Annotated in this window: 46 protein-coding genes and 4 tRNA genes (1 of these 50 running past the window's edge); 28 read left to right on the forward strand and 22 right to left on the reverse strand. The window is 61.7% G+C overall.

The window, feature by feature from the left end; genetic code table 11:
- Positions 1–190 precede the first annotated feature (190 nt).
- Together EIH27_RS08100 and lysS are read right to left on the reverse strand one after the other, a co-directional pair.
- On the reverse strand, positions 191–1,438 hold the full coding sequence (locus EIH27_RS08100; RefSeq protein WP_420892141.1) for an MFS transporter: 1,248 nt from the start codon (positions 1,436–1,438) through the stop codon (positions 191–193).
- Positions 1,439–1,847: 409 nt separating this feature from the next.
- A complete protein-coding gene (gene lysS / locus EIH27_RS00010) occupies positions 1,848–3,362 on the reverse strand; it encodes a lysine--tRNA ligase (RefSeq protein WP_124040056.1) in 1,515 nt (504 codons plus the stop codon).
- Positions 3,363–3,705: 343 nt separating this feature from the next.
- Here lysS and EIH27_RS00015 point away from each other — a divergent pair, with 343 nt between their 5' ends.
- Entirely contained in the window at positions 3,706–4,992 is a 1,287-nt protein-coding gene (locus tag EIH27_RS00015) for an adenylosuccinate synthase (protein WP_124038925.1), read from the forward strand.
- 107 nt (positions 4,993–5,099) lie between these two features.
- Here EIH27_RS00015 and EIH27_RS00020 read toward each other — a convergent pair whose 3' ends face one another.
- Entirely contained in the window at positions 5,100–6,842 is a 1,743-nt protein-coding gene (locus EIH27_RS00020) for a glycerol-3-phosphate dehydrogenase/oxidase (RefSeq protein ID WP_164461549.1), read from the reverse strand.
- Positions 6,843–7,215: 373 nt separating this feature from the next.
- Complete coding sequence (locus tag EIH27_RS00025; RefSeq protein WP_206424840.1) at positions 7,216–8,622, reverse strand: sugar porter family MFS transporter; 1,407 nt, start codon at positions 8,620–8,622, stop codon at positions 7,216–7,218.
- A 411-nt stretch (positions 8,623–9,033) separates the two neighbouring features.
- Here EIH27_RS00025 and EIH27_RS00030 point away from each other — a divergent pair, with 411 nt between their 5' ends.
- The 6 genes from EIH27_RS00030 to EIH27_RS00055 all read left to right on the forward strand — a co-directional run bounded on the left by EIH27_RS00030 (position 9,034) and on the right by EIH27_RS00055 (position 16,747).
- Positions 9,034–10,224, forward strand: coding sequence for an ROK family transcriptional regulator (locus EIH27_RS00030; RefSeq protein ID WP_164461550.1), 1,191 nt, complete (start codon positions 9,034–9,036; stop codon positions 10,222–10,224).
- A 104-nt stretch (positions 10,225–10,328) separates the two neighbouring features.
- Entirely contained in the window at positions 10,329–11,675 is a 1,347-nt protein-coding gene (gene xylA, locus EIH27_RS00035; RefSeq protein WP_124038927.1) for a xylose isomerase, read from the forward strand.
- A gap of 90 nt (positions 11,676–11,765) precedes the next feature.
- Positions 11,766–12,692 (forward strand): aldose epimerase family protein, encoded by a 927-nt coding sequence (locus EIH27_RS00040; RefSeq protein WP_164461551.1) that lies wholly within the window; start codon positions 11,766–11,768, stop codon positions 12,690–12,692.
- Between the two features lie 29 nt (positions 12,693–12,721).
- The gene (locus EIH27_RS00045) at positions 12,722–14,083 is read left to right on the forward strand and encodes an FGGY family carbohydrate kinase (protein ID WP_124038929.1); all 1,362 of its coding nucleotides are present in this window, start codon (positions 12,722–12,724) and stop codon (positions 14,081–14,083) included.
- 237 nt (positions 14,084–14,320) lie between these two features.
- Entirely contained in the window at positions 14,321–15,850 is a 1,530-nt protein-coding gene (locus tag EIH27_RS00050) for an ABC transporter permease (protein WP_124038930.1), read from the forward strand.
- 15 nt (positions 15,851–15,865) lie between these two features.
- The gene (locus EIH27_RS00055) at positions 15,866–16,747 is read left to right on the forward strand and encodes an ABC transporter ATP-binding protein (RefSeq protein WP_124038931.1); all 882 of its coding nucleotides are present in this window, start codon (positions 15,866–15,868) and stop codon (positions 16,745–16,747) included.
- A gap of 98 nt (positions 16,748–16,845) precedes the next feature.
- Here the strand turns inward: EIH27_RS00055 and codB are convergent, their stop codons facing one another.
- Positions 16,846–18,255, reverse strand: a complete 1,410-nt coding sequence (gene codB / locus EIH27_RS00060) for a cytosine permease (protein WP_241152900.1) — start codon at positions 18,253–18,255, stop codon at positions 16,846–16,848.
- Positions 18,252–18,731: a nucleoside deaminase gene (locus tag EIH27_RS00065; RefSeq protein ID WP_124038932.1), complete on the reverse strand. Its 480-nt coding sequence runs from the start codon at positions 18,729–18,731 to the stop codon at positions 18,252–18,254. The genes codB and EIH27_RS00065 overlap by 4 nt, the downstream gene beginning before the upstream one ends.
- A 261-nt stretch (positions 18,732–18,992) precedes the next feature.
- Here EIH27_RS00065 and EIH27_RS00070 point away from each other — a divergent pair, with 261 nt between their 5' ends.
- The 5 genes from EIH27_RS00070 to EIH27_RS00090 all read left to right on the forward strand — a co-directional run bounded on the left by EIH27_RS00070 (position 18,993) and on the right by EIH27_RS00090 (position 23,807).
- The gene (locus EIH27_RS00070) at positions 18,993–19,901 is read left to right on the forward strand and encodes a phosphoribosylaminoimidazolesuccinocarboxamide synthase (RefSeq protein WP_164461552.1); all 909 of its coding nucleotides are present in this window, start codon (positions 18,993–18,995) and stop codon (positions 19,899–19,901) included.
- A 59-nt stretch (positions 19,902–19,960) separates the two neighbouring features.
- Positions 19,961–21,298, forward strand: a complete 1,338-nt coding sequence (gdhA, locus tag EIH27_RS00075; RefSeq protein ID WP_124038934.1) for an NADP-specific glutamate dehydrogenase — start codon at positions 19,961–19,963, stop codon at positions 21,296–21,298.
- Positions 21,299–21,682 carry a sterol carrier family protein gene (locus EIH27_RS00080; RefSeq protein ID WP_241152901.1) on the forward strand — a complete coding sequence of 128 codons (384 nt, stop codon included), beginning with the start codon at positions 21,299–21,301 and terminating at the stop codon, positions 21,680–21,682.
- Positions 21,683–21,825: 143 nt separating this feature from the next.
- A complete protein-coding gene (locus EIH27_RS00085; RefSeq protein WP_124038935.1) occupies positions 21,826–22,476 on the forward strand; it encodes a gluconokinase, GntK/IdnK-type in 651 nt (216 codons plus the stop codon).
- On the forward strand, positions 22,476–23,807 hold the full coding sequence (locus EIH27_RS00090; RefSeq protein ID WP_124038936.1) for a GntT/GntP/DsdX family permease: 1,332 nt from the start codon (positions 22,476–22,478) through the stop codon (positions 23,805–23,807). Before EIH27_RS00085 ends, EIH27_RS00090 begins: the two co-directional genes overlap by 1 nt.
- 405 nt (positions 23,808–24,212) lie before the next feature.
- Here the strand turns inward: EIH27_RS00090 and EIH27_RS00095 are convergent, their stop codons facing one another.
- From EIH27_RS00095 to EIH27_RS00105, 3 genes are all read right to left on the reverse strand, one after another.
- Positions 24,213–24,512: a DUF3073 domain-containing protein gene (locus tag EIH27_RS00095; protein ID WP_338133964.1), complete on the reverse strand. Its 300-nt coding sequence runs from the start codon at positions 24,510–24,512 to the stop codon at positions 24,213–24,215.
- Between the two features lie 117 nt (positions 24,513–24,629).
- A complete protein-coding gene (locus EIH27_RS00100; RefSeq protein WP_124038937.1) occupies positions 24,630–25,157 on the reverse strand; it encodes a DUF3618 domain-containing protein in 528 nt (175 codons plus the stop codon).
- Entirely contained in the window at positions 25,154–25,642 is a 489-nt protein-coding gene (locus tag EIH27_RS00105) for a phage holin family protein (RefSeq protein WP_124038938.1), read from the reverse strand. The genes EIH27_RS00100 and EIH27_RS00105 overlap by 4 nt, the downstream gene beginning before the upstream one ends.
- Positions 25,643–25,819: 177 nt before the next feature.
- Between EIH27_RS00105 and EIH27_RS00110 the strand changes: the two genes are divergently transcribed.
- Entirely contained in the window at positions 25,820–26,425 is a 606-nt protein-coding gene (locus tag EIH27_RS00110) for a metallopeptidase family protein (RefSeq protein ID WP_241152902.1), read from the forward strand.
- A 176-nt stretch (positions 26,426–26,601) separates the two neighbouring features.
- Here EIH27_RS00110 and EIH27_RS00115 read toward each other — a convergent pair whose 3' ends face one another.
- Positions 26,602–27,600 (reverse strand): Sir2 family NAD-dependent protein deacetylase, encoded by a 999-nt coding sequence (locus EIH27_RS00115; protein ID WP_124038939.1) that lies wholly within the window; start codon positions 27,598–27,600, stop codon positions 26,602–26,604.
- 29 nt (positions 27,601–27,629) lie between these two features.
- Positions 27,630–29,480, reverse strand: a complete 1,851-nt coding sequence (locus EIH27_RS00120; RefSeq protein WP_124038940.1) for a bifunctional metallophosphatase/5'-nucleotidase — start codon at positions 29,478–29,480, stop codon at positions 27,630–27,632.
- Between the two features lie 925 nt (positions 29,481–30,405).
- Between EIH27_RS00120 and EIH27_RS00125 the strand changes: the two genes are divergently transcribed.
- Together EIH27_RS00125 and EIH27_RS00130 are read left to right on the forward strand one after the other, a co-directional pair.
- A complete protein-coding gene (locus EIH27_RS00125; RefSeq protein WP_124038941.1) occupies positions 30,406–30,858 on the forward strand; it encodes a LytTR family DNA-binding domain-containing protein in 453 nt (150 codons plus the stop codon).
- 7 nt (positions 30,859–30,865) lie between these two features.
- Complete coding sequence (locus tag EIH27_RS00130) at positions 30,866–31,324, forward strand: DUF3021 domain-containing protein (protein WP_206424841.1); 459 nt, start codon at positions 30,866–30,868, stop codon at positions 31,322–31,324.
- A 338-nt stretch (positions 31,325–31,662) separates the two neighbouring features.
- On the opposite strand, the gene EIH27_RS00135 is transcribed toward EIH27_RS00130, so the two are convergent.
- The 4 genes from EIH27_RS00135 to EIH27_RS00150 all read right to left on the reverse strand — a co-directional run bounded on the left by EIH27_RS00135 (position 31,663) and on the right by EIH27_RS00150 (position 32,569).
- Positions 31,663–31,920 carry a GlsB/YeaQ/YmgE family stress response membrane protein gene (locus EIH27_RS00135; protein ID WP_124038943.1) on the reverse strand — a complete coding sequence of 86 codons (258 nt, stop codon included), beginning with the start codon at positions 31,918–31,920 and terminating at the stop codon, positions 31,663–31,665.
- Positions 31,921–32,275: 355 nt separating this feature from the next.
- Positions 32,276–32,348, reverse strand: a tRNA-Phe gene (locus tag EIH27_RS00140).
- 39 nt (positions 32,349–32,387) lie between these two features.
- Positions 32,388–32,461: transfer RNA gene (locus EIH27_RS00145), tRNA-Asp, on the reverse strand.
- Positions 32,462–32,496: 35 nt separating this feature from the next.
- A tRNA-Glu gene (locus tag EIH27_RS00150) sits at positions 32,497–32,569 on the reverse strand.
- A 226-nt stretch (positions 32,570–32,795) separates the two neighbouring features.
- Between EIH27_RS00150 and EIH27_RS00155 the strand changes: the two genes are divergently transcribed.
- The 4 genes from EIH27_RS00155 to EIH27_RS00170 all read left to right on the forward strand — a co-directional run bounded on the left by EIH27_RS00155 (position 32,796) and on the right by EIH27_RS00170 (position 37,522).
- Positions 32,796–34,601, forward strand: a complete 1,806-nt coding sequence (locus tag EIH27_RS00155) for a mechanosensitive ion channel family protein (protein WP_124038944.1) — start codon at positions 32,796–32,798, stop codon at positions 34,599–34,601.
- 282 nt (positions 34,602–34,883) lie between these two features.
- Positions 34,884–35,288, forward strand: coding sequence for a peptide-methionine (R)-S-oxide reductase MsrB (msrB, locus tag EIH27_RS00160; RefSeq protein ID WP_124038945.1), 405 nt, complete (start codon positions 34,884–34,886; stop codon positions 35,286–35,288).
- Positions 35,289–35,515: 227 nt separating this feature from the next.
- Positions 35,516–36,307, forward strand: a complete 792-nt coding sequence (locus EIH27_RS00165) for an endonuclease/exonuclease/phosphatase family protein (RefSeq protein ID WP_124038946.1) — start codon at positions 35,516–35,518, stop codon at positions 36,305–36,307.
- A gap of 294 nt (positions 36,308–36,601) precedes the next feature.
- Entirely contained in the window at positions 36,602–37,522 is a 921-nt protein-coding gene (locus EIH27_RS00170; protein ID WP_124038947.1) for an AEC family transporter, read from the forward strand.
- Positions 37,523–37,766: 244 nt separating this feature from the next.
- Here the strand turns inward: EIH27_RS00170 and glpK are convergent, their stop codons facing one another.
- Positions 37,767–39,308 (reverse strand): glycerol kinase GlpK, encoded by a 1,542-nt coding sequence (gene glpK, locus EIH27_RS00175; RefSeq protein WP_124038948.1) that lies wholly within the window; start codon positions 39,306–39,308, stop codon positions 37,767–37,769.
- A 147-nt stretch (positions 39,309–39,455) separates the two neighbouring features.
- Between glpK and EIH27_RS00180 the strand changes: the two genes are divergently transcribed.
- A complete protein-coding gene (locus EIH27_RS00180; protein WP_277424083.1) occupies positions 39,456–40,409 on the forward strand; it encodes a sugar-binding transcriptional regulator in 954 nt (317 codons plus the stop codon).
- 59 nt (positions 40,410–40,468) lie between these two features.
- Here EIH27_RS00180 and EIH27_RS00185 read toward each other — a convergent pair whose 3' ends face one another.
- From EIH27_RS00185 to EIH27_RS00195, 3 genes are all read right to left on the reverse strand, one after another.
- Entirely contained in the window at positions 40,469–41,959 is a 1,491-nt protein-coding gene (locus EIH27_RS00185; protein WP_124038950.1) for an AI-2E family transporter, read from the reverse strand.
- Positions 41,960–42,177: 218 nt separating this feature from the next.
- Positions 42,178–44,193, reverse strand: a complete 2,016-nt coding sequence (locus EIH27_RS00190; RefSeq protein ID WP_206424842.1) for an ABC transporter ATP-binding protein — start codon at positions 44,191–44,193, stop codon at positions 42,178–42,180.
- On the reverse strand, positions 44,190–45,920 hold the full coding sequence (locus tag EIH27_RS00195) for an ABC transporter ATP-binding protein (RefSeq protein WP_124038951.1): 1,731 nt from the start codon (positions 45,918–45,920) through the stop codon (positions 44,190–44,192). Before EIH27_RS00195 ends, EIH27_RS00190 begins: the two co-directional genes overlap by 4 nt.
- Before the next feature lie 408 nt (positions 45,921–46,328).
- On the opposite strand from EIH27_RS00195, the gene EIH27_RS00200 reads away from it, so the two are divergent.
- A complete protein-coding gene (locus tag EIH27_RS00200) occupies positions 46,329–46,781 on the forward strand; it encodes a hypothetical protein (protein ID WP_124038952.1) in 453 nt (150 codons plus the stop codon).
- Positions 46,782–46,852: 71 nt separating this feature from the next.
- Here the strand turns inward: EIH27_RS00200 and EIH27_RS00205 are convergent, their stop codons facing one another.
- The gene (locus tag EIH27_RS00205; RefSeq protein WP_124038953.1) at positions 46,853–47,221 is read right to left on the reverse strand and encodes an iron chaperone; all 369 of its coding nucleotides are present in this window, start codon (positions 47,219–47,221) and stop codon (positions 46,853–46,855) included.
- Between the two features lie 133 nt (positions 47,222–47,354).
- Positions 47,355–47,431: transfer RNA gene (locus EIH27_RS00210), tRNA-Lys, on the reverse strand.
- A gap of 227 nt (positions 47,432–47,658) precedes the next feature.
- On the opposite strand from EIH27_RS00210, the gene EIH27_RS00215 reads away from it, so the two are divergent.
- The 7 genes from EIH27_RS00215 (at position 47,659) to pstB (ending at position 56,713) form a co-directional block, all read left to right on the forward strand.
- Positions 47,659–48,288: a hypothetical protein gene (locus tag EIH27_RS00215; protein WP_124038954.1), complete on the forward strand. Its 630-nt coding sequence runs from the start codon at positions 47,659–47,661 to the stop codon at positions 48,286–48,288.
- Positions 48,289–48,296: 8 nt separating this feature from the next.
- On the forward strand, positions 48,297–51,359 hold the full coding sequence (locus EIH27_RS00220) for an RNA degradosome polyphosphate kinase (RefSeq protein ID WP_124040064.1): 3,063 nt from the start codon (positions 48,297–48,299) through the stop codon (positions 51,357–51,359).
- Positions 51,356–52,381, forward strand: a complete 1,026-nt coding sequence (locus EIH27_RS00225; protein ID WP_124038955.1) for an NUDIX hydrolase — start codon at positions 51,356–51,358, stop codon at positions 52,379–52,381. The genes EIH27_RS00220 and EIH27_RS00225 overlap by 4 nt, the downstream gene beginning before the upstream one ends.
- Before the next feature lie 230 nt (positions 52,382–52,611).
- Complete coding sequence (pstS, locus tag EIH27_RS00230; RefSeq protein WP_124038956.1) at positions 52,612–53,727, forward strand: phosphate ABC transporter substrate-binding protein PstS; 1,116 nt, start codon at positions 52,612–52,614, stop codon at positions 53,725–53,727.
- Positions 53,728–53,841: 114 nt separating this feature from the next.
- A complete protein-coding gene (pstC, locus tag EIH27_RS00235) occupies positions 53,842–54,834 on the forward strand; it encodes a phosphate ABC transporter permease subunit PstC (protein WP_241152905.1) in 993 nt (330 codons plus the stop codon).
- Positions 54,831–55,907, forward strand: a complete 1,077-nt coding sequence (gene pstA, locus EIH27_RS00240) for a phosphate ABC transporter permease PstA (RefSeq protein WP_241152906.1) — start codon at positions 54,831–54,833, stop codon at positions 55,905–55,907. Before pstC ends, pstA begins: the two co-directional genes overlap by 4 nt.
- Before the next feature lie 26 nt (positions 55,908–55,933).
- Positions 55,934–56,713 carry a phosphate ABC transporter ATP-binding protein PstB gene (pstB, locus tag EIH27_RS00245; protein ID WP_124038958.1) on the forward strand — a complete coding sequence of 260 codons (780 nt, stop codon included), beginning with the start codon at positions 55,934–55,936 and terminating at the stop codon, positions 56,711–56,713.
- Positions 56,714–56,877: 164 nt separating this feature from the next.
- Here pstB and EIH27_RS00250 read toward each other — a convergent pair whose 3' ends face one another.
- Positions 56,878–57,671 carry the 3' portion of an NAD(P)(+) transhydrogenase (Re/Si-specific) subunit beta gene (locus EIH27_RS00250; RefSeq protein ID WP_420892131.1) on the reverse strand. Its footprint extends 670 nt past the window's final position, so 794 of the gene's 1,464 nt are visible here — the last part of the coding sequence; its start codon lies beyond the right edge, outside the window; it ends in the stop codon at positions 56,878–56,880.

The following is a 57,671-nucleotide window of genomic DNA, read 5'->3' on the forward strand; positions in this document are numbered from 1 at the left end:
ACCCCCTTCGACACCATCTACCAAGGCGCCTACACCGAAGGCACCCCCGCCCCCACCACCACCGAAACACTGAGCTAACCACAGTTGTATTGACGGCCTGAGAATTCTTGGTGGACTTTGTCCACCAAGAATTCTCACCTTGAGTTAGATATTGATCCTATAATTAAAGCTGCTAATGAGATCACGGCCATTATGGTGTAGGAAGCCTGGAAATTTCTGCTGTTATGGCCAAAGACAATCCGAGTAGTCCCACGCAAAGGGTACTTCCAAAACCGTCAGCAATTTGAAGAGCGCCTGATACTATCCCCTTCGCGTTAAACGGAGCATGCGCAAGGGCATCGACGGCAAGAGTAGGGTATGCGATCCCAACGCCTAGTCCAACAACGGACCACAGAACGAGGATGAATAGTGGCGATGAGTTAGCGGTAGCGGAGGCTGAAACGCATAAGACTGAAACGAACGTAATCACACCGCCTGAGGGGATGAGATGCTTTCGTGCTTTCGGCTCTTTTGGGACCGTTGATAGCCAACTACCGATGGCCCATGTGATAGATCCGATAGACATTAACAAACCAGACTGTTGTACGGACCATTTATGACAGATTTGAAAGAAAAGCGGAAGTGATGTTTCAATGGCTACGTACGCTCCGTTGAGGAGCAGGCGTGCCGTTATATCGTATCGTGGTCGATGACTAGAGACTATGCCACGAAGAGCTAAGAGCGGGATCACGGCGAAGATAGCGATGGCAGCGGCAACGATTCGAGGCCATATGATGGCCACGCTATGGCTAGAGGATATAGGCAATTGCCAGATTAGTAGCGTAGATCCGCTGACGAGCGCAAGAAAAGTAGTGCGAGTCAGTGTTCTGATACTTTGTTTCTTCTTGAGAGTCTGTGAGTCCAAGAATGAATAGGATTTGGCAGTTGTATGCAGACTTGGCATCGCTAGTATGAGGCATATTGGTACAAGAAAGAAAACGTATCGCCATGAGAATTGCGTAGTTATATACCCGGCGAGCCCTGGTGCAATTAGCGAAGGAAGTACCCATGCTGTCGCAAAGCTGGTGAAAAAATGGGGCTGATGCTCGACTGGCACGATAGTTCCAACGAGAGCGTAGCAACCTACAACTACAGCGCCTCCACCAAATCCTTGAATTAGGCGACCAATAATAAAGACGGTCATATTCGGGGCGCATCCGCAAATTAGTAGCCCGATCCCGAAGGTACATGAGCCGATTACGGTTGGGCGAATAGCGCCGAATGCGTCGATAATAATACCCGATAGTGCATTTGAGATAAGCTGTGCTAGTAGTACGGAGCCTACTACTAATGTGTATGCACTAGAGTTTCCGAGGTCATTCACAATTGGAGTAACGATAGGGGTAACTGCGAGGTATTCGAAGGCTACCATGGTAATCAATAAGTTGGAAGCCAACATAAATCTTTTTAGATTGCCGTTTGATAAAGGAACGTGGCGGCTCACGATCTCACCCTATTCAAGGAAATTTTCTGCCGCGACCTTGAGCTTGTGTCCAGCAGTTCACTTGCGTTAATTCAATGTCTATTGCAGGTCATTTTATCAGTTCTCTCTTCTGCCCTAAAACAGGTCTTATCAGTTCTATTCCTCTATGGGTGTTTGAAGGTAGTGAGTCGACTATGTATGACGAGCGACGGTAAGTGCGGTTAAGGAGAGCGTTCTAATTTAGTATTTAAATATTCTGGAATCTCGAATAAAGACTTACCGGCCATCTTGAAAGAGGGCAGAAGAAGTGTGGATGTGTCGGGGTTTAGTCCAGTGTGCCTGCCTGTCGGCTCGTTTGTCCGCCTCGTAAGTCGTTGTTGTCCGCTTACTTGTCGGTGGGTTTGATGAAGGGGAAGAGGATGGTGTCGCGGATGCCGAGGCCGGTCATGGCGGTGAGGAGTCGGTCGATGCCCATGCCCATGCCGCCGGTGGGTGGGAAGCCTTGTTCCATGGCCTGGAGGAAGCCCTCATCCAGCTGCATGGCTTCCGGATCCCCGTTTGCTGCTTCCAGGGATTGGGCCTCGAAACGCTGCCGCTGGATTACGGGGTCAGCCAGCTCCGAATAGGCGGTAGCCAGTTCCATGCCCCGCACGTACAGGTCCCACTTCTCCGTGAGCCCCGGCTTGGACCGGTGCGGGCGAGTAAGCGGGGAAGTATCCTCCGGGAAATCAAACACGAAGGTGGGCTCCCACAGGTCATCCCCGGCCAGTTCCTCGAATAATTCCTCCACGATCTTGCCGGGCACCCAGTAGTCCGCCACCGTAATACCATGCGCCTCGGCGGCTGCTACTAGTTTCTCCCTAGGGGTGTCCACGGTGATCTCCTCACCCAGCTTCTCCGACACGGTCGTGTACAGGTCAATCCGCTTCCACTCGCCGCCCAGCTCGTAGTCGGTCCCGTCGGCCAGCGTCACATGGGTGGTACCCAGCGCGTCCAGGGTGGCCTGCTGCACCAGGTTACGAGTCAGGTCCGCCATCGCGTAGTAATCCGCATACGCCTCATACGACTCCAGGGAGGTGAACTCAGGCGAATGCGTGGAATCCGCCCCCTCGTTACGGAACTCACGGCCAATCTCAAACACGCGGTCAATACCACCCACCACCGCACGCTTCAAATACAGTTCAGTGGCAATACGGAGATACAGATCCTCGTCATACGCGTTCGAATGCGTCACAAACGGACGCGCCTGCGCCCCACCATGAATCAACTGCAGGATCGGCGTCTCAATCTCCGTATAGCCACGCCCCTCATAATTATCCCGCAGCGACTTCATCACCGCGCTCCGGACCCGCACCATCTCCCGGGCCGCCGGCCGGGTAATCAAATCCAGGTGCCGCAGCCGCACCCGCGACTCCTCCGAGAGAGATACATCCTCCCCCGCCTCATTCGTATACGTCTTGGGCAGCGGACGAATCGCCTTCGACGCCATCCGCCACTCCCGCGCAAACACGGACAACTCCCCGCGCTTGGAAGCACCCACATAGCCGCGCACGAACACGAAATCACCCAGGTCCACGTCCGTCTTAAAACGGTCGAGTTCCTCCCGACCCACATTCGCCAGGGAGAGAAGCACCTGGAGCCGGCACCCGTCCCCCGCCTGCAACGTGGCAAACGCGATCTTCCCGCCCGTGCGATACAGCATCACACGGCCAGCCAGCGCCACCTCCGTGTCCGTGAGTTCCACACCGGCCTCAATACCCGCGTACTCCTCACGCACCGCACCAATCGTCGTCGTCACCGGCACGCTCACCGGATACGGCTCACGCCCCTCACCCAACAACCGCGCCCGCTTCTCCAAACGCACCCGAACCTGTTCCGGAACATCCCCACCCAAAGTCATCACCCATAAAGAATAAGCGCGTGATTCTGTCAAAATATGGGGCGATTGAGCTAATTGTGATTAGTTCTTGCTGGAGGCGCATGTTTGGTTTGCGCTGTAGGTCAGATCGGCGATAACGGATGCTGAATTATTGGATTATTGGCGTGCTTTTGTGATAGTAGCTGGATCAATGAACTACTTGCTAGTCGGTGGTCCACCATCTGGCCATTTTTGACCCGCGGACTGGATGAACAACGCCCCGTGGCGCCGTCCGGGGTACAGTTAGAAAGTAAAGCGGTGGGCTTTACAACGAGGTAACTAGCAGACGCGCCGCAACAAGTGTGAAGCGCGAAGAGGAGTCATTGTGCCCGCAATCGTAGTAGTCGGCGCCCAGTGGGGCGACGAAGGCAAGGGCAAAGCAGCGGACCAACTTGGCCAGCGTGCCAACATGGTGGTCAAGTTCAACGGCGGTAACAATGCCGGGCATACGGTGAAGGTGGGCGGGGATACGTTTGCGCTTCACCTAGTGCCTACGGGCATCCTGGCCAAGGATTGCATCGCCCTCATTGGCAACGGCGTGGTGGTGGATCCGGAGGCGCTGTTCTCCGAGCTGGATACGCTCCAGTCTCGCGGCGTGGACACTTCGAACCTGCGGGTGGCTGCCACGGCGCACGTCATCACCTCCTATCACCGTCTGTTCGACGGCATCGTGGAGAAAGCGCTGGGCGACAAGCGGATTGGCACCACTGGCCGCGGCATCGGCCCCACATATGAGGCCAAAGTGGCTCGCAATTCCGTGCGGATCCAGGATATTTTCCACCCCGACGTACTGCGTGAGCGCGTGGAAGCTGGCGTATTCCAGAAGAACCTGGTGCTTCGCGGTCTTGGGCTTGACGAAATCTCCGTGGACGAGGTTGTCGCGGAGCTCAGCTCCTACGCGGATCGGCTCCGCCCCATGGTCGTGGATGGCCCGCTGCTGGTGAACCAGGCGCTGGATGCTGGGAAGACGGTGGTGTTTGAAGGCGGCCAGGCCACCATGCTCGATATTGACCACGGCACCTACCCGTACGTAACCTCCTCAAATGGCACGGCCGGCGGTGCGTGCACGGGTGCGGGTGTTGGGCCCACCCGAATTGATCGCGTGGTGGCGGTTATCAAGGCGTACACCACCCGTGTGGGTGAGGGGCCATTCCCCACGGAATTGGACGGCGAGGAAGGGGAGTGGCTCCGCAAGGCTGGTGGCGAATACGGCGTCACCACGGGACGTCCCCGTCGCACCGGCTGGTACGACGCCGTTGTGGCCCGGTACGCCGCACGCGTCAACGGGGTGACGGACTTCGTGATGACTAAGCTGGACGTGCTCACTGGGCTGGAGAAGATTCCGGTGTGCGTGGCGTATGACGTGAATGGCACGCGCGTTGATGAGGTCCCGGCAGATGCCGCAGACTTCGCGGTGGCTAAGCCGATCTACGAGTATGCAAATGGGTGGACCGAGGATATTTCTGGGGCGCGCACCTTCGCGGATCTGCCGAAGAACGCACAGAAGTATGTGCGTTGGTTGGAAGAGATCAGCGGGGCACGGTTCTCCATCATTGGCGTGGGTGCGGACCGCGACGCGGTCATCGTGATCCACGATCTGGTAGAGGAGTAGCAAGTAGCGCTTGTGGAAACATTGGGGGCCACGGTAAAAGTCGTGGCCCCCAATGTTTCCACCGGTACCGGGTGGCCGGAAACCCGCAGAACCTGTGCTAGGAATCCCTAGGCGACGTCGCCGGGGAGATCCTCAACCGGGATCAAATCCGGCACCGCGTTACGGATACTTGCGGATTCTGCATCCGTGGCCGTCTTCATGGCGTCCAGTTCCGCCTGCGCATCCTTGGTGTAGGCCTCGATCTCATGCTTCTTCGTGGCTTCGTCCCAGCCGAGAAGCGGTGCCACGATGTTGGCCAACTCCGGCAGTGCAGAAATACCGCGGTCCGGAGTCTCCAGCGCGAGGCGCACGCGATGGTTGACGATGTCCTCCAGGTGGAGGGCGCCCTCATGCGTTACCGCGTACACAACCTCGGCCGGAATATACCAATCATTGGACTTGAGCGGTTCGCCCATAGCCGGGTCCTCATCCACGATCTCCAGAATGTCGGAGATCATGGAGCCGTAACGATCCAGAAGATGCTGCACGCGATCTAGAGTCCAGCCGTACTTGGTGGCGATCCGGCCGGCGCTGGCCTGGGCGGCCTCGTAACCCTCTGCGCCCGCCAGGAGCGTGTTGTCCGTGACGGACGGGTTCGCCTTCGCGAACACGGTGCCCATCGTAAAGTCCACGGCATCCTCAGCCATCTTGCGGTAGGAGGTGAGCTTGCCGCCGGCGATTGCGGTGAGACCCGGAACTACCTCGGCCACCGTGTGCTCACGGGACACCTTGGTGGAGGCGGTACCTTCCTTCACCTTCGGCTGCAGCAGCGGGCGCAGGCCCGTGTACACGCCGATGATGTCCTCATGCGTGAGAGGCTTCGACAGGTAGGGGTTAGCTTCCTTCAGGATGTAGTTGACATCTTTCTTAGTGGCCGTCGGATGCTGCACCGGTTCCTTCCACGGGGTGTCGGTGGTGCCGATGATCCAGTAGTGCTGCCACGGAATGATGAACAGTACGGACTTCTCGGTGCGGATGAACAGGCCAGCCTGGCCATTCAGACGCTCGCGCGGCACAACAATGTGGACGCCCTTGGAAGCCAGCACCTCGAGCCCGCCGCCGGTCTCCGAGAGCGCATCATTCGCCTCGGTCCACACACCGGTGGCGTTGATGACGTGCTTGGCCTTGACCTCAAGCTTCTTGCCGGACTCCAGGTCCTTCACGGTGGCACCCACCACGCGGCCTGTGCCGTCCTTGGTGAGGCCCACCACCTGGGTGCGGGAGGCTGGCAGTGCACCATAACCCTGCGCCGTGCGAACGAGCGTCATTACCAGACGGGCATCATCTACGCGGGCGTCATAGAACTCAATGGAGCCCACCAGCTTATGGTCATTGATGTCCGGGAAGATTTCCTTCGTGCCCTTACGGGTGTGGTGATGCTGCACGGGCACAGAGCCGGGGAACGCGGCCTGGGCCATGGCGTCATACATGCCAATGCCCGTGGCGGAGTAGGCGCGCTCAATAACCGGCATCTTCAGCGGCCACAGGAATGGCTGCGCTTTGACCAGGTGCGGGGCGGTCTTCGTGAGCAGCAGGCCACGTTCACGAAGGGACTCTGCTACCAGGTGGAAGTTGAGCTGATAGAGGTAGCGCAGGCCACCGTGCACCAGCTTCGATGACCGGGAGGACGTGCCCTGAGCCCAGTCCTGCATTTCAACGATTGCCGTGCGCAGCCCGCGCGTGGCGGCATCAAGAGCGATGCCGGCGCCGGTGACGCCGCCGCCGATAACAAGAACGTCTACGCCCTCGTCGTCGGACATTTCCTTGAGAGCCTTAGCACGGGACTCCCGTGTAAGCGCTGTGTCTAGCATCTGAACCTCCATTGGTTACCAACTAGGGCGCATAGTGCGCCGCTCGTTCTCCGCTCCCGCTCGGCACCGCGTTCGCGCCACGGCTCCGAACTTGACTACCTTTCTATTATGGATGGCGGGTGAACCTTCGTGCAATGGCTGGAAACCCGCTTGCACAGACGTGCCTGGAGGCGGTGAGAAAGGGCATGCACCAGCAGAACTAGCAGAATACGCGGGGGCAGGTGCGTGAGTAGGGGTTCCACGGTCGGTAACCGACGTGAGTAGAGGTTCCATCCTAGGTAACCGAGGGCGTGCGTATAACGACGTCGTCCACACGGGCCCGCTAATAATTCGCGAGAGCGATTTACAGCGGGCCCATGCCAGGTGGTTCAGGCTAGATCGCGGATACCCGTCCCCTACGCGGGGACGTGGCGAAAGCGCGAAGTGACCCCTCGATATCCTCGAGCGAACGATTATGGGTTTCAAACACGCAGTACCGCACGAACAGCACAGCCAGTACACACATAACGGCATAGCCAATAAATAGCGATCCGGTACCGAATGCATTAAGGAGCGCCGGGAAAGTGAGCGAAACGGCTGCGTTTGCCGCCCAATTGATGGTGGACCCGAAGGAATTTCCCAGGCCGCGAATATTGAGTGGGAACATCTCACCGATCATGGTCCACATGACTGGACCCCAGGTGGCGGAGAAGAACGCAATGTACACGGTTAGCGCAATAACACAGATGATTGCGGCTGCCTGCGATTCCCCTGAAAAGCGCATCCCGAAGCTCATCACAAAAAGGGATGCGGCCATGCCGATACCGCCGAAAATAAGCATTGTCTTGCGGCCAACGTGATCCATAACCTTAATGCCGATCGCTGTCACGATCACGTTGAAAATTCCGATACCAATATGCGCGATGAGAGCAGCGGAAACACCGAAGCCAACGTCGGTGAAAATGGTGGGGGCGTAGTAAAGAACCGTATTACAACCCATGACCTGCTGGAAGACCGCGAGCCCGATAGCGGCGATTAGCGCGGGACGCGATACGTTCCCGAACAGCTCACTCCAACCGCCATTCTCTTCGGCTGCCTGCTCCTTGATTGCGGCGAGCTGGGCCTGTGCCTCGGAAGCATCCTCTTGATAAATGCTGAGAAGGCCTTCATAGGCGGCAGCATCATGGCCACAGCGAACAAGGAAACGGGGACTTTCCGGAAGGAACAGCGCACCGGCGAACAAGATCGCAGCCGGAATTGCCGCACCACCCAGCATCCAGCGCCAGCCGGTATAGAGATTAGAGAGTGCATAGTTACTGATGTAGGCCAGGAGAATGCCCGTCATCACCATCAATTGGAAGAGTCCCGTCAGGGAACCGCGTTTGGCGGCGGGCGATAACTCGGATAGGTAGGTGGGGATAAGCGATGAAGCGATGCCAACACCGGCGCCTAATAATATGCGGAATAGTACAAGAGAGACGAATCCGGACGCGAAGCCGGATCCCAGGGCACCCACGAGAAATACCACCGACGCAAGGAGAATCAGTTTCCGGCGCCCATAGCGGTCAGACAATGGGCCAATCACCAATGAGGCGATGACGGCGCCAAGGAGCACCGAACTCACCACCCAGCCTTGACCCCAGCTTCCAAGATGAAGCTGGTCTTGAATAAATAGGATGGCTCCTGAAATAACACCGGTGTCATATCCAAACAGAAGTCCACCAAGTGAGCCGAAGAAGTAGATCAATCCCATGCTTATTCGGCGGGGGTTCTTCGACCCCCTGTTTACCTGTGTGCTCATACTGGCCCCTTTGCCATCATGGGCAGCTCGAAATGGTCATCTCGGCGTCACCCATGTCATCTATGTGCAGCATTAGTGGCGTCTATGCCACTAGTTTGTTGATGTGAAAAACAATATAGCGCCGAGGAATGCGAATCAAGCGGAATCGAGGTGGCTCCGGCTATCCGCATGCGCTCATTGCTTGAAGAGGCGCGAGGATGGCGAATGTACGTTTTCACGCAACGGAAGCAGAGTCTGAGAATATGTAGACTTGGGCGCGTAAGGGCGCTTTGGTCCGGTGACTGCTGAGCCGGTACCGTTGATGGGAATCGTGGCGGGGTGCGCAGGTGGGAGAGCGGGGCGCTCCTTGCGGTCATCGTGGCCCGAGTACTCCGCTGCCTACGATGTTAGAAAGCGAGTGTGAGGGGCGCGGTGAAAGCAAGCGATTTACGGGTGCGAAACCTGGCGAGAATTCTGCAGACTGTCGCCCACAGTCGGCACGGTATTTCACGCGCGTCGATTGCGCGCCATATCGGTGTCACGCGCTCAACCGTCTCCAAGCTGGTCGATGAGCTAGTAGCTGCACACCTGCTGGAGGAGCGTGAACCGGTACAGGGAAAGATGGGCCGTCCGAGCATTCCGCTCACCCTGGGTACCCATAGCCTGTTGGGTATAGGTATTGAATTTCGTGCTGACTGCATCGTGGGTGTGGGACGCGACCTGGTGGGCTCCCTGACATCGGAGTTTGTGTACGCCATTGATGCGCGTCAAGCTACGGCCGACCGTATTGCGGCGGGTGTGGCAGAACTGGTCAACGACGTGTGCCTTGATGCGGCTGTGCGCTGGGATGTTGATGATGATTGGCTGCGTAGCTCACGAGTGGTGGATGTGCATTTGGCGATTCCCGGCAGGATGTCCTCCGATGGTTCCACGGTGCTTTCGGCTCCTGCGCTGGGGTGGACGCGATTTCCACTCATGCCCGCCCTGCGTTCAGTACTCCCGGGAATTTCTTTGACACCGCAAAACGATTCGCAGCTTCATGCCCTTGCGGAGTTGGACGGGCGGCAACACGAATCGTTTATCTATGTACGTGGAGGCACGGGTATTGGTGGTGCCCTGGTATTAGATGGGCGGCTGTATACGGGAATTCGAGACTGGGCTGGGGAAATCGGACATACAAGCGTGTATCCGGGCGGTGCGCTGTGCGCCTGTGGCCGGCATGGGTGCATGGAGGCTTATTTATCCCAGGCCGCCCTTAGGGCGCGGACGTTTACGCCGGGAAATCGGCCATTTCCTGAGGTGATTGACCGGCTTAATGCGGATCCGAGTGTTTACCTGGAAGACGTATGCGTGCCACTTGGTGTGGCAATTTCCAATGCCCTCAATCTGGTGGATGTGTCCACAGTAATTCTGAGCGGATACCTGGGACTGCTGGATTCGCGGTACCTCAAGCGGCTCGGAGAAGTGGTGAGTGTGGGAGCTTTGGGTGCTGAGGAAACTCCGCCAACCATCGCAATTGCGCGTGATCTAGACATTTACTCGGTGCAGGGTGCCGCACGCGCCGCCATTGATTCTGTGCTCCAAAAACCGGGAGAGTGGGTGGCCGCTGTACCGCTGCGCTGATTTCAGCGCGGTAGCTTGAGCAATAAATATGACCGGGTTACTATGTTCGTGTTGGTGACAAACTAATGTGCGTGTAAGCACGCGTGACACAAGGAAGTGTACGAATGAGCAAGAACCTGTGGGGCATTGACCCAATTCCGTTTGTTGGTACCGACGACGTACGTGAGGGCCTCGGTTTTCACTACTACCAGGCTGATCGCCAAGTAGCCGGAAAATCGATGAAGGACTGGCTCCGGTTCGCGGTGGCCTACTGGCACTCCTTCGATCAGCGCCTGGTGGACCCCTTCGGGGACGGCACCGCTCAGCGTCCATATGATGCGATTACCGATCCCATGGAACTGGCCCTCGCCAAGGTGGACTACGCGTTTGACTTCTACCAGACCCTTGGCGCGCCGTTCTTCTGCTTCCATGACCGCGATATTGCGCCCGAGGGCGATACGCTTCGCGAGTCCAACGCCAACCTCGACCGGGTGGTGGACCGGATTGAGCAGCGCCAGCACGAAACCGGCATGAAGCTGCTCTGGAACACCTCCAATCTCTTCAACTCCCCGCGCTTCCTCAAGGGCGCGGCCACCTCGCCGTCGGCGAAGGTTTTTGCCTACGCAGCGGGCCAGCTGAAGCACAGCCTGGAGATCGCCAAGCGGCTCGGTGCCGAGAACTACGTATTCTGGGGCGGACGCGAGGGCTACGAGAACCTGTGGAACACGGATCTCAAGCGTGAACGTGACCATCAGGCGCGTTTCTTCCACATGGCCGTGGATTATGCCCACGAAATTGGCCTTGACGCGCAGTTCCTCATCGAACCGAAGCCGAAGGAACCCACCACCCACCAGTATGATTTCGACGCCGCCACGGCCATGGAATTCCTCCGCGCCTATGACCTGGACAAGGACTTCAAACTGAACCTGGAGGGCAACCATGCCAACCTCGCGGGCCACACATTCCAGCACGAGGTTCGCAGCGCGCGTATCGCCGGCATGCTCGGTTCCCTGGACGCGAACCAGGGCGACAAGCTGATCGGCTGGGATATCGATGAATTTCCGTCTGACCTGTATGAGACGACGGCGGTCATGTGGGAGGTATTGGCGGCCGGCGGTATCGGCCCGCGCGGTGGCCTCAACTTCGACGCCAAGCCGCGCCGCAGCTCCTTCACGGCTGAGGATCTGTTCCGCGCTCACATCGTCGGCATGGATGCGTACGCGGCCGGCCTCATGGTGGCCGCCAAGATGCACGAGGACGGCTTCATCGAGGGCATTCTTAAGGATCGCTACGCTTCGTTCGACGCCGGTTTTGGTGCCGAGGTAGATAGGGGCGCCGGTACGCTTGCCTCACTGGAAGCCGAGGTGCTGGACACGCCGGCACAGGAACTGGTGAATTCGCTCGGTTCGGATCACCTGGAATCCCTCAAGGCCACAATCAACAACTACATGATCAAGGCTCTGGCAGAGTAGTAGTGCGTGAACCCGGGTAAACCCGCGCACCACAGGGTGTGCGGCCCGGGCTCAAAAGGCGGCATTGGTGCCGCCGGTCGGGAGGAACACGTGTCCGAAAAGCACTCATTCATCACCATTGCCGCCGCGGGATTCGCGGCAACCGTTGCGCTTCACGGCGCTCGGCTCTGCTCGCTCACTCATGATGGGGAGGACCTCATTGTGGATGCGGTGACCCGGCTGGGTGAAACCGTGGTGAGCGGCGCCCAGCCACGCCCGGACCTCGACCGGTGCGAAGGACAGGTGCTATTGCCCTGGCCAAATCGCGTGCGTGATGGACAGTTTGCCTTCCGCGATCACGAGTACCGGTTGCCCCTCAATGAAGCAGAACTGGGCAACGCCATCCATGGATTTGTGCGGGATGCGGATTGGGCGGTCAGCCAGCAGGACGGCGCGAGCGTTACGCTCACGCTGGTCACCTCCCAGCGTCCCGATTGGCCCGGGCGTTTCCGTGCGCGCGTCACCTACGCGTTGAGTGAGACGGGCCTGACGGTCACAGTGAGTGTAGAAAATGTGGGGGAGAAGGCCTTCCCCGTAGGGTTCGGTGCCCATCCCTATGTCACGTTCAATGCGCCCATTGATGGTGCACGGGTATCACTGCGCGCCGGTGTCATGGTGGAGACCGATGAGCGGAATCTGCCGGTGCGCACTGCGCCAGTGGCAGGAACAAAATTCGATTTTTCTAGCGGCCGCACAATTGGCACGCTCACCGTGGACAACGCATTCCGACTGGAGCCGGCGGGCCAGCCCTGGAAGGTACAGGTAGAACTGGATCGCGCAGGAGACACTGCGCGCCGCACGGTGTGGGGCAGTGAAAATCTACCGTGGTGCCAACTCTTTGTGCCGCCCGCGCGCGACGCACTCGCGGTGGAACCCAATTCGTGCGCTGCGGATGCGTTGAATTCGCCGGTGACCCATGCGGATCTGGTGGCGCTGGAGCCAAACACGGATATCACCTGGCAGTGGGGTATGTATTAGGCGCGGGGCGCGTTCTGAAAGGAGAAACGATGGCCGAGGATGAGTATCCGTACGTGGCGGGTGTGGACACGTCCACGCAATCCTGCAAAGTGGTGATCGTTGATCCTGCCACCGGGACAGTGGTGCGGCAGGGGCGTGCCGCCCATCCGGGTGGTACCGAGGTAGATCCAGAAGCGTGGTGGTCCGCGTTCCTCACTGCCGTCGGCCAAGCTGGCGGCCTGGCGGATGTCCACGCGCTAGCCGTCGGCGGCCAGCAGCACGGCATGGTGTGCCTGGACGCTGCCGGCCGCGTTATTAGACCCGCGCTACTGTGGAACGATACGCGTTCGGGTGGCGCAGCCCGGGATTTAATTGCGGAGCATGACGACGCCGGTGGCACCGCCTGGTGGGTAGATGCGACGGGTTCGGCTCCGGTTGCGTCACTGACGGTGACGAAACTGCGCTGGCTCGCGGAGCACGAGCGGGATAATGCTGCCCGTATTGCCGCCGTGGCGCTGCCGCATGATTGGTTATCCTGGAGAATATCCGGCAGCACGGATATTCGTGATCTCTGGACTGACCGGTCCGAGGCCTCCGGCACCGGATATTTGGCGCGTGAAGGAAATAAGGACCCGCGGCGCCCCGAATATCGGCGCGATATTCTCGCCTCGGCACTCTACATTAGACAGTCCGACGCCGAAAAAATCATTTTGCCGCGCGTGGCGGAGCCATGGGAAATCTGCAGTCACGGTGACCCGGCGCGCGGTTGGGCACACGTGGCGCTGGGACCTGGAGCGGGTGACAATGCGGCGTCGGCGCTAGGAATGAACCTCACGCCGGGCGAGGCCATGCTCTCCCTGGGTACATCGGGGGTGGTGGCCGCGGTATCCGCGCACTCCGTCATGGATCCCACGGGTGCGGTGACCGGCTTTGCCGATGCCAGCGGAAACTGGTTGCCCATGGCCACCACGCTGAACGCCTCGCGTATTACGGATGCGATGCGAAACATTCTGGGCGTGAGCTATGAAGAATATTCGAATTTAGCTCTCTCTGTGCCCGATGCCGGTGGACTCACGCTGCTGCCGTATTTTGAGGGCGAACGAACGCCGAATCTCCCGGACGCCACGGCCAGCATGTCCGGTATGACGCTGTCAAATTCCGATCCTGCCCACGTGGCACGGGCGGGGGTGGAGGGCCTCCTTACGCTCATGGCCGGTGCACTGGCGGCCGTGGAGCGGGTAACCGGCCCCATTGACCGCGTGAGTCTGCTCGGTGGCGGGGCAAAGTTGGAGGCCGTGCGGCGTCTTGCACCGAACATGCTGCACCACCGCGTCGAGATAGCGCCGGATGGTGAATATGTGGCACTGGGCGCGGCGCGGCAGGCCGAGCGTGCCTGGCAAGCGCGTGCATAACGCCGCCCACGCACTACCCGCACCGTCGTACAAGCCGTCTGCGCACTACGCGCGCCGGCGTCGTACGCGGCAGAACGGCGTCGGCGCCGCGCGCACTCGCGTCACATTCCCAAGAAATCTCCAGAAAATACGGAGGAATACTCGAGTTTTCCCCGGGGAAACCTACAGCACGGGCTCCTAATTTCAGGATTGTTGGTTCGCCGTCTCGGCGGGCACCCATTTCTGAGCAGGAGTCATATGTATTGGACGTATCTCCGTCGCGAATTAAGCGGGCGGAAGAAGCAAACGGTCATTGTGAGCATTGGGCTCGCCATCGCGGTGGCGCTGGTCATCGTGATGAGTTCGCTGGCGTCGGGGGTACGAGCGGCGCAGGCAACGTCGCTTGAATCCGTGTACGGTGTTGGCACTGATCTCACAGTGACGGGGGAACAATCCGGACCGCCTTCTGAAGGTGGGCAAAAATTCGATTTTGGATCGGGCGACGCCGAGCAGGGCTCGGACGGTAGTACGGACCTCAACCAATCGCGCCTCGAAGCCGAGGGAATGAGGGACCAGTTGGATGCGTCCACCGTGAGTACGGTCAGCAAGGTGTCCGGCGTATCCGAGGTAACCGGCGCGCTGAGCCTGCGTTCCATGACATTCTCCGGCACGATTCCGGGGGACAGTTCGACGCCGAGCGCCTCGGCTAGTGACAGCTCCACTACTGGTACCGATTCGAGTGATTCGACCGCGCAAAACGGCGGCCAGGGCAATATGCCACCGGGAGGCTTTGGCGGCGGCCAGTTCGGTATTGACTCCTTCACCGTGCTGGGCATCGAACCCGGCACCACGGATATCGGGCCCATGAGCTCCGTATCCGTTTCCAGTGGGCGCGTGCTGAAGGCCAGCGACGCGGGCAAGGACGTGGCTGTCATTGACTCCGCCTACGCGTCCAGTGCCAGCCTCTCCGTAGGTGACACGCTGAGCGTCGCGGACACCGATTTCACGGTGGTGGGTATCGTGGCGTCCAGTGATTCCAGTGCGGACACCGCGGCCAACGTGTACATCCCGCTGGATGTGGCCCAGGATCTCTCCGGTCTGGGTGACGTGGTATCCACCGTGTACGTCAAGGCGGATTCGGCCAGCTCCATCTCCACCGTGCAATCCGCCATTGAGAAGGCGGTACCGAGCGCCACCGTAAGTTCGCAGGCGGACCTCGCCTCCTCCGTGTCCGGCGCACTCAGCCAGGCCTCCTCCATGATTACGGGACTGGGCAAGTGGCTGGCGATCCTTGGATTGGTGGTGGCGGTTGGGCTCACCATTCTGTTCACGGTATCCGGTATCACCCGGCGTACACGTGAACTCGGCACCCTCAAGTCCATCGGTTGGTCCAACAGGCGCCTGGTGGGGCAGATCGCTGGAGAATCCATGGTGCGTTCGCTCATCGGTGGCGTCTGCGGCATCGTGCTGGGCCTTGCCATCATCCTCATTATCAATCTTGTTTCACCGACAATTGGCGGCGGCATGGCCGCTGCTGGTGGAGCTGCCGCTGCTGGCGGTGCCATGCCCACGGCCGGTGCGGGCGGAGGCATGCCGGGCGGCGCCGGTGGCCCCGGTGGATCCGCGGTAGCAAGCGCGGCCAGCGTGGTGCTTAACGCCCCGGTCAGCCTCAGCCTGATAGGCATTGCCCTTGGCCTTGCCGTGCTCTCGGGCCTGCTGGCCGGCGTTGTGGGAGGCTGGCGTGTCTCCCACCTCAGCCCCGCCTCCTCCCTCCGGTCCGTTAACTAGCGAATGGAAGCAACGATGAAGAACACAACGAATACCGCGGCCGGAACGCAAGCGGCAGGCGCTACGGGCGCACAGACGGCCGGCGCCCCGAATGAAACCCAACCGGCCACCGGAGTCCCGGCGGCGGGGAACCCCACCCCCGGAAGCCAAAACCAAGTGGGCGCTACGGCGTCGTCCCAAAACGGCGTGGCACCGCAGAACGGACCGGGCGCTACGGCGTCGCCGGTAACGTACCGGCTGGAACACGTGGTCAAGGAGTTCCGGCTCAAGCGCCGCGTGGTGCGTCCGCTGCGTGACGTCAACGTGACCGTGCGCCCCGGCGAATTCGTCACTATTCAGGGCGTGACGGGTGGGGGCAAGTCCACCCTGCTCCAGCTGCTCGGAGCCCTGGAACGGCCAACCTCCGGTGTGCTGGAATTCGGTGGCGTCAATCTGGCGTCGGCGCCGGATAGCCAGTTGCAGGCCATACGCGCCCGCGAAATTGGCTTCGTATTCCAGAACTTCAACCTCATCCCCACACTCACCGCGGCAGAAAATGTGGACATGGGGCTGGAGCCACTCGGTCTACCCGCTGAGGAGCGCAGGGCCCGCGTGAGTCAGGTGCTTGCCGAGCTAGGGCTGGGCGATCGCGCCGATCATCGTCCCAACGAGCTCTCCGGCGGCCAGCAGCAGCGCGTGGCCATTGCGCGCGCCATCGTTAAGCACCCGCGCGTGCTCCTCGCCGATGAGCCCACGGGCAATCTTGATGAGCGGATGCGCGACGACATCCTGGCCATCCTGCAGCACCTCAACGCGGCCGGCCTCACCCTCGTGGTGGTTACGCACGATTCGGCGGTTGCCCACCGGGCCGGCCGTCCGCTGATGCTCGTCAACGGCATGCTGCATTCGCGCGAATAGGAACAACGTCCGCGCGAATAGGAACGACGTCGTACGTGGTGCGTGAGTACTGACCCACGCACCACGTACGGGAATGCGGTGGCTAACCGGCGTCGTCCCTAGGCGCGTCCCGGCGCCAGACGCGAGGCCGCCCATGCGAGCACGGCGGCCATAAGGATCCCGTTCAGCGGGGCGATACCCCAGCCGAACTGATCAGAACACCACGCGAGTGCGGCACCCGCAAGGTACGGTACGAAGCCCTGCCAGCGCACGGCGGCGGTGAGGGTGGTGACAGGCGGCTGACCGCCGCGCCACCGTGCCAGCCAGTCCCCAATAATCACGCCGCCCAGTGGCGGGATGAAGGTGCCGAGCAGGCCAAGGTAGCCGACAATATGGTTCTGCACGCCAGTGAGCGCCAGCACCGTGCCGATTGCCGCGCCCACCACGATGAACGGGGCTTTGGACTTGTGGTTGAACATTTCGGCGCCGGCCACGCCGAACGCGTAGGCCGCATCCGCATTGGACTTCCAGAAGTTTCCGAGCAGGAAGAACAGGCCCCATCCGGCCATACCCATGGAGATGAGCAGCAGGGTGAAATCACCCTGACCGAAAGCCAGCGCAGCCACGGCGCCGAAGAACACCATGGCCCCGTTGCCCACCAGGAACCCCGCCACGCAGCCCCACGCCGCCTGCCCGCCCGTGCGCGCGAAGCGGGTCCAGTTTGCGGCCTGGCTGCCGGCGGAGGCGAACGTCCCCACAATCGCGGTGACGGCCGCGCCCCACGTCATAGAGCTCGTGGGGCTAATCCGCATCATGCCGCTCCAGCCGCCCACCTCCGCGAAGCCACGCGCGGTCAGCCACACGGCCAGGATGAGAATGAGCGGCGTGGACACCAGCGACACCCAGAACATGCCCTCGTATCCGTAAAGTGCGGTGAGCGTCATCAGCACGGAAACGATCACCATGACCGTGGCGGGCGCCCACCATCCTTTCCAACCGAACGCCTGTGCGGTCATGGTGCCCACCGTGCCCACAGCCACCCCGTACCAGCCCACCTGGGTGCCGCCCAGGAGGAGCGAGGCGAACTTGGAACCGTGCGTGCCCAGCGCGAAGCGAGACATCACCACGGTGGTAAGGCCCGTGCGTGCGCCGAGATAGCCGATGGCGGCCACGTAGGCGCCCAGCACCGCACTGCCCACGGCGAGCACAATGAGGAAATCGCGGAACGGGAACGCGGCGCCCACGGCGGCACCGGCCATGAGCGTGGGGGCGAAGATGGTGAATCCCACCAGCACCACCACAATGGAGAAACAGGACTTTCGGTAGTCCCGCGGTACCGGTGTCAGCGGGAAATCGCGGTCCAGTGGCTCGTCGTGTACCTGCCGCTTAACGCCGCGTCGCGTACGCAACTCCGCGCAGTCCTGCGTGTCCAGTTTGGCACCGCTTTGCCCGTCCAGTTCGACGTCGTCCTGCGCGGCCGGCTTCGCATCAGCCGGCGTGAGTGTGTGCTCCAGCGGGGTGGCTGTCACAGCTCGTTCTCCTCAACCCCGATGTCCTCGCTCCACAGCTGGGGCTTCTCCCGGATCATGCGCTCCATGAGAGCGATGCAGCGCGGATCCTGGCGTACGTCCAACGCCACGCCGCGCTCGCGCAGCAGATCTTCGGCCATGGAGAACGTTTTGTTCTCACCAATGACGATGCGCGGAATCTCGTAGAGCAGCACGGTTCCCGTGCACATGATGCAGGGGGAGAGTGTGGTGTAGAGCACGCTCTCCCGGTAGGTGCTGGCGCGGAGCCGGCCCGCGTTCTGGATGGCGGACGTTTCTCCGTGAAGGATGGGAGAGCCTGTTTGCACCCGGCAGTTATGGCCGGCCCCAAGGATCTTCCCATATGAAACGAGGACGGCTCCAATAGGAATGCCGCCCTCGTCCCAGCTCTGCTGGGCTTGTTCAATTGCCGCGTTGAGGAATCTCTCGTCCTCTTCTGGCGTTGGCTGCCAGGCCATCGCTGTCCTTTCTCGGGATCAATTTTGGAACGGGTCATGCGCCTTCGGCGCTTCACCCGCGCCGAACAGCGTTGGGCCGCAGAAGAGAATACGCATTCTGGACAACTTGCGTCCGGAATGTGGCGCATCACTCGTGCTGGGCCCGAGGACGTAAAATAAAGGCATGCTTATGGCGCACGCGGGGCGCGGCCCTCACCGTCGCGGCCCCGGCGCATCCAAATGCCCAGCGATGGGGCTAGGCCGAGTGGTTGGAGGAAAACCATGAGGGAGGCATGGCGTGCCGGGCTGTCCGGATGGGCCATGGTGCGCGTGGGAAAAACATGGGAAATCTACCGGCCCGTGGGCCTGGGACGTACCGGCGATCATCTGCTCATGGTGAGTACGGACCGCCTGGCGGTTTTTGATCGGGTGGTGCCCTCGCTCATCCTGGATAAGGGCGAAATCACCACGCAAATTTCGCTGTGGTGGCTGAAGCAGTTATCCGGGCTGGTCACCACGCACCTGGCCTCAATGGACGTGCCGGAGGCCGTGGCCGGGCGGGCGATCATGGCGCGTGCCCTTCGCATGATCCCGTTCCAATGCCAGGTAATGGGATACATGAACCAGGGCGCCATGTGGGAGTACCGGGAGGCCGGCACCGTGGGCGGTCAGGCACTACCCGGCGGCCTGCATCCCTCGGAACGCCTGCCTGAGCCCCTGTTCATCCCCGCCCGTAAGGGCCGGCCGGGCACACCGGACGTGCCGGTGAGTGAACGGACGTTCGCGGACGCCGTCGGAGAGGGAACCGCGGCTGCACTTCGAGACTCCTCCCTTCGTCTCTACCGCCGCGCACATGAGATTGCCGCATCCCACGGCCTGGTACTGGCGGACACCAAATTTGAGTTTGGTGTCAACGAGGAGGTGGGGGACATCGAACTGGGCGACGAGGTCATGACCCCGGATTCCTCCCACTTTTGGCTCGCCTCCGAATACCGGCCGGGCACTTCCCAGCGCTCCTTCGATAAGGAACTGGTGGGAAACTGGCTCATGGAGCAGCCCGAATGGGACGCCGGCTCCTTCACACAACCGCCGCCTTTGCCCGCCTCCGTCGTGGCCCTCACCCGTGAACGCTACGTCACCGTGTATCACATGCTGACGGGATGCCCGTGGCAACCCAGACGCGCGCGGTAACCTTTCACGCAAGTGTCAGTCATGCGAGTAATGTGCCCGCGGGCCACTGAGGAGAAATTATGGCGTATAACGTTGCAGAGCAGATTGAACGAATGAAGGCCAAGAACCCCGCCGAGCCGGAGTTTATTCAGGCCGTCAGCGAGGTGCTGGAATCCGTGGCGCCCGTGCTGGCACAGCGCCCCGATTACGAAGAGGCGGCCATTCTGGAGCGCATCACCGAGCCGGAGCGCATCATCTCCTTCCGCGTGCCGTGGGCGGATGATGCCGGGCGCATCCACGTCAACCGGGGCTACCGCGTGGAATTCAGCTCCACACTGGGGCCCTACAAGGGCGGACTGCGCTTCCATCCGGCCGTCACTCAGGGGATGCTCAAGTTCCTCGGCTTCGAACAGATCTTCAAGAACGCACTGACCGGCCAGGGTATCGGCGGCGGTAAGGGCGGGGCGGACTTCAATCCGAAGGGCCGTAGCGACGCCGAAGTGATGCGCTTCTGCCAGTCCTTCATGACGGAGCTATTCCGCCACATCGGCCCAAACACGGACGTGCCCGCGGGCGACATGGGGGTGGGTGGCCGCGAAATCGGTTACCTCTTTGGCGCCTACAAGCGCCTCGCGAATCGGTTCGACGCCGGTGTACTCACGGGGAAGCCGCTCTCGTTTGGGGGTTCCCTGGCGCGCACGCAGGCGACGGGCTACGGCGTGGTGTACTTCGCGCAGCGGATACTCGAGGAGCGTGGGGAGGCGCTGGACGGCAAGCGAGTGCTGGTGTCCGGTTCCGGCAACGTGGCGCTCTACGCGGTGGAAAAGGCCGAGCAGCTGGGCGCCACCGTGGTATCCGTCTCCGATTCCAGCGGCGCTGTGTATGACCCGGCCGGCATCGACTTCGAGTTGATCCGCCACATCAAGGAGGATCTGCGCGGGCGCGTGAGCGATTACGCGGAGCAGCGCTCCAGCGCGGAGTATTACGACGGCGCACGCCCCTGGGGCTTCGGCGGCGAAGTGGCGCTACCCTGCGCCACCCAGAACGAATTGGAAGCGGCAGACGCTCGGGCGCTCCTCAACGGCGGTGTGCAGGTGCTGGCCGAAGGTGCCAATATGCCCACCACCATCGAGGCCACCGAAATGTTGCAGGGGGCCGGCGTGGTATTCGCACCCGGCAAGGCGGCCAACGCCGGTGGTGTGGCCACCTCGGCGCTCGAGATGTCCCAGAATGCGGCGCGTAGCCGGTGGGCCTTCGAGGAGGTGGACGCCAAGCTGCACGGCATCATGGAGGATATTTATGAGCGCTGCGTAGCGGCCGCGGACACCTACGGCCACCCCGGCAACCTGGTAGTGGGCGCCAATTGCGCCGCGTTCACCGAGGTGGCCGACGCCATGATCGCCCAGGGGCTGGTGTAGGTGGCCTCCCGCAAAATCGACAGCTGGGAAGGCATGCGGCTGCTGGCGCTCGCGGCCGATGGGGCTGCGCTTGACCGCCGTCAGCTGCGCACCGCCGCCCGGTTCGGGCTGGAAGAAATTGCCGAGCGGCATCCCGGCCATTCGGTGGAGGTGCGTGTGCCCTACGCCGGTGCGGTGCAGGCCGTAGAGGGACTTTCCCACCGACGCGGTACCCCGCCGAACGTGGTGGAGCTCGATGCGGCCACGTTTGTGGCGCTCGCCGCCGGCACCACCGATTGGGCGACGGCGCGGGCCGCGGGCAAAATTGATGCCTCCGGTACCCGCGCGGATATTGGCCGTTTCTTCCCGCTGTTCGGGGCGGATGCGCTGGCCCGGTACCGGTAGCGGGCCGCCAAGTTCCTGCCGGCGGGGCGACGACGCGGTACCTACTACGGGCCGGCGCCGCGACGTCGTCGCCCCTCCCATAACTCCTTCAGGCCTGCAATAATGAGCCGGCCACGCGGCGTTGCGTGGCGCGAAGGAGGATCATGGCAGGCACGCATATCGTGCTGATGGGGGTGGCCGGCTCGGGCAAAACGACCGTGGCCGAGGCGCTCGACCGCAAGCTGGGCTGGCCCAGCGGCGAGGCGGACGCGTTTCACCCGGAGGCAAACATCGAAAAAATGAGCCGCGGCGTCGCGCTAACGGACCAGGACCGCTGGCCGTGGCTGGATCGCATCGTGGCGTGGACGGCGGAACATGATGCAGCCGGGCACTCGACAGTGGTGACCTGTTCCGCGCTCAAGCGAATCTATCGGGATCGGCTTCGCACCGCGCCCGGTACCACCGTGTTCGTGCACCTGTCCGGATCCGAAGCGCTGCTCGCGGATCGCATGGCCCACCGCGCCGGGCACTTCATGCCCACCTCGCTACTGCCCTCGCAGTTCGCCACGCTCGAACCGCTTGAGGCGGACGAGCTGGGATTCGCCGTGGACGTGACCCCCGGCGTCGATGAGATTGTGCGGCAGATCCTTGATGGGCTCGCCGCTCGTGGCATTGCTGTGGGGACGAATGCAACCGAGGCGGCAACTACGGCGTTGGAGGCGAACGGCGTCGAGCGCAACGGCGCCGGACGAAACGGCACTGAGCTCAACGGCGTCGAACTCAACAACACCATAAAGCCCGGGGAGGACGCCTAATGGCACAGCTGATTATTGCCGCCATCCTGGGCATCGCGGCCATCATCGCGCTGATCGTGTGGGCTAAAGTGCACCCGTTCATCGCCCTCATGCTGGGTTCGGCGCTCATGGCCACGGTGGCGGGCATGGGCTACAAGAACATGTTCGCCTCCTTCACCACCGGGTTTGGCAGCACCATGGCGGGCGTGGGCCTGCTGGTGGTATTCGGCGCAGTCACCGGCCGGTTCCTGGTGAGTTCCGGCGGAGCAGAAGTGATTGTCGATACCATCCTCGATCGCACCTCTCACCGTGCACTTCCGTGGGCTATCGCCGGGGCAGCGTTCATTGTGGGCATTCCGCTGTTCTTCGAGGTGGGCGTGGTGATCCTCATCCCGATCGTCATGTATGCGGCAAAACGCGCGAAGATGCCCGTCATGCTGCTGGGCATTCCCGCACTGGCGGGCCTGTCTACCCTGCATGCGTTCGTGCCGCCACACCCCGGACCGCTCGTGGCGATTCAGTCGCTGGGTGCCAATCTGGGCCTCACGCTGGGGCTCGGCCTGCTGGTAGCCATTCCCACCGTGATTGTTTCCGGGCCGCTACTGGGGCGGATCATGGCGCGGTGGGTGCCGGTCGAAGCGCACACCGACATGCTGGGCGATAGCGGCGCGGTGGTGACAACATCGAAGCCGCGGTTCGGTACGGCACTCTCCGTGGTGCTGCTTCCCGTGGTGCTCATGCTGCTGGCCACGGTGGTGGAACTCAGCGGTGCTGGGAAGAACCCGGTGGGAGCCATTCTCGTGTTCCTCGGCGAACCGCTGGTGGCCCTGCTGGTCACCACACTGGTGGCCATGTGGGTGCTGGGCTTGCGGCGCGGACTCAGCCTCAAGCACGTGTCCGACCAGGTGGGCCAGGGCATTTCCTCCATCGCCGGCGTCATCCTCATTGTGGGTGCCGGAGGCGGTTTCAAGCAGACCCTGGTGGATTCGGGGATCGCGGACACCGTGGCGCAGGGGATCGTCGGGTCGGGTATTCCCATCCTGCTGGCCGGGTGGCTGGTGGCCATGCTGGTGCGTGTATCCACGGGTTCCGCCACCGTTGCCACCATCACGGCTGCGGGCATCATGCAGCCGGTGATGACCGGGTTGCCCGCCGTGGACGTGGCCCTCGTGGTACTGGCCATCGGTGCCGGCTCGGTGTTCCTTTCCCACGTGAACGACGCCGGGTTCTGGCTCATCAAGGAGTATTTCGGACTCACCGTGGGGCAGACGTTCAAAACCTGGTCGCTTATGGAGAGCGTGCTTTCCGTCGTGGGCCTGGCCGCTGTATCGCTGGTGGGCGTGCTGGTGTAGGGCGGACGGTGCCGCGGCCACTGGGTTTGCTGAGTTGACGGTTTCCTCTTGAGTTGATGGCTAGCTTGCGGTTTGGGCCTCGATTTGGCCCCGTAGCCGGAAGTTTTGCGTCAGGTGAAGAGTTTTCCGTCAACTCAGCGGCCGGGCGGCGGGCAGGTAGTCGTGTGGCGGGCAGGTAGCGGGGACGACGACGCGGCGCGCAGGTACTAGGCGAGTGCGGCGTCGTTCGGGGCGGGGCGGTAAACCTAGGCGTGCCAACCGGACCGTAGCAAGTAACAAGTAATAAGTACCAACGGAGCAGTAGCAAGTAGGGCGCCCACTTTGGCGTCGTACTAAACCTGTGGGCGCACAAAAGAGGGGCGCATTCTGCACCCCTCTCAGCGTTGACGAACGAATCAGCTTCCGCTATTCATCCGTGGCAGGCGGAACCTCATCAGGATCGTACGTATATTCGTCATCCTCGGAATAATCCACACTATCGGAATAATCCGCGCCTTCGGAGTAGTCCGCATCGTCTTCGTGCTTGTGCTCCGAGGCGGCCTTCCGAAGTTCTCGCTCCAGTGCCTCATAGTCAGTTTCAGGTGCGTAATACTTGAGGTTACGCGCAACCTTGCGTTGCTTTGCCTTCTGACGGCCGCGGCCCATCGCCTGACCCCCTTCGTCGCGCACGGGTATTTCCCGCTCCAACAGTATAGTGTGCACCATCTTAGCCTCACGCCGGAATCGCGGCGTGAGAGCAAGCTTATGACTGTGGACACGCACGCGCGTCCACAGGCGTCAAAACGCAGCGGGACTGCGCTGTTAAAAGTATGCCCGCCGGGTCTATGAACGCAGCTTGGAAATCCCCCAGATGGCCAATCCCACAACGGCGGCCCCGGCGCCCACCAGAATGCCGCGCGCGGCTGTGTCTCCATCCTGCGCATCGGTCAGAATGTCGGAAAACTCTGCGCTGGCGGGCATGCGGGCGCCGGCCCACGTATTCTCCTGGGCACCGGCATCCTCGACGCCGCGGGCATCTTCAGCCAGATGACGGGCCTGTTCGGCTACGCTTTCGGCGCGATCGCGAGCCTGCTCAGCCTTTTCGCGGGCCTGCTCCATCATGCTTGTGGCCGCCTCGCTCGCATTGCCCATGGCCTCGCGGGCACGGTCCGTGGCCGCAGAGAACGAGGAGGCCGCCGAATCGCGCAACTTTGCGGTCGCGGACTTGACCCCGTTCGCCGCCGCCTTCACCGACGAGCGAGGATCCACGCGGTTGACCAGTTCGTTGACGGTGACCGTGAGCTCTTCACGCATGGCCTGCAGATCCCGCTCGATCTGTTCCGGTGTGCGCGTGTCCTTCTGATCGCTCAACTCTCCATTCCCTTCTTCATGGCCGCGACGTCCTCGGAGAGATGATCGCCGGGCTCTACCTTGACCGTGTTCGCCTTCTTCAACTGGGCAACGCCAATGCCGCCCAGGACGGCCATAATCACCAGCACAATCGCTGCGGTGATGAGGAAGCCCCACGCCCAGCTCCCGGTGAGGGAGGCAAAAGCAGCGGACACCGCCAGGAGCAGCAGCGTGAGCAGGTTGAAGGCCAGCACCGCAACCACGGCAAGCAGCGCACCGCCTACACCAAGCCTCTTCACCTTGATGATGATGGACGCCTTCACATAGTTCAATTCATCGCGCAGGATCGCGGAGAACTGCGCACTGACGGCCGAGATAAGCTCGCCCACCGTGCGTTTGCGGGGCGCCGTCTCACGGGCGAGGCGCTCCTCCTCGGAATTCGAGGTGGTGTATTTCGACCCCTCGTACGTGTGGCCGTCAAAGGCCGCGTGTGTGGATTCAGACATGCAATTCTTCCTTCTGCCGCAGCGGGCACCTACTATGCCATTTTGGCCGATTACGGCCAACAATGCGAACTTTTTGTTGAAACGGCTCGGTGGCCGGCCGGGTTCGCGGTGGCGTGTTGGCCGCTACGACGCCGGTCGTGGCGCAGCATGCAACTCACGGTGTGAAACCATGGGGTCATGGTGACCATGAGCGCGGAAGAGTTTGAAGATGCGGTGGGCGACGCCCTCGATCGGATCCCCGAGTACCTGACGCGGCTTATGACCAATGTGGCCATCATCGTGCAGGACGAACCCGATCCGGACATGTTGGCGGATGCGGAGGGCACCGGTGCCGTGAGCAATGAGACGGAGCCGCTTGACGGGGGCGATGCTGCAACCGGGGGTGAGGCGGACGCGCGTGGCGACGTCGTCGCTAGAGGTAGGGCGACTACGGGCGGCGGCGCGGCAACCGGAAGCAACGCGGTAACGGAGAGTGGCCCGGCAACTGAGAGCGACGCGGTAACTGAGAGCGACGCGGCAACCGAAGGCGGAACGCCGAATCCGCGCGGGCAGGTGGCGCCGGCCCGCGAACTCCTCGGTCTCTACGACGGCACCCCGCTCTCGGAGCGTGCAGACTACTCATTCACGTTCCCGGATCGTCTCTACATTTTCCAGGGGCCGCTACAGCGTTACGCGCGGGATCGCGACGACCTGGTGCACCAGATCGGCATCACCGTGGTGCATGAGGTGGGGCACTTCTTCGGTTTGGACGACGCCGAACTGCATCGGCTCGGTTGGGGGTAGCGGGGCTGGGGCGGTAGGCGCGCAAAGTGGGCGATTCGAGACGCCCGCTTTGCGCGGCAACGTGAGCTGGCTACTGGGCGCGGTATCTACCTGGTGTGGCGACGCGTGCCGGTTACCGGGCGGCATTTACCTGGCGCGGCAACGCGAGCTGGCTACTGGGCGGCGACGTGGGCAGGCTACCGAAGGTGGCGTTCGGTGCGCTCGGCGAGGGTGGGCCGATGGTGCGCGCGGCTGCGGAGGACGGATGGCGTTGCGCTGAGATGCGCTGCCAGATAAGGGAGCGCCCGCGAGGTGGACACGTTGGCGACCACCTGCGCGATGCTGTCAGCGCGGGTGGGGCCCAGGTTAATGATGACGAGTGGCTTGCCCGCCTTGTAGGCACTGCGAGCCAGTCGGTATGTGCCGCCGATGGCGAGGGAGGAGCCGGCAACCAACACGGCGTCGGCCACGTCGATCATGTGGCGGGCGGAGGCGCGATCCTCCGGTTTGACCGAACCGCCAAAGAACACCACGTCCGTGCGGAGGATGCCGCCGCAGGCCGGGCAGTCCACCACGCGGAAGCGGGCATCCGCAGCTACATCCAGATCCGCGTCCGGGGCTACCTGTCCGCGGGCCGGATTAACGTCCGCATGCGGATTAGCCGCCACTAAAAGGCGATGAATAAAGGCGCGGTCATAGTGAATGCCGCAGTTTGTGCACACCACGCGGTCAAACCGGCCGTGCAGATCCACCACGTAGTGGGAGCCGGCGCGCTCGTGGAGCCGATCCACGTTCTGGGTAATGATACCCACGGCTGCGCCCGCCTCCTCGAGTGCAGCCAGCGCGCGATGGCCGGCATTGGGTTGAGCGCGCAGCGGGGCAAGCCAGCCGCCGTGATTGCGGAGCCAGTAGTGGCGCCGGTATTCCTCGGACGCCATGAACTGCTGGAGCGTGATTTGGTGACGTGGCCGCGAACCAGGGGAACGATAGTCCGGCAGGCCGGAGTCCGTGGAGAGGCCGGCACCCGTGAGGACGGCGAACCGCTTTCCGCGCAGAAGCTGGACTACAGGATCCAGCACCGGGGCGATATCCGCCGGCTCTGGGCGCGCGGCCGATAGCGGCGGTGCGTCCACCTCTCGCAAGGTGATGCGCGGTGCTCCGCCGCCGGGAAAGTAGTCCTCGATATCGTGTGCCACGCTGCCAGCCTAATCGCGACCTCCGACATCTAACGATCCGCACGGTTTCGCCCGCGGAGGAGGGCTAGCCCAGCACCGGAGCTAACCAGGACCAGAAGCATGAGCGCGGTGGCGTCGATACCGGTGTGGGCAAGGGACTGATGCGCTTCGCTCCCAGCCGACGACGAATACGGAGCGGAGTAGTTCGGTTCCGGGACAGCAGGGGAAGCCGATGCGCCTGAGGATGCTTGAGAAGAGGGTGCGGCTGTGGACGTTGCGGTGGGCGACGACGTCGGCGCGGGAGAAGGCTGCGCAATGTGTTGCAGGTAGGCGACCAGCGCGTCAACGTCGGCACCGCCTGATCCCGCCTCAATGAGGATCGGATCGCCATAAAACGCTGTGACACCGTTGCCGCCGTTGTACACGTAATTTGTGAGCGCAAGCGTGAACGTGTCCGTATCAGTAATTGGTGTGCCGTCATCTCGGGTCAGCGAGGAGATCTTCATCCCCGGTGCGGCGTCGTGGTTATAGACAAATTTCAGGCCTGCCACCAGCGGGTAGCCGCCCGACGATCCCTTCGGATTAGAGTCCGCCGCCTGCTCGAGTGCCAACCGCAGGTGTGCACCGGTAGTACTGATCTTCATGAGCTGGTTACCGAACGGGAGCACCGCCAAGGCTTCGCGCATCGTGATGTGGCCGGCTGGCAGATCCGCGCGAAGGCCACCCGCATTGATCCAGCCGAAGTCTGCTTTGCCCTGAAGACGCAGGGCATTGGCCACGGTGGACCCCAGTGGCTGGGGGCGGCCCTGCGCCCTATCCAATACGGTGAGTCGAGTGGCAAGGCGGTTCTCCAGCTCCGTCATCCGAGAGTCCTGGAACGTGAGGAGCTTGGCGTTCGCCGGTACGGATTCATTGACGGGAAGGCTATTGACCTCAAACCGGTAGCCGGCTTCGTCGCGGTAAATAAGGACCTGCTGGACGGTTCCATAATTGCCAGCTCCGGAACTGATGATGCGGCCATCGGCGAGTTTGTTAGTGACGGCCGGTGCTCCATAGGAGTCCTCTTCTCGAAGCAGTACGTCGATACTTGAAACCTCGCTCATGACTGATTCGTATCCGGCGCGATCAATTTGAGCGAGGGCAACAATGATGTCGGCGCCCTGAGCTCTGAGACGATCTGAGGCGGCCTTCGCCGAAGATACATAGTCCTCCTGGGTCACGTCCCGCATCGCCGTGCTATTGCTGAGACTTCCTGTGAGTCCGAGGAAACCAATCCTCACGTCACCCGCATTAAGCAGTACGGCTTGGTTTTCAGTGCCATTGAATGGTTTTCCATTCGAGGTATTCGAAATGTTCGAGGCAACCCACGGGAAAGTGGAGAGGGAGACCAGCTTGTGAGTCTGATCTACGCCGTAATCGAAATCGTGGTTGCCGAAGCCGGCCACATCGGTACCTACGCGGTTGAGCGCCTTCACCATCGCCTCGCCGCGGAAGACGGCGCCGAACAGGGTGCCGCCACCCAGATCGCCACCCGAGATGGTGAGATCTGGCGTGCCCGTTGCCCGTGCCTCATTGAGGACGGTGGCGAGCCTTGCTATTCCGCCATGCTCCCCATCTTCCTGCGGCACAGGAGCAATGTCATGGACGTCCTGGAAGTAGAGCAATTGCGCCACCGGGGATTCGGTGACGGGTTCGGTGCCGTCGCCTTCGCCTGGCGGCGTGGCTGCGGTAGACGTGGCTGCGGCAGGCGTAGTCGTGGTAGACGTGGCCGTGGTAGACGTGGCTTTGGCCGACGACGAAAATCCAGTAGCGAGAATAAGCGCCGCGACGATTGCGGCGCCGGTACGTCTGATGTGCGAAAGCGGTGAATGCACGGGATCCTCCGATACATGGATAAACATAATTACGGTACGAAACCCGGGTATCTGGTGCGTAAATTCAAGGTAACCGTGAGGTATCTTCTTCCGCGTGGGTAGGGCAGAAGGCCTTGCGAGTAGATCTTTATCCCTGGCGCAGCGTAGTTACGTGCCGTACTACTGTTCCGCCAGGTTCGTTGTATGCGGTTTCGTTCTGCCTGAGTCTCTCTGGCATCTACCGGACCCTGCGACAGCGGAACGCGAGGTGGCTGGCGACGTCGTCGGCCACGTATCTAGGAAATGGCATGAATGCAGGGAATCAGATGTCTTAGCGGCGTATCGGGGCAAGCCTTAGCCTGCCGTGAGGCAGATTGAGCGGGGCTTTTTCCGGCATGCGCGGGGTCGCGGACCGGTAACCTGAAGATGTGCGGGACGGTGCAATGGGGCTCCGTCTCGTCGCCGACCAGATTCTCCTCACCGTTAGCTGGATTGTGTGCTGCGGGCGGATATCTTGTGCGCGATGGTCTGACCTATTCGCTGGAAATTGCACGTTGGTTCGGCGGAGGGACGGCGCACGCTAGTTTGACTGCTTTCCTTGCCTGCACTCGGCCATGCTGGTTTGGTGATCCATGTGGCACCGGGGCTCCGGACAATGGGGTCCGGAGTATCCCGGCTTGCCAGTGACGATTCGCAGGTGGCTAGTGCACTTCAAAGGTGACTTAAACACCCGCAAACAACACCAACCACCTACCAACCGGCAGAGCTTGGGGCCGCGACGGCCATTCACAGGTGGTTAATGCACTTCAAAGGTGACTCAAACACCTACAAACGGCACCAACCACCTACAACCGATGGGCCGGATCCTGCCGATGCCGCTTGTCCGGTCTGGATGGCCGAATATCTCCGATCGCTTGAGCAGTTGGGAAGCGCCATCTTCACTAGTCAGTGATGCGCAACGGGAGGTGCTCGGATGAAAACAACAACGCAAATCGACCTGACGGCCGAGGAAACGGAGGTGACCATACGTGCGCGAGCGGTCTCCTCGGAGGTCCGCCGTATTCAAGATGCGCTCGGGCAGATTGCCGCCGGACATAATCCATGGGAACTCATCGGTATGCGCGGGGATCGTGCGACCGGCCTTCAACTAGGTCAAGTGATGAGGTTCCACACCGCGGGCAAAAGAGTGATGGCCCAGACCGTCGATGGTGACTGGAACGTGCGGCGCCGGATCCGAGACCTGGCTGAGGCCTTGGACCCTCACGCATTTGTGCAGATCAACCGGGGCGAGATTATCGCACTCAGATACGTGCAACAGATGGACTTCTCGGTGGCCGGCACTATCGGCATCACGCTTGTAGATGGGACGCGGTCATTCGTATCGCGGCGCTCGCTACGAGCATTCAAGCAGGCGCTTGGGTTGTAGGGGGTTGATGATGGACTGGAAGAACATCCGCAGAAGAGCAGCAATCGGCGGTGTCGTTGGTATTGTCGTTGGCGTTTTAATTGAGCTCGCCTTCTCGGCACACTATGGATCCGCGTATGTGCCGGGGAGCTCCGCGTTTCTTGCCATGTTCTCAAACGAGAACGCGGCGGTGCTAGTTGAGCGGTGTGTATATGCGCTCCTGGGAGTGATACAGGGGGCGGCAGGCGCTATTTTTGCCGTTGATCGCTTCTCCTTAGCGAAGGCGACGATGCTTCATATGAGCGTGATCGTGGTGTCGCTGATCCCGGCGGCAGTGTACCTGAGGTGGATCCCTGGCGGCTGGGCGATCGTCGGGTTCGTGGGGATTACGGCTGGCATCTATGGGGTGATCTGGGTGGTTATGTGGCTTTGCATCCGCTCACAGGTGCGGCGACTGAACGGGCGGTTGAGTGGGGCACAACGGTAGAGCGACAAGACGTGCGACAGGTGGGCTTCGAGTGCTCACCGGCCGCTTCAGTTGGCAGATCACCCGCGAGGTTCGCCTTGCGGGTATCCCGCGTGCATTGGCCGCTTCCGAAGTGGTGCCCCTGCTGATTGGACAGATTAGAAGGATTGGGCGGATTGGGCTAATTGGCCGGCCGGGCGTGCCCGCAACGATTCGTAGGTGGTTAGTGCACTTCAAAGGTGACTTAAACACCTACAAACGGCACCAACCACCCGCCAACCGACGGGTTGGGTCACCGCAGGTTGGCAGGATCACCCCGGTATGGGTCACCGCCTGCGCCACCTGCTTACCGAGAGTGCCTACCGCACGTTCCGGTTGTGCGGCCCTACATAGAAGCTGATGAGCAGCATGGCTACGAGGATGCCTGCGATGAAGGAAATAATGCCGTGGCCGGGGCCAATGAAGTGGTTGGTCAGCCAGCCGCCAATGCCCGAACCAGCTGCGCCCAGAATTATGGTCCACAGCATGCCGATGTTGTGATCGCCCTTGAGGAAGAAACGAGCCAGCAGTCCAACGACGATACCGGTGATGATGTACCCGAAGATTGTTCCGATCATGTGCTGTCCTTTCGTTGCTGCGGTGAATGCGCATTGCTGCGGTGAATGTGGCGGCGCGTGGTGCGCGCTGGTAAACGGCAAGCCTACCGTGCTTCCTAGCGAAGGAACTGTGGGACGGTGGCCGTGAGCTCGACTGGTTGCCATAAGGATGATCGGGTGAGACAACTAGCCGTGTCAGGAACGACGTGCGGCTACTGAGCGTCTCGGAGTTGATGAGGTGAGACAATCGATAGGAACGGCGCCGTACAGGAAATCCGGGAATCGCGGATAATGTGAGCCAAATCTATCCAGACTGCATTTCAAATTTGTACTAGCAGCTGTAAGGATGAGTAGCGCAAGCAGCGCTATATGAGAGTGGCTCCGACCGGCGTCGATCCGGTGACCTTTCGATTTTCAGTCGAACGCTCTTCCAACTGAGCTACAGAGCCGAGACAAACAAAATCCCGGACCGCTCCGGGATTTGCTCGCGACCCCGACGGGACTTGAACCCGTGACCTCCGCCGTGACAGGGCGGCGCGCTAACCAACTGCGCTACGGGGCCAACTTACGCGGCGAACCGCGGCAAGTGACCTTGCGTACCCCCAACGGGATTCGAACCCATGTTACCGGAGTGAAAGTCCAGCGTCCTAGGCCTCTAGACGATAGGGGCGAAATTCCTCAGTGGGGAACTCGATAAGCATATACGGAATGCTCGCAACGAAGCAAACCCCGATTAGCGTGTCCTTCGTCACTAGAGAATCTGGGGGTGTTGTCCTGGGCCCGGGTGGGTCCTGGGCCCAGGTGGTGGAGTGAGGCTGCCTGGGCGCGAAGCGCTCTCAGTGAACGCTCAGTGGGCGCCCGGCGAATCTGTCGGAACCCTTCAGTACCCTGGAACCATGCAAATATCCGATGTACTTCAGGCGTTCACGCACGCTGCCTCTGCAGGTGCCACCGCTACGCCAAGCGGTGGCAATTCCACGGCGGAGGTGGCTGCGGAGGTCACCGTTGATGTGGTGCAGGTACTCGGTGCCGGTGCGGCCGGGCTGGTGGTTGGCTTCCTGATAGCCGTGGTGGGCATGGCCATCCTCAGATACGGGTTCCGCCGCGCGAAGCATGTGCAGGCCATCATTCAGCCGCTGGAGCGCGCCGTGCCATTTACCGTGGCCATTCTGGGCGTCATGGTGTCCATGAACATGCTTTACAGCGGGCTGTCGGATTCGCAGAAACCGTCGTTCGCCTCAGGCGTACAGCACATCATTCTTATCCTGCTGTTTGTCGGCATCACGTGGATGGCGCTGGGAGTGGCGCGGGGTTTGTTCGACGTCGTCCTGGCACGTACGAAGGTACGGGAACCGTCGCGCGTGCGGCGCGTGGAGACACAGGTGCAGATCCTGCGGCGCGTGGTGGCGGCGGTCATTGTGGTACTGGGTATTGCGGCCATTCTGCTGACATTCCCCTCTATGAGGGCGGCCGGTGCATCGATCTTTGCTTCTGCCGGGTTGATATCTGTGGTGGCCGGCATTGCTGCCCAGTCAACGCTGGGAAATGTATTTGCGGGGCTGCAGTTAGCTTTTTCAGATTCCATTCGTGTGGGTGATGTGGTCAATTGGAAGGGTGAGTTCACCTACGTTGAGGAGATCACACTCACGTACGTGGTGCTGGCCGTGTGGGATGGGCGGCGGCTTATCGTGCCGTCTTCCGAGCTCACCACCCAGACATTTGAGAACTGGACCCGCAAGAATCCCGGCATGCAGGGTGTGGTGTCCGTCCATGTGGACTGGAATGCGCCCCTCGGTGCGATGCGGGCGGAACTGGCGCGAATCCTTGCTTCCACGGACCTGTGGGACGGCAAACCGGGCACGCTGGTGGTGGCGGACGCGGGGGAGGATAGCCTGCGCGTCGATATCTTTGTATCCTCCGCCAATCCCTCCACCATCGCGGATCTTAAGAACTATGTGCGCGAGGGCATGGTGGTGTGGCTGCGTGAGCACTCGCCCATTTCTGTGCCGCACAAGCGGATAGTGGAGTACACGGGGAGCCAGTCGGACCTGGATGCACTGTCTGAGGCAAATGACGAATCCGCTCATATTGAAGGCACAAGTGGCGATGCTGCGGCGGTGGATGGAGATGCCGGGAAAGGCGGCGGTACGGCGCGTGGTGGCAAGGCCGGAAGATCGGCGGCGCGAGCACAGGGCCGTAGTAGCCGCACTACTGAAACAGGTGCTCGCGCGGGACAGCGAATGCCCGGCGTGAAAGCGGGTGGCACGGGCGTTACCGTGTCCGCTGCCGACGCCACCGAGACCACCGTGCTGAACGCCACGGAAATTCTTGGTGCGCTGCCGCGGCGAATCCCCGTGGAACAGCGCATGGAGAAGGCTTCTACGCCGGCAATTGACCATGAGACTACCGCTGGTGAGTCATCTCGTTTTTCCACCTCGGAGCTGGCAAAGAACTTTTCCGGTCCCGGGGAAGACGTGCAGCGCGAACGCACCCGTAGCTTCCTTATACGTACGGGGCAGATCAGTGATCAGCTCAGTGATGCGGAGATTGAGGCCGCTGTTGATGAAGAAATGGCGCGAGAGAAGGCAGAGAACGGGCCACGAGTGGAGGGCAACACGAATGTGTCCGGAATAGAGGGCGCTGACGGCGAAGGCGGGGATCCGAACGATTCGGCAGGCGATGTTGCCGCGGACGGCGAGTGAGTAGCGGTTGGCAGAAAACACGACTGGAGTGAAGCGACCCGTGGCGAAGCGGTCCGGGATGAAGTGATCTGGGGTCAAGCGTGGCTAGGGGAGAGGTGATCCGGGGTGAGGCGTTGCTGGGGGGGATCCGGGGTGAAGCGGTCCGGGCAAACCAGCCGGACTATCAGTGAGCGATATAAGGGCCGGCAGTGCGAGTAGCGAGATAGCGATTGAGCGGATTCACCTGCGAGCGGGCTAGAAAGGGGCCCGCGCGCAGGCCTGAGACAGAGAGAAGAGACGGAAATGACGGAGATTTCAAAGACCATCGCTGAGTGGAAAGAGCTACTTACCCCCATCGAGTTTGACGTGATGCGGAATGCTGGTACAGAGCGGCCGTGGACGGGCGAACTGCTGGAGGAAAACCGTGAGGGCGTTTACTGCTGTAAGGCATGCGGAGCCGAGTTGTTCCACTCGGACACCAAGTTCGATGCGGGCTGTGGCTGGCCCTCCTTTTATGATCCAGCAGACTCTGACGCTGTCACCACGGATATCGATTACCGGCTTGGCTACGCGCGCGTGGAAGTGCGCTGCGCTAAATGCGGGTCGCATCTAGGCCACGTGTTCCCTGATGCGCCGCAAACACCTACCGGTCAGCGGTACTGCATGAATTCCGTGGCCCTCACCTTTACGCCAAAGAATGCGGACTGACCACGGCGTCGCCGGTAATCATTGGCACCGGGGTCTCGGTAGCGCGGGAGACTGGCTCCGGCGTCGCCGGTAAACCGGTAAAACCTGCCGCCTGAGGTAAAACGCGGCCGCCTCCGATAGAACCTGCCATCTCGGGTGAAACTGCCGCCTCCCGTTGAACCTTCTTGCCCCCGGTAAAACCCTGCCACCTCCGGTAAGATAATCAGAGATTGTTCAGGAGGACACAGATGAGCCAGTTGCATGCGGTGAGCTTCCACGTTGGTGAAGGCAAAGCCAACCATCCCGTCAAGCCGGGCACCAGCGCGCTCGATTGGGAAGCGGAATCCATCCGGAAGGCCGCGGTGAGCATTGCTCATATGGGGCCGGACCTGCTGGCGCTTCAGGGTGTGCGTGACCGCGTCAAGTCGGGTCCGCTGCTCAGTGAATTCGTGGCGGCGGGGAACTTTGAGGATGTTCTCTTCCTGCCGCAGCGGTCGGTCCTGGCGGCCAAGTGTGCGGAGCGGCGTGGTAAGCATCTGACTGGCGTTGGGGTGGCACTCGCCTCGCGCTACCGGATTCGCCGTGCGCGCCTCCTTTCTCTCCCCGAATCGGATGACGAAGGCACGCTTGATGCCGTGCTAGCCATCTTTGCACCTGCCTCCCGCGTGCACGTGGCCATTCTTGCCCAGGTCGAAGCGCCCGGGCGGGATATCTTTGTTGCCACCACGTGCCTTTCTCGGCAGAAGGCCCTCCGCGCTTTACAGCTCACGTTCGTGCGGCAGCAACTGGATGATTTTGCGGTTGCCTACGGCGGACCCGGTGCGCCGCGCGCCATCCTTGGAAGTCTCGGTATGCCGGTGGCGGAACTGCGTGGTGCGCTCTCTACCCCAAACGTTACGGAGCTTCCTACTACACCCATTGAACATCCAACGCTTGTCACGGATTACTTTGTCGGTTCGGCCGTTCGCTTCTCTAGCCTTGAAACTCAGGTACTGCCGGTCTCGGATCACCGGGCGCTCCGCGGCAACCTCATCTTCTAATTCGCGCCGGCGCTACGGCGCGTGGTGCGCCTATCTTTGTGCGTGGCGCGGCCGTCTTTGCGTGTGCTACGTCCGTCCTTGCGCACCGCGTGTCCGTCCTTCCGCGCGGCCCGCGCTGGCGCGCCTCGGAATTGCACGTTCTGGTGCGCCACCGGCTCCGGCGCACTCTCGCACCCGGTGCACTGACGCCTTCGGGGCTATTTGTTCTAGCATTTCATCCGCTCTAGTACGCCTTCCTGGCGTGGGCTACACATCACTTCCGCCCCGGCGAACCGGGGAGAATCGCGGCTATCTGTGTCCGGCGTAATCGCATCTTTCGCGGCCATTCTGTTGGCGATGTTCGGCGGATACTATCTGGCGGCACGCGGCATTACTCCGCCGGGCACCGAGGGCGTTCTTATGCGCATCGTGTTTAATGTGGTGCTTCCGTGCATGCTGTTCGGCACGATGGTGCGGGCAAACCTCAAGGCGGTGTTCTCCGCCAGCGGCCTGGTCAATATTCTCACCACGCTGATAGCCACTCTGCTTACCTTCCTCATCATGCGGTTTATCCTGCGCTGGCGCGGTGCAGAGCTGAGTATTGCCACGATCGCCGTGGGTATTACAAACGCGGGCAATCTGGGTACGGCCTTCCTTGCCGCCATTACCCACGACGCCTCCCAGGCCGCCCCCATCATTATTTTTCAGATTGCCATCATTACGCCGATTGCCTTCTGGATTCTTGACGGGCAGACGGGCCGCGAGTCCGGCGGTATTTGGCGCTCCATCCTCCGCCAACTAGAGAATCCGGTACTGCTCTCCGTTCTCATCGGCCTGGCGGCGGCGCTGTGCCACTGGGAGCCGCCGGCGTGGATCATGCGTCCGGCGGATTTTGTGGGTGCCGCCTCCGCTCCGCTGGTTTTGCTTGGCATCGGCATGTCGATGCGGGGTGCGCGTCTGCCCAAGTTCGGTGGCGGGCTGGCACCCGTGTGTGTGGTCACGTTTATGCGCACGGTAGCGGCGCCGCTCATCGCCACCGGACTCGGCTGGGCGTTCGGTCTACACGCGGCCGCGCTGCTCCCCGTGGTGGTGGTCAGCGCATTCCCCACCGCAAACAATGTTTTTGTCTACGCGCATCGCTACCAGACGGCCATTCCACTCGCGCGCGACGCCAATATCATCACCACATTCGCCTCGTTGATCTCCATCTTCGTAATCTCCGCGCTTTTCCTCTAACGACGCCGTCTGCGCGGCCAAGCTGCTGTGGGAACCGGTGCGTACCCGATTGTCGCCTGGACAAGGTGGGGCCTGAGGCGAGCCGCTCACCCGTAGTAAGTGCGTGCCCCTAACGTGGCGTCGCACGAACGACGGCGTGGCGCTTCGTCGCGCGGTGACCACGGCGGCGTCGAACCTACGTGAGAAGGCCTGGAGTAAACAAAACGGCGCCGTTAAACAACGACGCCGTTTGAGAACGTGGACCCTACTCCGAAAGGACGCGGGTGTCCTCGTCCACCCAGTTGAGGGTGCGATCCACGGCCTTGTGCCACAGGCGCATGCGACGGTCACGCTCGGCTGTGTCCATGCGCGGGCTCCAGCGCTTGTCCTCGGCCCAGTTGTCAATGACGTCCTGGGTGGAATCCCAGAAACCAACGGCCAGGCCGGCGGCATACGCGGCGCCGAGGGCGGTGGTCTCGGTGACCTTGGGGCGCACCACGTCCACACCCAGCAGGTCCGCCTGGAACTGCATGAGGATCTCATCCACCGTCATGCCACCGTCCACGCGCAACTCCTGGAGGGTCACGCCGGAATCCTTGTTCATGGCGTCCAGCAGGTCGGCGCTCTGGAACGCGGTGGATTCGAGAACGGCGCGGGCGATGTGGTTCCGGTTGATGTAGCGGGTGAGACCCACGATCACGCCGCGCGCATCGGTACGCCAGTAGGGGGCGTACAGGCCGGAGAAGGCCGGCACGATGTAGGTGCCGCCGGCATCCTCCACCTGGCTGGCCAGCTCCTCAACCTCGGAGGAACTGGAAATGATGCCCAGGTTGTCGCGCAGCCACTGCACCAGGGAGCCGGTCACGGCCACGGAACCCTCAAGCGCGTACACCGGCTTCTGACCGCCCAGCTGGTAGAGCACGGTGGTGATGAGGCCATTGCTCGAACGCATCGGCTCCTCACCGGTATTCATGAGCATGAAGTTACCGGTGCCGTACGTGTTCTTCGCCTGGCCCTTGTTGAAGCATGCCTGCCCGAAGGTGGCCGCCTGCTGGTCACCGAGGATGCCGGCGATCGGCGTATCGATGAGCAGGCTGTTCTTGGCGCCGTAGCCGTATACCTCGGAGGAAGAGCGGATCTCGGGCAGCACGGACATGGGGATGTCCAGGTCCTTGCACACGCCCTCATCCCACTGCAGGGTGCGGATGTTCATGAGCATGGTGCGGGAGGCGTTGGTGACGTCCGTGATGTGTACGCCGCCATTGATGCCGCCGGTCAGGTTCCACAGCACCCACGTGTTCATGTTGCCGAAGTAGAGATCCCCGGCTTCCGCGCGCTCGCGCACGCCTGGCACATTGTCCAGGATCCACTTGATACGGAAGGCGGAGAAGTACGTGCTGATTGGCACGCCCACGCGGTCGATGTACTTGTTGGCGCCCTCCTTGGCGATGAGATCAGAGACGATCTCCTCGGTGCGGGCGTCCTGCCACACGATGGCGTTGTAGACGGGCTCGCCGGTGTGCCGATCCCATACCACCGTGGTTTCACGCTGGTTGGTGATGCCTACCGCGGCCAGCTGGTGGCGGTTAATCTGGGCCCGAGCCAGCGTGTCACCAACGGTGATACGGATGGCACTCCAGATTTCCTTGGGGTTATGCTCCACCCAGCCGGCCTTCGGGAGGATCTGAGTGAACTCCTCCTGGGCGGTAGTGACGATCTGACCTGCGTGATCAAAAATGATGCAGCGCGTGGAGGTGGTGCCCTCATCAATTGCCATCACGTACTGCGGTTTTTCTTCGTTAGCCATTTTCTCCCCATTGAGTGGTCGATACGTCCTAGAGGCGTTCGCCCTATAGCCGAAACGTCCTAGTAACGTAAAAGTATTTGCATCTTCCAATAGTACCGTTTGCGTGACATTACCCAAAAGGTTGCACGTTCGTGCAATAATGGACCTGTGAATGGGGACCTTAGACTTAGAGATGCCTACCAGGTAGCACGTTTGTACTACGACAAGCATCACACGATGGAATCGATCGCATCGCGCATGGGCGTGTCGCGTTCGACCGTGTCCAGACTACTAAAAATTGCGCGCGACGAGGGCGTAGTAGAAATCAGCCTGCGCCCGCCCGGGGCTAGCCGCCTGGTAGAGACGCAGGAGGAGCTGGCGCGTCTGTATGGCGTACAGGTGACCGTGGTGCCCACGCGGCGCGCCGGTACGGAGCAGGAACGGCTTCGGCTGGTAGCGCAGGCGGGCGCGCGTGTGCTGAACGACATGATGGAGCCGGATATTACGGTGGCATTTTCCTGGGGCACCACGCTCGCTGCGCTGGCCAGTGAATTGGAACCTCGCGCGCTACCCGGCATCAAGCTGGTACAACTCAATGGTGCCATTGATTCGCGGGGCATGGGCCTCACCTACGCCAATGAGGTACTCGGCGCCGTTGAGCGTGCCTGGGCCACCCACGCTCGTCATCTGGCCATTCCCACCTTCTTCGATCACCCGGAGGCAAAAGAGGCCGTCAGCCGAGAGAGCTTCGTGCGTTCCGTGGTGGAGGCACGCAATCGCGCCACTCTGTCCGTATTTGGTGTGGGCTCCTTTGAGACCGCCATCCCGTCTCACGCGTATACCACCAGCTATCTCACCGCCGAGGACCGCAGGTACCTGCTGGAGGACGGCGCGGTGGGGGATGTGTGCACCGTGTTCATGCGGGCGGATGGTTCTCAGGATGGCATCCGGATGAACCGACGAGCATCGGGTCCCACGATCGCTGAATTGCAGCGGGTGCCGCGCCGGTTGATGATGGCAGCCGGGCCGCAGAAGGCCGCTGCCGTACGTGCCGCCCTGCGCGGTGGCGCCGCCACCGATGTTGTCTTGGACGACGCCGTAGCGGCCGCCATTATCGGGTAGGTTCCGGGGCATCTACCGGCGTATGCGGCGCTGCCCCGGTGGGCGGCCTGAGGCCCGACCTAATGCTGGTCGCTTTCGGGCGTGGTTGTCTTATCGGCCACCAGGTCCGCGGGCAGCGGCGAGTCCGATTGACGGCCGGCCGGGCGAGCCACGATCGGCGCGCCCCCGCGTGCACACGTGTTCATCACCCGATCAGCCTGCGCGTGGAGCGCATTACCAACGGCTGTGCCCTCCAGATTCTCCATATTGGGGAGCGGAATACGGCTCAGAGGCGGATCGGGTTTACGCCGGAGTACCTTGTACACCTCCCAGCAGATGGACATGAACGGCACCGCGACAATGGCGCCCAGTAGGCCGCCGATGAACGTGCCGGCCGTGACACCAAGCGCGATGGTGACGGGGTGGAGGGATACCTGGTGCCCCATGATAAGCGGCTGCAGAATGTGTCCCTCGATCTGGCCGATCAACGCAATGCCAAGCAGCACGATGATGCCCACCACCACGCCGCGGGTGGCCAGCGCAATAATGGCGGCCACGATCATCGCCAGCGGTGCACCGATGAGCGGGATAAAGGCGCCGATCATTACCAGCGCGGCCAGCGGCGCCGCGAGCGGTACGCGGCACAGAAGCAGCAGGGTGGCGGCCATGAGGCCGTCGATGAACGCAACAATAATGGTGCCGCGCGCGTAACCGGAGAACGAATGCCAGCCGGCCAGTGCGGCGTCGTTGGTACGCTGGCGGGCACTCGCGGGAAGTATGTTCAAGAACCAGAGCCACATGGTGCGGCCCTGAAGCATAAAGAAGATGGCGCAAAAGACGCCGAGAAACAGAATGGTGATCCCCAGGGCCACGGTGCTGGCCTGGGAGACGGCCTGCTGGGCCAGGTTCGCCGCGTTGCGCTGCACGTAGCGGGTAGCCTGGCTAATAAGGGTCTGCAGGCCCTGGTTCATCTGTTCCGGCGTGGTCTGGACGGGTGATACCTCACTCACCCACTGGAAAATCCCATTGATGCCGGCGGAGAGTTGAGCACCCAGGCTGGTCCACTGGGACACCACCGAATCGACTATCCACGTGACCAGTCCGGCGAAAATGAGGAAGAAGCCGAGAATTGCGATGAGCACGCTCCAGCCGCGCGCCAGCACTCGGTTCAGGGTATCCACCGCCGGGAGGAGCAGAGAGGTGAGCACAAAGCCGAAAAATACGGCTACCAGCACCCACTGAACGGCGGCGGCCATGTGGAAAATACCCCACACGGCAAGCCCAAGCCCGAGAAGCAGCCATGCCGAGACACCCCAGCCCGCCAACCACGGCTGCACGCCCACCGGATGGACGGTGACGTGGCGTGTGGGCGCCTTGGGGGCGGGCCGATAGTGCGTGTCGTTTCGTTCGCTGGATTGCCTGGATTGCTTCGGGGAAAGCGGAGCCGAAAGAGGCCGGGCAGGCTGCTGTGCTGTGTTTCCCAGTGCGGGTAGCTCAATGCACTCAGGGCCGACGGGTGCCTGCGGGTGCACCGAGGCAATCCACTCGCGGAACCGGTTGAGGAAGGACATGGCTCTCCTTTGTTCGTTCGCAAGTCTATGCGCCAGCGCGTCGTACGACGACGTCGTGACCGGTACGTGGTGACGGTGTAGTTACGTGGTGACGGTGTAGTAAAGAAGGCGTTTACAAAAAACGCGCGGACAGGCCGCGCGTTTGTATCCGCCTGCCGGTGCGAGCTCGGGCCCACATCGGCAGGCGTGACCGGTGGAGTTGTCCCACCGGTGGGCTATTAGTGCGAGGCCTCCTCGTCCAGATCGATGGCGGCTCCCGTGAACTGCGAGTTATAGAGCCGGTAGTAGGCACCCTTCCGGGCCAGCAGCTCCTCATGGTTGCCCTGCTCCACGATGGATCCGTGCTCCATCACCAGGATGAGGTTCGCATCCCGAATGGTGGACAGACGGTGGGCAATCACAAAGCTGGTGCGTCCCTCGCGGAGCGCAGCCATGGCCTTCTGCAGCAGCGATTCGGTGCGGGTGTCCACGGAGGAGGTGGCCTCATCAAGGATGAGAATGGCCGGATCCGAGACGAAGGCGCGGGCGATGGTGATGAGCTGACGTTCGCCGGCAGACACGTTCGCCGCGTCCTCCTCCAGCACCGTGTCATATCCGTCGGGGAGTGTGGAGACGAACCGATCCACGTAGGTGGCCTTCGCGGCGGCGATAATCTCCTCATCCGTGGCGTCCTCGCGGCCGTACCGGATGTTCTCCTTGATGGTCCCCTTGAACAGCCAGGGATCCTGCAGCACCATGCCCACTCGTGCGCGCACATCGTGCCGGTGCAGGTCCGCGGTGGGCTGGCCATCCAGCAGAATGTGGCCACCCTGGATGTCGTAGAACCGCATGATGAGGTTGACCAGCGTGGTCTTTCCGGCGCCCGTGGGGCCCACGATGGCGATGGTGTGCCCGGGCCGCGCGTCCAAATTGAGATCCTCAATCAGCGGATGCGCGGGATCATAGGAGAAGTCCACGTGCTGGAATTCGATCCGGCCGGGGCCGGGGTTCAACGCGGGTGCCGCCGGATCCTCCGGTTCCTCCTCGGCGGCATCGAGGAACTCGAACACGCGCTCGGCGGAAGCGGAGGCACTCTGCAGCTGGGCAAAGGACTGCGCCAGCTGTCCCAGTGGCTGGTTGAACTGCTGGGAATACTGAATGAACGCCTGCACGCTCCCCAGCCGCATCTGCCCGGTGGCCACCTGGAAGCCGCCCACCACGGCCACGCCCACGTAGGTGAGCAGGGAGGAGAAGGTCATGAGCGGCATGATGGAGCCGGCCAGGAACTGGGCGCGGAAGGAGGCGTGATACAGCGCCTCATTGCTTTCGGAGAACCGCTGCTGCACGGATTCCTCGCGGCCGAAGGCGCGCACCAGTGCGTGAGCGGAGAATGTTTCCTCTACCGCCGCGTTGAGCCGCCCGGTTTCCTTCCACTGCTTCTGGAAGGCCACCTGGGAGCGGGGACTGATGATGCCCATGATGACGAACATGATGGGGATGATGATGAGCGCGATGAGCGCCAGCTTCCAGGAGGTCACGAACATCATGATGAGCAGTCCCGCCACCCACATGATGTTGTTGATGAAGCCCGCAAGCGTTTGCTGGAGCACGTTGGCGATATTGTCCATGTCGTTCGTGACGCGGGAAATGATCTCACCGCGTCGCGTCCGATCAAAGAAGGAGAGCGGGAGGCGGTGGATTTTCGCCTCCACGTCCCGGCGCAGCTTATAGATGGATGCCATCACCGCGCGGTTCCAGATGTAGCCGGAAAGGAAGTCCAGCAGGTTCGCGCCAATGTACATGAACAGCGTGGTGACCAGCACAATGGACAGCTTCGTGAAGTCCACGCCCGCACCCGGCGTGAGGTTCATGGCCGCGATCATGTCCGCCTGGGAGCTATGCCCGGCGGCGCGGAGTCCCTCCACGGCCTGCTGCTGAGTGACGCCGGCGGGGAGCAGGCGCGAAATCGCCCCCTCGAACAGGATGTTGACGGCCTGTCCCAAGATTTGCGGGGTCCACACGGTGAGGATGACCCACCCGAGGCCGAAAACGGCGGCGAGTACCACCCACCACTTCCACGGCCCCAGCAGGCTCACCAGCCGCTTCACGGTGCCGCGGAAATCCTTGGCGCGCTTGGTGTTGGCCCGCCCCGTGGGGGCGGCACCGTTGCGGTCAAAGTCCTTGCTTGCCTCTTCGATGGCGCGGGTGGCTGCGGCTGCGCGCTCGCGCTGGCTCAGTTCTTCGTTCTTGCTCACTTGGCTTCAGCTCCCAGCTGGGATTCCACAATTTCGCGGTATTCCGGGGTCGATTCCAGTAGTTGTGCGTGGGTGCCCATGCCCACTACGCGGCCGGCGTCCAGCACCACAATGAGGTCCGCGTCCGTAATAGTGGACACGCGCTGTGCGACGACGATTTTGGTCACGTCCGGTTGACGCTCCCACAACTGCGCTCGCAGCCGAGCGTCCGTGGCCAGATCTAGCGCGGAGAAGGCGTCGTCAAATAGGTAGATGTGCGGGCGATGGATAATCGCGCGCGCGATGGCCAAACGCTGGCGCTGTCCGCCGGATACGTTCGTGCCGGCCTGCGAGATCGGGGCGTCCAGGCCGCCGGGCATTTCTTCTACGAAATCCTTGGCCTGCGCGATTTCAAGCGCCTCCCACATGTCCGCCTCGGTGGCGTCCTCGCGCCCAAAGCGCAGGTTAGAGGCGACGGTGCCGGAGAACAGGTACGGCTTCTGCGGGACGTAGCCGATGGCGCTGGCCAGTGCGGCGGATGAAAGATCCCGCACATTCACCCCGCCAACCAGCACCTGGCCGGCCGTCGCATCATAGAGCCGTGGAATGAGGTTAGCCACGGTGGTTTTTCCGGAACCGGTGGAGCCGATGAATGCAATGGTGCTGCCCGGCTCCGCCACAAACGAAACGTCGCTGACCACGGCCTCTTCGGCGCCGGGGTAGGAAAACTCCACGTGACGAAACTCAACGCGCCCCGGGGTGGGGAGCGAGGTAACGGCGTCGTCCCGGAACGTCACGGAGGTTTCGGAACGCAGGACCTCATTGATACGTTCTGCGGACACGCTTGCGCGCGGAATCATCATGGACATGAACGCCGCCATGAGAATGCCGGAGAGGATTTGCATGAGGTAGGTCATGTAGGCCACGAGGGTTCCCACCTGCGTGGTGCCCTCATCTACCTGATGCCCACCAAACCAGTACACGCCCACCAGGGCCACGTTCATAATGACCATCGCCATCGGAAATACGATGACGAACAGCGTGCCGATGCGCGTGGCCACGCGGGTCATGTCGCGGTTGGCGGTGCTGAAACGGGCACGCTCCGTATCCTCCCGGACAAAGGCGCGTAGCACGCGGATGCCGGTGAGCTGCTCGCGCAGAATGCGGTTGAGGTTATCCAGGCGGGACTGATAGGTGCGGAACGCGGGCAACATGGCCATGGTGACATAGCCGGCCACGGCCAGCAGCGCCACAATGGCCACGGCCATGAGCCAGGACAGGCCCACATCCTGCCGCAGCGCCATGATTACCCCACCGATCGCCAGGCACGGCGCGGATACCAGAATGACCGAGCCGAAGTGCGTCATAATCTGCACCTGCTGGACGTCGTTGGTGGAGCGGGTGATGAGGGAGCCGGTGCCAAACTGGGAAAGCTCCTGCTCGGAGAATTCGGATACGTGGCCATAAATATCGCGGCGCAGATCGCGGCCTACGCTCATAGCCATTCGCGCACCGCAGTACAGGCCGGCGATCGCCAGCACCACCTGGAGAAGGGCCACTAGCAGCATGCGCACGCCCGTGCCCCAGATATAACCCGTATCGCCCGTGGCCACACCATTATCGATGATGGCCGCGTTCAGTGAGGGCAGATAAAGCTGGGCGAATGTTTGGCACAGCTGAAAAACAAGGACGCCGGCGAAGTAGGGCCAGTAGGGCCGTATATACCGGGTGAGAAGACGAAGAAGCATGGTTCTCCCGGGGCTAGAAAAGGGTGAAAAGCGCGATGTTCGCGCATATGCGCCTCACCCTACTCCGGGGGTGGGCGAATGGTTGATATTTCGCCGCGGGCGGGACGTGAAAATATTCACTGGGTGCGGGTGCGGGCGTGGGTGCGCTGGTGTGGGTGCGGTTGCGCCGGTGAGGTACGACGCCGGCGGCGCGGCATGCACCGCAGACGTTGGTGAACAAGCGGAGTTACGCCGTTCACATGTGGCGCTGTCACAAGAAAATATGGCGAAATTGTCACGCATTGTTTACCTGTTGGTTAAACTTCGCACTTATTCTCGTTGGCACATAAGCTCGTTTGGCCGTGTACGAAAAGTAGAAATACGTACCGCGGCGGGCCAACGAGCAGCCGGAATGGAAAGGAGGCCGCAATGTTTGGAGTAGGACGCAAGGCGAAGCGCTCGCTACGCACCAGTGAACGGTGGATCAATGACGAACATCTGCGCGCCATTGTTTCCATTTACGCCCAGGAAGTGGCGCGTTACGCGTGGGATTCACTGGTGGGGTACTGCATGGTGCAGGATTCCCGCATCCTCACGGATGAGCGCCTGACCCTCAGCATGGCGCCGGTGGAACATACCATTCGTACGGAGCCGGCTCGCCGGGTGCTTCTCACCTATACGAACTGGCGCCGAAGCCTCCGTTCCGCCGGGTATCGGCCGTGGGACGTGGTGGTACTCGGCATGGATGCGGTGAGTGGTGCGGTCACCGTGCGCTACCTGGATGCGGGCGATGCTTCCGCGTTTCGGGCGGAAAAGGACCCGGAGAAGCTGCTGGATCTCGCGGCTCATGTGCTTGACGAATCCGCACATATCCCGGCGTGATGATGGTTCACGGGTGCCTCCGAGCGGTGTATACGGGACAGGCGGTAGCCGCTCGGGCCATCATGCGCGCACTACTCGTGCCGCCAGAAGGTACGGGTGCCGCGCTTAGAGTCCATGTTGAATGCGATAACGTCCCGCAAAATATCCGTGGGCACCGGTGCATCCCAATCAATGTGTGCGAGCATCTTCGTGGGGGTCAGGCCGGCGGCCTCGAAGCGCTCGCGGAAAAGGTCCATGGTGAATTTTTCCGCGGAGAAGCTCACATGCTTGCTAGCCACAGAAAATCCGATAATGAACGTGCCGTCCATGGTGAACATGGGCTGATTCCACTTATAGACGGGTTCCAATTCCGGGAACGTGGTGGCCACCCACTCGAGTATTTCAAGTACGCGGGCGCGGTGTGCGGCGTCGGGGACTTTCTCCAGAAACGGAGCGCACATGGTGGCCAACTGCATAGGAACCCTCCGGGAATTGTGGCCCGTGCGGGCCATTTTTTATCGCGTACTCGGTATGGATGCTGCGGGATGCGCGTACCACGCGTAACACCTCCACGAGGTACTGCATCGCCGCATTTGGTGCCCCCCGTGGGATTCGAACCCACAACCCATGGATTAAAAGTCCAGTGCTCTAACCGTTGGAGCTAGAGGGGCAGACATGCATAGTTTAGCGACTGAGTGCGAAAGTGGAAGCCCAAATTTATGGGCCGTGTGTGGACGTTCGCGCAGGCAGAAACGTACGTGCGGATACCGACGTCGGCGGAGGCTTGCCGGGGAAATACCGCGCGAACAGAAGCTTGCGGGTACGGAATAACTCTGCGGGCAGGGAAAATGAGCGATGTCGGAACAGCATGAGAGAATAACGGTGGAAAGGACAACCGATGGCCAACAATTTTCGGCGCCCGGCACAGATTACGGACGCGCAGCTTGAGGATATCTCCGCCCGTCAGAGCATTCCCGAGGATTCGGAACTGGCGCACGTCACCGCCCAGGCGCTGTTTCCCACCCGCTCCGTGTGGGCGCCGGATGATCCGGCCGTTCGCGATCGCATTCTTGAGTTAATCCGCACGGAAGGTGTGGATCCGGTGGCGGAAAGCTGGGCGAATTCGCCGGAGAACAGCCTGCCGGGGATTTTCTGGCGTGGGTATTTGCTGCGGGAGTGGATCCGCCGCTTCCCTGAGGATGTAGCCGGGCGGCTGCACTCGGCGGCCACGGTGCTGCGGGAGCAGGGCGCGGCCGGCGTGGCACGGATAGAAAAAACGCCGGAGCCGGACGCGCTGCGCGCGGTGTGGGATCGCATACTGGCCGGCACATTCCAGGACAGTTTGGCCGAGGTGCTGGCGGCATCGGCGTACTTTACGCAGACCATTGGGGAGGTAGATCCGGCATGGATCGGCTCGCCTTCGCACCCGCTTGCCACCCGCGTGACTCGGCGTGATCGCGCAATGCTTGCTACATCGAAAGAGTTCAGGGAGGCAGCTGAATTGGCTAGAAAGGGAGCACTTCAGTGAGCACGGGTATGACCACGGAACTGGCCACCATGCTTCGCACTATCGGTGCGGAGGCTACGGCTGAGGACGGCGTGGAGCCATTTGATGAGCAGACACTGCTGGATGTTTCGGGTGCCGCCCCGAAGGGGCAGGCGTGGACCATCGGTGAGCCGGTAGCAGGTATCGCTTACCGAGGGCGCAGCGGCAACGTGGAGTTGGCAGTGCGGCCGGATGCTCGCGGTATGGGGCTAGGCCGACAGCTCGTTGCCGCCGTGCGCGGCGACGCCGAGGCGGCATTCTGGGCGCACGGTGATCTACCGGCAGCTCGCGCACTGGCCAAGGCGGCCGGACTGGTGTCGGAGCGCGTGCTTCTCCTGCTGGGCCGCACGCTGGAGGCGGGTGAGGGCTTACCCGAGGGGCGCATCCCGGAGGGGATTACCGTACGCAACTTTGATCGCGCTGTGGATATGCCCGGTCTGGTTGTGTTAAATGCGCGGGCTTTCAAAGATTTGCCGGATCAGGGGCTCCTCACGGAGGACGATTTTGCCGCGCGGATGGACCAGCCTTGGTTTGACGCGTCGCTCCTCTTCATCGCTGAGCGTTCCGGGGAACCGGTGGGGATGCTATGGCTGAAGCCTGAGCAGGATTCCCTTGAGGTTTACGCGGTAGGAGTGGTGTCGGCGGAACGCGGTGTGGGTCTGGGCTCCTATCTGGTGGCGCTTGCGCTGCATACGGCGTCGGAGCGGGGTTATCGGCGTGTCTCCCTGTACGTGGATGCCTCAAACAGCGCGGCCGTGCACGTGTACGGCAAAATGGGTTTCGGCGAGGTCGAGCGCCACGTGCTCTACGGGGTGGTGGAGGGTGCCTCCCTACCACGGGATTTCACCCAGAATGACATCCTGCGTCAGGCTCGGCTGGGTTCGGCGGTGTCCTCAAAGTCCCTGCGCGAGCTCGCGCGTGAGGCGCGTCACGAGGTGGACAAGGAGGGTTCTTCTCGCCTCCCGAAGGGACGCTTCGCTGATCGCGAACTCTCCTGGTTGGCTTTCAACGAGCGCGTGCTGGAACAGGCTGAGGATCAGGACCTGCAGCTTCTAGAACGAGCCTGGTTCCTATCGATCTTCACCTCTAATCTGGACGAGTTCTTCATGGTTCGCGTTGCCGGCCTCAAGCGGCGTATTGACGCGGGCATGGCCGTCACGGCTGCCTCGGGACTTCGTCCCACCCAGGTGATGGATGGTATTTCCAAGCGCACCCACGAACTCGCGGAACGTCAAGCTCGCGTATTCCGTGACGACGTCGTCCCCAAGCTTGCAAAAGAAGGCATCATTCTTCGGCACTGGAACGAGCTGAAGAAGAAGGAGCGTACGCGCCTCTCCCGCTACTTCAAGTCCTCCGTATTCCCGGTGCTTACTCCGCTGAGCGTGGACCCGTCCCATCCTTTCCCCTATATTTCGGGGCTCTCGCTTAATATTGCCGTCACCTTACGTCGGGGTGGGAATCCCGTGTTCGCCCGGGTCAAGGTGCCGGGTGTGCTGCCGCGCTGGGTGAGTATCGCCAGGGCCGGCCGCGATGCGGATGATCCGGACATTGGAGATAACCCGAATGAGTTCATTGCGCTGGAGGAGCTCATTGGGGAGCACCTGGACCAACTCTTCCCGGGCATGAAGATTGAAAGCCATTCCTGCTTCCGCGTAACGCGTAATGAGGACGTGGAGGTGGAGGAGGACGACGCCGAAAACCTGCTTACTGCGTTAGAAAAGGAGCTGCGGCGCCGTCGCTTTGGACCGGTGGTGCGGCTCGAGGTAGAGGAGGACATGCCGGACCGGACGCTCCGGTATCTCAAGAAGGAACTTGGCTTGCGTTCCTCGGATGTGTATCGGCTGCCCGCGCCGCTGGATCTCGGCTCCCTTGATGAGCTGCATGACGTGGACCGGCCGGACCTCAAGTACCCGAAGTACGTGCCCGTAACACCGCCGGGCCTGACAGACGGGGAATCGGCGAAGCCCGCGGACATGTTTGAAAAGATCCGCGAGCATGAGGTGCTGGTGCACCACCCCTATGAGTCCTTCTCCACCTCCGTGCAGCAGCTGTTGGCGCAGGCGGCTATGGATCCCAAGGTGCTGGCCATCAAGCAGACGCTCTACCGCACCTCCGGCGATTCCCCCATTGTGGATTCACTAATTCGGGCGGCGCAGGCGGGCAAGCAGGTGCTGGCCGTGGTGGAAATCAAGGCGCGGTTTGACGAACAGCGCAACATTGAATGGGCGCGCAAACTGGAGCGTGCGGGCGTGCACGTGGTGTACGGCATGATCGGGCTAAAAACCCACTGCAAGCTGGCCATGGTGGTGCGGCAGGAGGATGAGGGGCTGGTGCGCTACTGCCACGTGGGCACCGGCAATTACAACCCCAAGACGGCGCGCGGCTACGAGGATCTGGGACTGTTCACGTGTGATCACGATGTGGGGCAGGATCTTACGCGCCTGTTCAACCGTCTTTCCGGTTTCGGCGCCAGTCAGAGCTACCACCGCCTGCTGGTGGCGCCGGAGGGTATTCGTGCCGGCATCATGAAGCGGATTGAGCGGGAGGTCCGTAACAAGCAGGCCGGTAAGCCCGCCTGGATCAAGTTCAAGGCCAACGCCGTGCTTGATGAGCCGGTGATTGATGCGCTGTACCGCGCTAGCCAGGCCGGCGTACCCATCTCCATTCAGGTGCGCGGCATCTGTGCGTTGCGTGCCGGTATTCCAGGGCTGTCCGGGAATATTCGGGTCCGGTCCATTCTGGGGCGTTTCCTTGAGCACTCGCGCATTTACGCGTTCTGCAATGACGGTGATACGGATGTGTATATTGGCTCGGCCGATCTTATGCATCGCAATCTATCGCGCCGCATCGAGGCACTCATCAAGATTGTGGAGCCGGATCAGATCGCACAGCTGGTGGAACTCATCGACGTCGCCTGTGCCAACACCACCAGCTCGTGGCGGATGGGCACGGATGGCTGGACGCGGGTCACCAAGTCCCCGAAAGGAAAGAAGCTGGTGGATATCCAGGAGCTGCTCATGAAGCAGGCACGCTCCTCGGTGGCAAGCCGATGAGCGCCGAGGTTGAGGCCGCCGGGGCGATCGTGTGGCGTCCAGCTGGAAAGGGGACCGTGCAGCCCGGGCAGTGTGAGGAGCCCGGGCTGCGTGAACCCGGGCGAACTAATCCCGAGCAACCCGAGCTGGATATCTATCTCATTCATCGGCCTCGATACGATGACTGGTCCTTCCCCAAGGGAAAGCGCAAGCACGGCGAGGAAATCCGTACCACCGCCATTCGTGAGGTGTATGAGGAAACTGGCCTGCACGTGGCACTTGGGTGTCCGCTGCCGGATTCGCGCTATCGGCTGTCCTCTGGCCGGCCCAAGGTGGTGCATTTCTGGTGCGGACGCGTCCTTTCACCGGACGCTCCCGCGGTGCGCGCCAGGCCCGCCTTTCATCGCGCCAAGCACGCGGAAGTGGACTCGGGAGAGTGGATGCCGGCGGCGGAGGCCATGCGGCGCCTCACCTCGGCCGCGAATCGCAAGGAATTGGCAGCCTTTCTCAAACTATGGCGCAAACATGGCGGATGCGCTGAAACCGCCGTGCTGGTGCGGCATGCGCGCGCCAAGAAACGCAGTGCCTGGAAAGGCGCCGAGGCGGAGCGGCCACTCACCCGGCAGGGAGCGGCTCGATCCGTGCGCATTGGCGGCCTACTTTCCGCATACGGCGTGGCTGAGCTGCACACCTCGCCGTGGCGGCGATGCGCGCAAACTCTTGAGCCCTATGCTGCGGCGGCTGTGCTCACGCCCATCACTCACGGTGAGGTGACCGAGGATGCCTTCGCGGCGAACCCGGATCTCACTGCCGAGGTAGCCGTGGAATTGCTAGCCCGTCCGCAGGTGGCCCGCGCCCTGTGCGTTCATCGGCCCACGCTCGGCGCCATCCTGAAGAGTCTCGCTGCTCACGCGGTACCAAAGGTACGCAAAGCGCTTCCCGCGGCAAACCCGTGGCTAAAAACGGGGGAGTGCATGGTGCTTCACGTGAAGGGCGGCCGCGTGGTGGCTATGGAGCGAGTGCGACCGCTTGCCTCCGTGTAGTGTGCGGCGCCGTTCACGGGGACGGCGACGCCACATTCTCCAGTGCGGTGCGGGCGTCCCGACGCCGGTTCGACGTCGGGACGGGCCGGCTATGTGAAGGATGTGACTGGTGAAACGTCACTGTTTACCAATTGTTAACCTAGCGTGCGCTTGTATGTAACCAGGATTTCCTAGCGTCATCCATAGCGGGGCGCGAAAAGACGTCCCCCTCACGCTAAGGATCAATAACTGTGAAGAACATCAAGAAGTCTGCGTTCGCGCTCGCGGGCGCTCTTGCACTTACCCTGACGGCTTGCTCTTCGAACGGCGCTTCCACGGGCGCTTCGTCGAGCGCCGCCGAAGGTGCCGCTTCTGGGTCTGCGGCTTCGTCTCTGTCCGGCACGCTGAATGGCGCTGGTGCTTCCACGCAGCAGAACGCCCAGCAGGCCTGGCGTGATGGTTTCACGGCCACCAACTCCGGTGTTCAGGTGAACTACGATCCGACCGGTTCGGGCACGGGTCGTGAAAAGTTCCTCGGCGGTTCCGTCCAGTACGCCGGCTCCGATGATCCGCTCAAGGATGATGAGCTTGCCAAGGTGTCCAATGCCTGCGCCACGGACAAGATTGTTGAGCTCCCGGTATATATCTCCCCGATCGCGGTTGCCTACAACCTCCCGGGCGTGGATGATCTGAACCTCGATGCGGATACCATCGCCAAGATCTTCTCCGGCAAGATCACCAAGTGGAATGATCCGGCCATCGCCGCCACCAACAAGGGCGTGGATCTGCCGGATACGGACATCATTCCGGTGAACCGCGCCGATAAGTCCGGCACCACCGGCAACTTCACCGGTTATCTCTCCGAAGCCGCCCCGGATGCCTGGAGCTACGGCTCCGTTGAGGTGTGGCCCGAGAGCGGCACGCAGTCCGCTGAGGGTACCTCCGGCGTGGTCAACCTGGCCGCGGGCACCGAAGGTGCTATCACCTACGCGGACTACTCCCAGATCGGTGATCTCAAGGCCGCCAAGGTGAAGGCCGGGGATGAATTCCTCGCCCCGACCGCTGACGCCGCCGCCAAGATCGTTGATTCCTCCGATGATGCGGCCGGCGCCTCTGACACGATCCTCACGAAGGATCTCAAGCGCGACGGCTCCATCGCCGGTGCTTACCCCGTGGTGCTGGTCTCCTATGAGATCGGCTGCCAGCAGTACAAGAACGCTTCTGATGGTGAACTGGTGAAGTCCTACTTCACCTACGTTGTGTCCCAGGAAGGCCAGAAGGCCGCCACGGACGCCGGCGCCGGTAATGCTCCCATCTCCGACGCGCTGCGCGAGAAGGCCATGGCCGCGATCAACACCATTAAGTAGTGAGTGAGGAATAATCCTTCTCATGAGTCAGCTCGATAGCAATTCCGGGGAGGCGGGCGGCCACTGCGGCCGCCCCCGCCTACGCCCCCCGAACCTAAAAAACGAAACAAGCCGGTGGTCTCGGCAGGGGATCGGTGGTTCTCTGGCATCTCCATGACGGCCGGCATCATTATCATCGTGGTACTCGGCGCTGTCGCGCTGTTCCTGCTGTATGAATCCTGGCCCGCATTTGTAGCCTCCCGTAAGGCAATTGAGGAAAACGTTTCCTTCGCGAACGGGCAGTCCTTCTGGCAGTTCGCAGGCGCCACGATGTTTGGAACCATTCTTTCTTCCATCATTGCTCTGGCCATTGCGGTGCCATTCTCGATCGCCATTGCCCTCTTCATTTCCCATTACGCGCCGCGCAAGTTCGCTTCCGCATTGGGATACATCATTGATCTGCTGGCGGCCATCCCCTCCGTGGTATTTGGTCTGTGGGGCATGCGTTCCCTTGAACCCGCTATGCGTCCCATTTTCGAGTGGTTCGATAGCTTCTTCACGCCGATCCTGACCTGGCTGTGCAAGTTCCCGCCGCTTGGGTACATGGCGAACCGGTTTGATTGGTGGCCCATTACGCCGCAGCTGGTGCATTTCAGCCCGCCGGCGCGAAACATTCTTATGGGCGGCCTTATTTTGGCCATTATGGTGCTGCCGATCATTACGTCCCTGTGCCGCGAGGTATTCCTACAAACCCCGTCACTGCTCGAGGAAGCAGCCATGGGTCTGGGCGCCACGCGCTGGGAAATGATCAAGATGACCGTGCTACCGGTGGGACGTTCCGGCATCGTGTCGGCCTCCATGCTTGGCCTGGGGCGTGCACTCGGTGAAACGATGGCGCTACTCATGGTGCTGTCGGCCGGGACCAGCGTGAACTTCTGGATTATGTCGCCAGGTCAGCACTCCACGATTGCATCGCAGATTGCTCTGAAGTTCCCCGAGGCGCAGTCCGGACTGGAGCGTCAGTTCCTCATTGGTTTGGGCCTGCTGCTGTTTGTACTTACCTTCGTGGTGAACTTTATTGCGCGGCGAATCGTGGCGCACTACTCGGTGGAGGGCGGTAAGAAGTGAGTAACCAACTTTCAGCCAACGCCTCGCGTAGCGAAGCAGAAGTGGGCGATACGCTGGCGATTCACGGCTCGCTGCCGCACTGGGTGAGCTGGGTTGTTCTCCTGGTGTGCATGGTGGCCACCATGGTGGTATTCCACCTGGCGGCGCCGGATGCGGGCCTTGTGGGCCCGGTACTGGTGGGCCTCATCATTTTCTTCATCGTCAATACCATCATCCTTCAGCAGGCCGTTGGTACACGGCAGCGCAAGGACCGGATGGCCACCGTGTATATCACCACGGCGTTCGTGCTCGCGGTTATTCCGCTGATCGCCCTACTGGTGGGCGTGTTGGTGAGCGGCGCTGGCGCGATGTCCTGGAACTTCCTTTCCCATGACGGTCAGGGTGCGGCTATGGCCAACTCGACGGCCGGTCTGGGGCACGCGATTGTTGGCACACTTGAGGTCACGCTGTGCACGGCCGTTATCTCGATTCCGCTGGGCATTTTCACCGCTATTTATCTAGTGGAGTACGGACGCGGAGCGTTTGCCCGTGCGATCACTTTCCTAGTGGACATCATGACGGGCATCCCCTCCATCGTCGCCGGTCTATTTGCGGCCGCCGTGTTCCCCTTTATTGCGGGGAACCCCGGCTATGCGTCCGGCATTGAGGGGTCCGTGGCGTTGGTAGTGCTGATGACGCCAATCGTGGTGAGAAATACGGAGGAAATGTTGCGGCTGGTGCCCAATGAACTCCGTGAGGCTTCCTACGCACTGGGCGTGACCAAGGCACGCACTATTCTGCATGTTGTGCTTCGTACGGCCGCATCCGGCATTGTGTCCGGCTGCGTGATTGCTGTTGCGCGAGTTATTGGCGAGTCCGCCCCGCTGCTCATTACGGCGGGCACCACGGACTACTACAACTTCTCGCTGCTTAACAACCGCATGATGACCCTTCCGGTGTACGTGTATAACCGGTACAAGGGCGGCTTCTACGATCAGGCCTGGGGCGGCGCACTGATTCTGGTGCTCATCGTCCTCGTCCTTAATCTGATCGCCCGGCTAATCGCCAGGGCATACGCGCCGAAGTCCCGCTAGGCTCCGAGCTTGCCCGAAAGGAAAAAATGACTCAGGGAATTCAAGTCACAGGCGAGAACATTTACTACGGCGATTTCCTGGCCGTGCGTAATGTGAACGTCACTATTCAGCCCCATGCCATCACGGCGCTCATTGGCCCGTCCGGCTGCGGCAAATCTACCTTCCTCCGCACGCTCAACCGCATGCACGAGGTCATCCCCGGCGCCCACGTGGAGGGCTCGGTGAAGATCGACGGCGAGGACATCTACGCGCCCGGTGTGGATCCGGTGAAGGTCCGCGGCCACGTGGGCATGGTGTTCCAGCGGCCGAATCCGTTCCCCACCATGACCATCCGCGACAATGTGCTGGCTGGCCTCCGGCTCAACAAGAAGCGCATCTCCAAGTCCGAAGAGGATGAGGTGGTGGAGCGTTCGCTCTCCGGCGCCAACCTTTGGAATGAGGTCAAGGATCGCCTGGATGCCCCCGGCGCGTCTCTGTCTGGTGGTCAGCAGCAGCGCCTCTGCATCGCTCGTGCCATCGCCGTGCGCCCGGCCGTGCTCCTCATGGATGAGCCGGCCTCCGCACTGGATCCGATCTCCACGCTGGCGATCGAGGACCTCATGAATGACCTCAAGGATGAGTACACGATCGTGATCGTGACTCACAATATGCAGCAGGCCGCCCGCGTGTCCTCCCAGACGGGATTCTTTAACCTGGAGGGCGCTGGTAAGCCGGGCCACCTGGTTGAGTTCGACGATACGGAGAAGATCTTCTCCAACCCGTCCCAGAAGGAGACGGAAGATTACGTATCTGGGCGCTTCGGGTAAACCGCGGCATGCAAAATCCCCGGTGGGTTTCCGCCGGGGATTTTTTATGCCCGCCGCGCCGTCCAGTACGACGCCGTCTGGTTCCGCGTGTACTGCCGGCATAGGTTCGGTGAGGGCACGCGGTGGGTGGGGTGCGGGCGGGGTGACCCGCCCAGCCGCAGCTCCTATTTGGTGGGCAGTGCGGCCAGGATGGCGTCAACGGACGCCTTTGCGTCCCCCAGCAGCATGTCTGTGTTTTCCTTGAAGAACAGCGGATTCTGCACGCCCGCGTAGCCGGCGTGGCTCATCGAGCGTTTGAACACCACGCATGTGGCGGCTTCCCACACCTTGAGTACGGGCATGCCGGCGATCGGGCTGCCCGGGTCCTCGGCGGAGGGGTTCACCGTGTCATTGGCGCCGATCACCAGGGCCACGTCCGCGTCCTTGAACTGGTCATTGATCTCGTCCAGGTCCAGCACGATGTTATAGGGCACCTTGGCCTCGGCCAGCAGCACGTTCATGTGGCCGGGGAGGCGGCCGGCCACGGGGTGAATGCCAAACTTGACGTCCACGCCGTGTGCACGGAGCCGCTCGGCCAGGGTGGCCACCGGGAACTGGGCCTTCGCCACGGCCATGCCGTATCCGGGCGCAATAATCACTCGCTTCGCCTGCCACAGCGCAGCGGCTACCGCGTCCGGCGTCGTCTCGGTGTGCTCTCCCGCAACCCCGGAACCACCCGCGGCCGGTGCGCCGCCACCGGAACCTAAGCCGCCCAGCACCACGGACACGAAGGAGCGGTTCATGGCCTGGCACATGACGTAGGAGAGGTAGGCGCCCGAGGAGCCCACCAGCGCGCCGGTAATAATGAGCAGGTCATTGCCGAGCGTGAAACCGGCCATCGCGGCCGCCCAGCCGGAGTACGAGTTAAGCATGGAGACCACCACCGGCATGTCGCCGCCGCCGATTGCCATGATGTGAT

This window comes from Neoactinobaculum massilliense (genome assembly GCF_900604955.1).
In the GTDB taxonomy this organism is placed as follows: Bacteria; Actinomycetota; Actinomycetes; order Actinomycetales; family Actinomycetaceae; genus Neoactinobaculum; species Neoactinobaculum massilliense.

Coding starts and splice junctions, on each gene's coding strand:
- EIH27_RS00065 (WP_124038932.1), bottom strand. CDS start 18,731: ATGGCCTGGCAGCCAACGCCAGAAGAGGACGAGAGATTCCTCAACGCG.
- EIH27_RS00200 (WP_124038952.1), top strand. CDS start 46,329: ATGTTTGGAGTAGGACGCAAGGCGAAGCGCTCGCTACGCACCAGTGAA.
- EIH27_RS00070 (WP_164461552.1), top strand. CDS start 18,993: ATGAGGGAGGCATGGCGTGCCGGGCTGTCCGGATGGGCCATGGTGCGC.
- EIH27_RS00025 (WP_206424840.1), bottom strand. CDS start 8,622: ATGAGCACACAGGTAAACAGGGGGTCGAAGAACCCCCGCCGAATAAGC.
- xylA (WP_124038927.1), top strand. CDS start 10,329: ATGAGCAAGAACCTGTGGGGCATTGACCCAATTCCGTTTGTTGGTACC.
- EIH27_RS00020 (WP_164461549.1), bottom strand. CDS start 6,842: ATGCTAGACACAGCGCTTACACGGGAGTCCCGTGCTAAGGCTCTCAAG.
- EIH27_RS00225 (WP_124038955.1), top strand. CDS start 51,356: ATGAGCGCCGAGGTTGAGGCCGCCGGGGCGATCGTGTGGCGTCCAGCT.
- EIH27_RS00045 (WP_124038929.1), top strand. CDS start 12,722: ATGGCCGAGGATGAGTATCCGTACGTGGCGGGTGTGGACACGTCCACG.
- EIH27_RS08100 (WP_420892141.1), bottom strand. CDS start 1,438: ATGTTGGCTTCCAACTTATTGATTACCATGGTAGCCTTCGAATACCTC.
- EIH27_RS00085 (WP_124038935.1), top strand. CDS start 21,826: ATGGCAGGCACGCATATCGTGCTGATGGGGGTGGCCGGCTCGGGCAAA.
- msrB (WP_124038945.1), top strand. CDS start 34,884: ATGACGGAGATTTCAAAGACCATCGCTGAGTGGAAAGAGCTACTTACC.
- EIH27_RS00215 (WP_124038954.1), top strand. CDS start 47,659: ATGGCCAACAATTTTCGGCGCCCGGCACAGATTACGGACGCGCAGCTT.
- EIH27_RS00090 (WP_124038936.1), top strand. CDS start 22,476: ATGGCACAGCTGATTATTGCCGCCATCCTGGGCATCGCGGCCATCATC.
- pstB (WP_124038958.1), top strand. CDS start 55,934: ATGACTCAGGGAATTCAAGTCACAGGCGAGAACATTTACTACGGCGAT.
- gdhA (WP_124038934.1), top strand. CDS start 19,961: ATGGCGTATAACGTTGCAGAGCAGATTGAACGAATGAAGGCCAAGAAC.
- EIH27_RS00135 (WP_124038943.1), bottom strand. CDS start 31,920: ATGATCGGAACAATCTTCGGGTACATCATCACCGGTATCGTCGTTGGA.
- EIH27_RS00185 (WP_124038950.1), bottom strand. CDS start 41,959: ATGTCCTTCCTCAACCGGTTCCGCGAGTGGATTGCCTCGGTGCACCCG.
- glpK (WP_124038948.1), bottom strand. CDS start 39,308: ATGGCTAACGAAGAAAAACCGCAGTACGTGATGGCAATTGATGAGGGC.
- EIH27_RS00055 (WP_124038931.1), top strand. CDS start 15,866: ATGAAGAACACAACGAATACCGCGGCCGGAACGCAAGCGGCAGGCGCT.
- EIH27_RS00165 (WP_124038946.1), top strand. CDS start 35,516: ATGAGCCAGTTGCATGCGGTGAGCTTCCACGTTGGTGAAGGCAAAGCC.
- EIH27_RS00205 (WP_124038953.1), bottom strand. CDS start 47,221: ATGTGCGCTCCGTTTCTGGAGAAAGTCCCCGACGCCGCACACCGCGCC.
- EIH27_RS00110 (WP_241152902.1), top strand. CDS start 25,820: ATGGTGACCATGAGCGCGGAAGAGTTTGAAGATGCGGTGGGCGACGCC.
- EIH27_RS00155 (WP_124038944.1), top strand. CDS start 32,796: ATGCAAATATCCGATGTACTTCAGGCGTTCACGCACGCTGCCTCTGCA.
- EIH27_RS00095 (WP_338133964.1), bottom strand. CDS start 24,512: ATGGTGCACACTATACTGTTGGAGCGGGAAATACCCGTGCGCGACGAA.
- lysS (WP_124040056.1), bottom strand. CDS start 3,362: ATGACTTTGGGTGGGGATGTTCCGGAACAGGTTCGGGTGCGTTTGGAG.
- EIH27_RS00125 (WP_124038941.1), top strand. CDS start 30,406: ATGAAAACAACAACGCAAATCGACCTGACGGCCGAGGAAACGGAGGTG.
- EIH27_RS00220 (WP_124040064.1), top strand. CDS start 48,297: ATGACCACGGAACTGGCCACCATGCTTCGCACTATCGGTGCGGAGGCT.
- EIH27_RS00105 (WP_124038938.1), bottom strand. CDS start 25,642: ATGTCTGAATCCACACACGCGGCCTTTGACGGCCACACGTACGAGGGG.
- EIH27_RS00195 (WP_124038951.1), bottom strand. CDS start 45,920: ATGCTTCTTCGTCTTCTCACCCGGTATATACGGCCCTACTGGCCCTAC.
- EIH27_RS00050 (WP_124038930.1), top strand. CDS start 14,321: ATGTATTGGACGTATCTCCGTCGCGAATTAAGCGGGCGGAAGAAGCAA.
- EIH27_RS00130 (WP_206424841.1), top strand. CDS start 30,866: ATGATGGACTGGAAGAACATCCGCAGAAGAGCAGCAATCGGCGGTGTC.
- EIH27_RS00120 (WP_124038940.1), bottom strand. CDS start 29,480: ATGTTTATCCATGTATCGGAGGATCCCGTGCATTCACCGCTTTCGCAC.